The 49,945-nt window shown below is 59.2% G+C and carries 44 protein-coding genes and 3 pseudogenes; 22 read left to right on the forward strand and 25 right to left on the reverse strand.

Annotated elements, in window-relative coordinates; translation table 11 throughout:
• Nucleotides 1–211 precede the first annotated feature (211 nt).
• Nucleotides 212–1,069 (forward strand): annotated as a pseudogene (locus tag QP752_RS10540) (ADP-ribosylglycohydrolase family protein).
• Nucleotides 1,070–1,451: 382 nt separating this feature from the next.
• Here QP752_RS10540 and QP752_RS10545 read toward each other — a convergent pair.
• The 5 genes from QP752_RS10545 to QP752_RS10565 form a co-directional block, all read right to left on the reverse strand.
• Nucleotides 1,452–2,390, reverse strand: coding sequence for an amino acid ABC transporter permease (locus QP752_RS10545; RefSeq protein ID WP_284805463.1), 939 nt, complete (start codon nt 2,388–2,390; stop codon nt 1,452–1,454).
• The gene (gene gluC / locus QP752_RS10550) at nt 2,390–3,076 is read right to left on the reverse strand and encodes a glutamate ABC transporter permease GluC (RefSeq protein ID WP_070478673.1); all 687 of its coding nucleotides are present in this window, start codon (nt 3,074–3,076) and stop codon (nt 2,390–2,392) included. Before gluC ends, QP752_RS10545 begins: the two co-directional genes overlap by 1 nt.
• A gap of 22 nt (nt 3,077–3,098) precedes the next feature.
• Nucleotides 3,099–3,965 carry a glutamate ABC transporter substrate-binding protein gene (locus QP752_RS10555; RefSeq protein WP_070361657.1) on the reverse strand — a complete coding sequence of 289 codons (867 nt, stop codon included), beginning with the start codon at nt 3,963–3,965 and terminating at the stop codon, nt 3,099–3,101.
• A gap of 16 nt (nt 3,966–3,981) precedes the next feature.
• Nucleotides 3,982–4,710, reverse strand: coding sequence for a glutamate ABC transporter ATP-binding protein GluA (gene gluA, locus QP752_RS10560; protein WP_284805464.1), 729 nt, complete (start codon nt 4,708–4,710; stop codon nt 3,982–3,984).
• 392 nt (nt 4,711–5,102) lie between these two features.
• Nucleotides 5,103–5,732, reverse strand: coding sequence for a hypothetical protein (locus QP752_RS10565; protein ID WP_284805465.1), 630 nt, complete (start codon nt 5,730–5,732; stop codon nt 5,103–5,105).
• Between the two features lie 119 nt (nt 5,733–5,851).
• Between QP752_RS10565 and QP752_RS10570 the strand changes: the two genes are divergently transcribed.
• Nucleotides 5,852–7,219, forward strand: coding sequence for an AAA family ATPase (locus tag QP752_RS10570; protein ID WP_284805466.1), 1,368 nt, complete (start codon nt 5,852–5,854; stop codon nt 7,217–7,219).
• Nucleotides 7,216–7,836, forward strand: a complete 621-nt coding sequence (locus QP752_RS10575; protein ID WP_284805467.1) for a hypothetical protein — start codon at nt 7,216–7,218, stop codon at nt 7,834–7,836. Before QP752_RS10570 ends, QP752_RS10575 begins: the two co-directional genes overlap by 4 nt.
• 207 nt (nt 7,837–8,043) lie before the next feature.
• On the opposite strand, the gene QP752_RS10580 is transcribed toward QP752_RS10575, so the two are convergent.
• From QP752_RS10580 to QP752_RS10600, 5 genes are all read right to left on the reverse strand, one after another.
• Complete coding sequence (locus tag QP752_RS10580; RefSeq protein ID WP_284805468.1) at nt 8,044–8,775, reverse strand: nitroreductase family protein; 732 nt, start codon at nt 8,773–8,775, stop codon at nt 8,044–8,046.
• Between the two features lie 23 nt (nt 8,776–8,798).
• Nucleotides 8,799–11,612 (reverse strand): FAD-binding and (Fe-S)-binding domain-containing protein, encoded by a 2,814-nt coding sequence (locus tag QP752_RS10585; protein WP_284805469.1) that lies wholly within the window; start codon nt 11,610–11,612, stop codon nt 8,799–8,801.
• A gap of 12 nt (nt 11,613–11,624) precedes the next feature.
• Nucleotides 11,625–11,936, reverse strand: coding sequence for a hypothetical protein (locus QP752_RS10590; protein ID WP_284805470.1), 312 nt, complete (start codon nt 11,934–11,936; stop codon nt 11,625–11,627).
• Between the two features lie 4 nt (nt 11,937–11,940).
• Complete coding sequence (locus QP752_RS10595; RefSeq protein WP_256005759.1) at nt 11,941–13,293, reverse strand: TRAP transporter large permease subunit; 1,353 nt, start codon at nt 13,291–13,293, stop codon at nt 11,941–11,943.
• A gap of 170 nt (nt 13,294–13,463) precedes the next feature.
• On the reverse strand, nt 13,464–13,979 hold the full coding sequence (locus QP752_RS10600) for a PepSY domain-containing protein (RefSeq protein ID WP_256042065.1): 516 nt from the start codon (nt 13,977–13,979) through the stop codon (nt 13,464–13,466).
• A gap of 98 nt (nt 13,980–14,077) precedes the next feature.
• Here QP752_RS10600 and trpB point away from each other — a divergent pair, with 98 nt between their 5' ends.
• Nucleotides 14,078–15,421 carry a tryptophan synthase subunit beta gene (gene trpB / locus QP752_RS10605; protein ID WP_070975406.1) on the forward strand — a complete coding sequence of 448 codons (1,344 nt, stop codon included), beginning with the start codon at nt 14,078–14,080 and terminating at the stop codon, nt 15,419–15,421.
• Nucleotides 15,422–16,502: 1,081 nt separating this feature from the next.
• On the opposite strand, the gene QP752_RS10610 is transcribed toward trpB, so the two are convergent.
• Together QP752_RS10610 and QP752_RS10615 are read right to left on the reverse strand one after the other, a co-directional pair.
• Nucleotides 16,503–16,751, reverse strand: coding sequence for a hypothetical protein (locus QP752_RS10610; RefSeq protein WP_256042063.1), 249 nt, complete (start codon nt 16,749–16,751; stop codon nt 16,503–16,505).
• A 9-nt stretch (nt 16,752–16,760) separates the two neighbouring features.
• Entirely contained in the window at nt 16,761–18,008 is a 1,248-nt protein-coding gene (locus tag QP752_RS10615) for an inorganic phosphate transporter (protein ID WP_284805471.1), read from the reverse strand.
• Nucleotides 18,009–18,195: 187 nt separating this feature from the next.
• On the opposite strand from QP752_RS10615, the gene QP752_RS10620 reads away from it, so the two are divergent.
• Together QP752_RS10620 and QP752_RS10625 are read left to right on the forward strand one after the other, a co-directional pair.
• Complete coding sequence (locus QP752_RS10620; RefSeq protein WP_284805472.1) at nt 18,196–18,981, forward strand: Fic family protein; 786 nt, start codon at nt 18,196–18,198, stop codon at nt 18,979–18,981.
• A complete protein-coding gene (locus QP752_RS10625; RefSeq protein WP_284805473.1) occupies nt 18,978–19,469 on the forward strand; it encodes a hypothetical protein in 492 nt (163 codons plus the stop codon). The genes QP752_RS10620 and QP752_RS10625 overlap by 4 nt, the downstream gene beginning before the upstream one ends.
• Before the next feature lie 434 nt (nt 19,470–19,903).
• Here QP752_RS10625 and QP752_RS10630 read toward each other — a convergent pair whose 3' ends face one another.
• The 3 genes and pseudogenes from QP752_RS10630 to QP752_RS10640 form a co-directional block, all read right to left on the reverse strand.
• Complete coding sequence (locus QP752_RS10630) at nt 19,904–20,665, reverse strand: hypothetical protein (protein WP_284805474.1); 762 nt, start codon at nt 20,663–20,665, stop codon at nt 19,904–19,906.
• A 301-nt stretch (nt 20,666–20,966) separates the two neighbouring features.
• A complete protein-coding gene (locus QP752_RS10635) occupies nt 20,967–21,872 on the reverse strand; it encodes an Abi family protein (protein WP_284805475.1) in 906 nt (301 codons plus the stop codon).
• A gap of 299 nt (nt 21,873–22,171) precedes the next feature.
• Nucleotides 22,172–22,390, reverse strand: a pseudogene (locus tag QP752_RS10640) (IS256 family transposase); the annotation flags it as partial.
• A 235-nt stretch (nt 22,391–22,625) separates the two neighbouring features.
• On the opposite strand from QP752_RS10640, the gene QP752_RS10645 reads away from it, so the two are divergent.
• Nucleotides 22,626–24,335, forward strand: a complete 1,710-nt coding sequence (locus QP752_RS10645; protein WP_070975400.1) for an RNA-directed DNA polymerase — start codon at nt 22,626–22,628, stop codon at nt 24,333–24,335.
• Nucleotides 24,336–24,488: 153 nt separating this feature from the next.
• Here QP752_RS10645 and QP752_RS10650 read toward each other — a convergent pair.
• A pseudogene (locus tag QP752_RS10650) lies at nt 24,489–25,710 on the reverse strand (ISL3 family transposase).
• A 133-nt stretch (nt 25,711–25,843) separates the two neighbouring features.
• Between QP752_RS10650 and QP752_RS10655 the strand changes: the two are divergent.
• Nucleotides 25,844–26,221, forward strand: coding sequence for a histidine phosphatase family protein (locus QP752_RS10655; protein ID WP_284805476.1), 378 nt, complete (start codon nt 25,844–25,846; stop codon nt 26,219–26,221).
• Here QP752_RS10655 and QP752_RS10660 read toward each other — a convergent pair.
• On the reverse strand, nt 26,218–26,643 hold the full coding sequence (locus tag QP752_RS10660) for a hypothetical protein (protein WP_070975399.1): 426 nt from the start codon (nt 26,641–26,643) through the stop codon (nt 26,218–26,220). The genes QP752_RS10655 and QP752_RS10660 overlap by 4 nt on opposite strands.
• 279 nt (nt 26,644–26,922) lie before the next feature.
• Here QP752_RS10660 and QP752_RS10665 point away from each other — a divergent pair, with 279 nt between their 5' ends.
• The 4 genes from QP752_RS10665 to QP752_RS10680 are packed head-to-tail and all read left to right on the forward strand — an operon-like array spanning nt 26,923 to nt 34,988.
• A complete protein-coding gene (locus QP752_RS10665) occupies nt 26,923–28,917 on the forward strand; it encodes an AlpA family transcriptional regulator (RefSeq protein ID WP_070975398.1) in 1,995 nt (664 codons plus the stop codon).
• A 52-nt stretch (nt 28,918–28,969) separates the two neighbouring features.
• The gene (locus QP752_RS10670) at nt 28,970–30,601 is read left to right on the forward strand and encodes a class I SAM-dependent DNA methyltransferase (RefSeq protein ID WP_284805477.1); all 1,632 of its coding nucleotides are present in this window, start codon (nt 28,970–28,972) and stop codon (nt 30,599–30,601) included.
• Nucleotides 30,601–31,713 (forward strand): restriction endonuclease subunit S, encoded by a 1,113-nt coding sequence (locus QP752_RS10675; protein ID WP_284805478.1) that lies wholly within the window; start codon nt 30,601–30,603, stop codon nt 31,711–31,713. Before QP752_RS10670 ends, QP752_RS10675 begins: the two co-directional genes overlap by 1 nt.
• A gap of 35 nt (nt 31,714–31,748) precedes the next feature.
• A complete protein-coding gene (locus QP752_RS10680; RefSeq protein ID WP_284805479.1) occupies nt 31,749–34,988 on the forward strand; it encodes a type I restriction endonuclease subunit R in 3,240 nt (1,079 codons plus the stop codon).
• Nucleotides 34,989–35,172: 184 nt separating this feature from the next.
• On the opposite strand, the gene QP752_RS10685 is transcribed toward QP752_RS10680, so the two are convergent.
• Nucleotides 35,173–36,546 (reverse strand): AIPR family protein, encoded by a 1,374-nt coding sequence (locus QP752_RS10685; protein ID WP_284805480.1) that lies wholly within the window; start codon nt 36,544–36,546, stop codon nt 35,173–35,175.
• Nucleotides 36,547–36,950: 404 nt separating this feature from the next.
• Nucleotides 36,951–37,166: a hypothetical protein gene (locus QP752_RS10690; RefSeq protein WP_284805481.1), complete on the reverse strand. Its 216-nt coding sequence runs from the start codon at nt 37,164–37,166 to the stop codon at nt 36,951–36,953.
• 562 nt (nt 37,167–37,728) lie between these two features.
• On the opposite strand from QP752_RS10690, the gene QP752_RS10695 reads away from it, so the two are divergent.
• On the forward strand, nt 37,729–38,160 hold the full coding sequence (locus QP752_RS10695) for a cupin domain-containing protein (RefSeq protein WP_143000773.1): 432 nt from the start codon (nt 37,729–37,731) through the stop codon (nt 38,158–38,160).
• 14 nt (nt 38,161–38,174) lie between these two features.
• Here the strand turns inward: QP752_RS10695 and QP752_RS10700 are convergent, their stop codons facing one another.
• Complete coding sequence (locus QP752_RS10700; RefSeq protein ID WP_070975392.1) at nt 38,175–38,606, reverse strand: DUF488 family protein; 432 nt, start codon at nt 38,604–38,606, stop codon at nt 38,175–38,177.
• Nucleotides 38,607–38,618: 12 nt separating this feature from the next.
• Entirely contained in the window at nt 38,619–38,774 is a 156-nt protein-coding gene (locus QP752_RS10705; protein WP_255366092.1) for a hypothetical protein, read from the reverse strand.
• A 335-nt stretch (nt 38,775–39,109) separates the two neighbouring features.
• Here QP752_RS10705 and QP752_RS10710 point away from each other — a divergent pair, with 335 nt between their 5' ends.
• Nucleotides 39,110–39,622 carry a GNAT family N-acetyltransferase gene (locus QP752_RS10710; RefSeq protein WP_070975391.1) on the forward strand — a complete coding sequence of 171 codons (513 nt, stop codon included), beginning with the start codon at nt 39,110–39,112 and terminating at the stop codon, nt 39,620–39,622.
• Between the two features lie 10 nt (nt 39,623–39,632).
• On the opposite strand, the gene QP752_RS10715 is transcribed toward QP752_RS10710, so the two are convergent.
• Together QP752_RS10715 and QP752_RS10720 are read right to left on the reverse strand one after the other, a co-directional pair.
• The gene (locus tag QP752_RS10715; RefSeq protein ID WP_284805482.1) at nt 39,633–40,385 is read right to left on the reverse strand and encodes a hypothetical protein; all 753 of its coding nucleotides are present in this window, start codon (nt 40,383–40,385) and stop codon (nt 39,633–39,635) included.
• Nucleotides 40,378–40,578 carry a hypothetical protein gene (locus tag QP752_RS10720; RefSeq protein WP_070361681.1) on the reverse strand — a complete coding sequence of 67 codons (201 nt, stop codon included), beginning with the start codon at nt 40,576–40,578 and terminating at the stop codon, nt 40,378–40,380. Before QP752_RS10720 ends, QP752_RS10715 begins: the two co-directional genes overlap by 8 nt.
• A 24-nt stretch (nt 40,579–40,602) precedes the next feature.
• Here QP752_RS10720 and QP752_RS10725 point away from each other — a divergent pair, with 24 nt between their 5' ends.
• From QP752_RS10725 to QP752_RS10740, 4 genes are all read left to right on the forward strand, one after another.
• Nucleotides 40,603–41,097, forward strand: a complete 495-nt coding sequence (locus QP752_RS10725) for a helix-turn-helix transcriptional regulator (protein WP_284805483.1) — start codon at nt 40,603–40,605, stop codon at nt 41,095–41,097.
• A gap of 152 nt (nt 41,098–41,249) precedes the next feature.
• A complete protein-coding gene (locus tag QP752_RS10730; RefSeq protein WP_284805484.1) occupies nt 41,250–42,611 on the forward strand; it encodes an amino acid permease in 1,362 nt (453 codons plus the stop codon).
• 70 nt (nt 42,612–42,681) lie between these two features.
• The gene (locus tag QP752_RS10735) at nt 42,682–43,092 is read left to right on the forward strand and encodes a helix-turn-helix domain-containing protein (protein WP_070361684.1); all 411 of its coding nucleotides are present in this window, start codon (nt 42,682–42,684) and stop codon (nt 43,090–43,092) included.
• The gene (locus QP752_RS10740; protein ID WP_284805485.1) at nt 43,089–43,673 is read left to right on the forward strand and encodes a PIN domain-containing protein; all 585 of its coding nucleotides are present in this window, start codon (nt 43,089–43,091) and stop codon (nt 43,671–43,673) included. The genes QP752_RS10735 and QP752_RS10740 overlap by 4 nt, the downstream gene beginning before the upstream one ends.
• A gap of 221 nt (nt 43,674–43,894) precedes the next feature.
• Here the strand turns inward: QP752_RS10740 and QP752_RS10745 are convergent, their stop codons facing one another.
• Nucleotides 43,895–45,628: an ATP-binding protein gene (locus QP752_RS10745; RefSeq protein ID WP_284805486.1), complete on the reverse strand. Its 1,734-nt coding sequence runs from the start codon at nt 45,626–45,628 to the stop codon at nt 43,895–43,897.
• Nucleotides 45,629–46,179: 551 nt separating this feature from the next.
• Between QP752_RS10745 and QP752_RS10750 the strand changes: the two genes are divergently transcribed.
• On the forward strand, nt 46,180–47,136 hold the full coding sequence (locus tag QP752_RS10750; protein WP_070478719.1) for a diaminopimelate dehydrogenase: 957 nt from the start codon (nt 46,180–46,182) through the stop codon (nt 47,134–47,136).
• Nucleotides 47,137–47,265: 129 nt separating this feature from the next.
• Nucleotides 47,266–48,063: a hypothetical protein gene (locus QP752_RS10755; protein WP_284805487.1), complete on the forward strand. Its 798-nt coding sequence runs from the start codon at nt 47,266–47,268 to the stop codon at nt 48,061–48,063.
• A gap of 217 nt (nt 48,064–48,280) precedes the next feature.
• Here the strand turns inward: QP752_RS10755 and QP752_RS10760 are convergent, their stop codons facing one another.
• On the reverse strand, nt 48,281–48,424 hold the full coding sequence (locus QP752_RS10760) for a hypothetical protein (protein ID WP_176754794.1): 144 nt from the start codon (nt 48,422–48,424) through the stop codon (nt 48,281–48,283).
• A gap of 270 nt (nt 48,425–48,694) precedes the next feature.
• Here QP752_RS10760 and QP752_RS10765 point away from each other — a divergent pair, with 270 nt between their 5' ends.
• Complete coding sequence (locus tag QP752_RS10765) at nt 48,695–49,387, forward strand: RNA-binding domain-containing protein (RefSeq protein ID WP_336621667.1); 693 nt, start codon at nt 48,695–48,697, stop codon at nt 49,385–49,387.
• Nucleotides 49,371–49,945 (forward strand): ATP-binding protein (locus tag QP752_RS10770; protein ID WP_284805489.1); only part of this gene is annotated, 575 nt, incomplete at its 3' end. The genes QP752_RS10765 and QP752_RS10770, both read left to right, overlap by 17 nt.

Raw genomic sequence — 49,945 nt, forward strand, 5'->3', positions numbered from 1 at the left:
TGCCAAAGGACGCAACCCCCTTTTCACGACCTGGACTTTTACCCCCTCTCCCAACAGGAATTGCGTCCTTTGGCACTGGTACCCCAACCTCGAACATAGTTTCGCCTCATACGCCTGCCGTGTCGGGTCTCGTTCGTATCCTGATGGTTGCAACCACCAAAGAAAGGAACCCATCATGGATCAGTCATTACGCGCGCGGGCCCGCGGCGCCATGTACGGCCAGATCATCGGCGATAACCTCGGCGCGATCGTCGAGTTCTCCTCCCCCGCGCAGATTCGGCGCAATTTCCCGGATGGTGTCCGCGAGCTGACTGGTGGCGGCCCGTTCAATGTCGCGCCGGGCCAGGCCACCGACGACTCTGAGCTGGCGCTGGCGCTCGCCCGCAGCATGGTGCGCTGCGGCGGGTATGAAGAAAAGGACGTGTTCGAGTCGTATGTGCGGTGGGCAGCGTCGTTTCCGCCGGATATCGGTAATACGTGTGCGGCTGCGCTTCGGCCACCGTTTGCGCCGAACTCAGCTAGCAAGTCGAATGGTGCGTTGATGCGGGTCAGCCCGATTGCCATCGCGTACGCGCACGACCCGCAGCTCGCCGGCGACCACGCCCGCGCCGACGCTCGCCTCACTCACCCCAACGAGTACCCGGTGGCCATCAACGGTATGTATTGTGAGGCGCTCGCCCGCACGATCAGTGGCCAGGATCCTTGCGAGTCGCTGCTCGCGGCGGCTGGGGATGAGGCGTCGACAATTAGGGAGTTCATGCAGTACCTTCCCGTGGACGTCTATAGCTAGCAGATGGGGTACGTGAAGTTCGCCTTCAATATTGTCTGCTATTTCGTCGCGAACGGTGTCTCCTTCGAGGAGGACCTCGTCGCGATTGTCGGGATGGGCGGCGACACGGACACAAACGCCGCGATTGCCGGCGCGTTCCTGGGTGCGGTGTACGGGGAGGAGGGGATTCCTCGCAGGTGGCGCCACATTATCGACGCCTACTCCACCCACAACGCGAACCGCCCCGAGGAGTTTTCCGTCGAGGACGCCCTCGAACTGGTGGACGCCCTCCTCTCCTAGGCGCGCACCACATTCCCTCGCCAGCCCCCAGCGACCTGGGCTTTTTCAAACCCGGCTGCCAGAATCCAGGAATTTGGTGCATTGCCGATCCTCGCGTACACCACATTCCTTGATTCCAGAAAAGCCTTCGGCGTTTCCCCAGGTCGCCAACGCCACGAGGGAGAATTTGGTGCACTCCCCCTCGCCTCAGTGCCAAAGCACGCAACCCCATTTTCACGACCTGGGCTTTTATCCCCTCCCCCAGCAGGAATTGCGTCCTTTGTCACTCGCACTCGCTGACGCGACACCACATTCCCTCACCGACTCCCAGCGACCTGGGCTTTTCCAAACCCGGCTGCCGAAAACCAGGAATTTGGTGTGTGCACCCCCAAAAACCAAGCCCCTATTCGTCCGGGTTCCGGATCTCCACGTAGTCGGGGTCATGCCAGTCGACGTTGACGTTGTCCTTGGTGTCCAACCCCTGGTCAGCGAGTTCGGGCACCTTGGCGAAGATGTTGCGGCGGGCGCGGCCGGCGCGCAGTTGGCGTTCGACGCGTTGGGCGAGGACGGTGAGTCCCCAGTTAATGAGGATCATGATAATGGCCACGACGGCCAGCGAGGCGAGGAAGTTCTGGTTGGCGGATGCGCTTTGGATGCCGGAGCGGACCACTTCGACGTAGCCGATTTGGTAGCCGAGTGCGGAGTCTTTGAGCGCGATGATCATTTGGGCGATCAGGGCTGGCAGCATGGCGGCGATGGCTTGGGGCAGCAGGATGGTCCGCATGGTTTGTGGGTAGGTGAGGCCGAGTGCTTCGGCGGCTTCGGTTTGGCCTTTGGGGAGGCTCTTGATGCCGGAGCGGAGGATTTCGGCGATGACGGACCCGTTGTACATGGTGAGCCCGAAGACGACGGCGGCGAACGCCAGGTGCTTTGGCGGGGCGAGGTGGTAGATGGCGAAGAGTTGGTAGGCGAAGATCATGAGGAGGAGCACTGGGATGGCGCGGAAGATCTCGACGATGACGCCACACACCCAGCGCAACGCCTTATTGCGGGAGAGCCTGCCGAGGCCGAGGAGGATGCCGACGGCCAGCGCGAGCAGGATGGATGCCACCGCGGCTTTGAGGGTGCCCATGAGGCCGGGGAGGATGTAGGTGGTCCAGGTTTGGGAGTTGAGGAACGGGGTCCATTTCGCGGCGGCGAGTTGCCCGTTGGCCTGCAGTTTCCAGAAGACCCATGCGGCAATTGCGAGGCAGACGACCAGGCTGATGCCGGTGAGGATGCGGTTGGTGCGGCGGCCGTTGGGGCCGGGGACGTCGTAAAGTACTGTTGCGCGGACGCTCATTATTTTTTCACCGCCATGCGTTCGGAGAGGGCGCCAAGGGCGAGGCCGGTTGGCAGGGTGAGGATGATGAAGCCGAGTGCGAAGATCCCGAAGATGGGGAAGAGCATGTTGGCGTGGTTTTCGATGGTGGATTTCATCAGGAGGGATGCTTCGGCGACACCGATTGCGGATGCGATGGTGGTGTTTTTCGTCAGCGCGATGAGCGTGTTGCCGAGCGGTACGATGGCTGCGCGGACGGCTTGGGGGAAGATGATGTTGCTGAATGTTTGGCCGAAGCTGAGTCCGAGGGATCGGGCGGCTTCGGCTTGCCCGAAGTGGACGGTGTTGATGCCGGAGCGCAGCGATTCCGCGACGAACGCCGAGGTGTAAATGATGAACCCGAGTACGGCGAGGCGGAAGTTGTTGTCTACCAGGAAGGTCGCGGACTCTCTATCGGCGAGGGTGATGCCGAGGTTTTGGTAGAGCCCGAAGGAGCAGAAGATGATGATGAGGGTCAGCGGTGTGTTGCGCACGACGTTGATGTAGAACGTGGACATCGCGCGCAGCACGGGGATGGGTGCGACTCGCATCGCGGTGAGGATCGTGCCCACAATCATGGAGCCGATTGCGGAGTAGATGGTGAGCTTGATGGTCAGCCAGAAGGCTGCCCAGAGCTGCGGGCCCAGGTCGGACCAGAGTGTGGACATGATGTTCCTGCCTTAGGGGGTCTTACTGTTCGATGAAGGAGAGGTCGCCAGGGGTGCCGGCGTCGACTGCGTCGTCGCCGCCAAGGTTCTTATCGACGAGGGCGTCGAACTCCCCGGACGTTTGCAGTTCCTTGAGCGCGTTGTTGATGGCGTCGGTGCCTGCGGTGTCGCCCTTTGCCAGGCCGATGCCGTAGTACTCGTCGGTGAATGGCTTGCCGTCCTTGGTCATTTCGACGACCTTGAAGTCGCCTGGGGTTTGGGCGGAGTAGCCGAGCAGGATGGTGGCGTCGGTGGTCATGGCGTCGATGTTGCCTTGGCGGAGTGCTTCAACGCAGGAGGAGTAGGTGTCGTACTCCTGGAGTTGCACGCCTGGCAGGGCGTCCTTGACCTTCTGGGCTGGGGTGGAGCCGGTGACGGAGCAGAGGATCTTGCCGTCGAGGTCTTCGAGGCCCTTGATGTCGGTGTTGTCGTTGCTGACCAGGAGCGCCTGGTGCGTGACCAGGTACGGCCCGCCGAAGTTGACGGACTCGGAGCGGCCCTTGTTGATGGAGTAGGTCGCCGCGATGGCGCCTACCTCGCCGTTCTGGATGAGGGTTTCGCGCTGTGCGGATGGGCTTTCGCGCCAGGTGATGGTCGGTTCTGCCCAGCCGTTCGCCTTCGCGATGTGGTTGACCACGTACGTCGCCACGTCGACGTCGAGGCCGGACATGGTGCCGTCCGGGTTGCGCAGGCCGAGGCCCGGCTGGTCATACTTGGTGCCCAGGGTGACCTGGCCGGATTCGATCTGGCCGAGGAGGTCGGTGCCTTCGCCGGCACCGCCGCCACAGGCGACGAGGGTTGCGGCAGCAGCGGAGAGCGCGGCGGTGAGTGCGGCGTAACGGATGTTCATGGTGTTGTCCTTTCGGTTAGTGGGCCAGGATTTTGGCCAGGAAGTCTTTCGCCCTGTCGGTTTTCGGGTTGGTGAAGAACTCTTCGGGTGTGGCGTCTTCGATGATCGCGCCGTCTGCCATGAAGATGATGCGGTCGGCGACGCGCCGGGCGAAGCCCATTTCGTGTGTGACCACGAGCATCGTCATCCCCTCGTTGGCGAGGTTGGCCATGACATCAAGCACTTCATTGACCATTTCGGGGTCGAGGGCGGAGGTGGGCTCGTCGAAAAGCATGACTTTGGGTGACATGGCGAGCGCCCGCGCAATCGCGACGCGCTGCTGCTGCCCACCCGACAGTTGCGCCGGGTACTTGTCCGCCTGATTCGCGATGCCCACGCGGTCCAGCAGCTCAATCGCCCGCTTCTCGACGTCCCCCTTCCCCTGCTTCCGCACCTTCAACGGACCAAGCGTCACGTTGTCCTTGATGGTCAGGTGCGGGAACAAGTTGAAGGATTGGAACACCATCCCGACGTCCGCCCGCAACTTCGCGAGGGCCTTGCCCTCTTCCGGCAGCGGAACCCCGTCGATGGTGATGGTGCCTTCGTCAATCGTTTCGAGCCTGTTGATCGTGCGGCACAGCGTCGACTTCCCCGACCCCGACGGCCCGAGCACCACCACAACCTGGCCTTTCGGCACAGTAAGGTTGATGTTTCGGAGCGCGTGGTAGTCGCCGAAGTGCTTCTGTACTCCCGTAAGTTCAATCATGGCTTCACTGGAGCTATTGCCCGACCCACTCTGGGCAGTGAATGTGCGTTGTGTCATATCGGGCACGTTAGTGGCCTGGCGCACACTTTGTATAGTGTTTGCGTGCTTTTCGCTCGAAAGTTCACCCCCACTCCCCGAACTGCGCGCCTAATTCCTTTCCGGTTCGCAGCCGACCTGGGCTTTTGCTCTCACCCCCACCGCCCCGGCGCACCACATTCCCGTTTTCCGCCAGACCCCCTCGGCGTTTTCCCAGGTCGCAAATTCCGAGCGAGGGAATTTGGTGCCCCCTCACCTCAGTGCCAAAGGACGCAACCCCCTTTTCACGAACTGGGCTTTTACCCTCTCCCCCAACAGGAATTGCGTCCTGTGGCACTGGCTCCCTTAAAGAGCTCCTAGAACGGCAGCTTCGGCGCCAATGCGGGGAAGACCACCGTCACGAGCGCGGCCGCGCCGAGCGCTACTGCGAGGAAGATCCCGGCGAGTGGGCCAGCGACGCTGAGCCAATCGTGCATCTCTGCTGGGCTCACATCTTTAATGCTACTTCCTTCGCTGTTGCCGATTGACCCGGTCTGCTTTGGTCCAGTCTGCTTTGGACGTGGGCTTCGGACTACTCTCCCCTTGTAGTCCTCGCGCTGAGAGCAGGCTTTCAGGGCAGGCTCGAAAGCGCGAAGGAACTTGAGCTGGGAGTTGAGCTGTTTAAGTTGTTGTTCGTCGGCTGTGCCGTTGGTGGTGGCGTCGAGTAGTTCTGAGCGCTGCTTGGTGAGTGCGGCGACCTCCTGATCGAGGAGTGTCAGCTTGTCCGATGCTTCTTGCGGCGTTACCAGCGCGAATGCCTCGCGCAACCCGGCCTCCGAAAGTGCTTTCTTGGGTGCGATGGTGCTTGCTTTGAGACTGGGAAGCTCGTCGTCGAACAGGGTGAACGCGCAGGTACCGTTCTGGTACTTAGCGTTGGCGGCGTTTGCCGGTGTGGCGGTGGTAGCCAGCATGGCTACTGCGGTTACGGAAGCAATGATTCGCTTCATGTGGTGTCCTTTCCTGTCGGGGAACCTGATGGTTCAGGTTCTTCAAGAGTTTGACGCTGCGTCGCGCGCTTTGGTTCCATCGCGTCTTTGACTAGCTAGGCGTGGGTTAGTATTTCGGTATGCTTACCCGCTTTGAAGTTGATGGGTTTAAGAACCTGCGCAACCTAGCTATCGACCTCGGCCCATACACCTGTGTCGCCGGGGCGAATGCTATTGGTAAATCTAATCTTTTCGACGCTCTCCAGTTCCTAGCGCTCACTGGGTCGCGGACGTTGAATGAGGCTGCCATCAAGATCCGGGGTAATGGCGGGGACGTGCGCGATATTTTCGCGCCGGGTGGCAAGATGTCGTTTGCTGCAGAGATGATTACGGAGAAGGAGTTTGAGGATTCCTTCGGCAAGTCGATTACTGCTGATCAGACGTATCTCCGGTATGAGGTTGATCTTGAGCTGCGGGACGTGACTGTTGGTAACAATAGGAATGTTTCCAGCATTGTTGTCACCCGTGAGGAGCTAAAACCGCTCACGAAGGCGGATGCTCGAGAGAAGCTGGGTTGGGCAAAGAAAAGCTTTGTTGAGTCTGCGATCATGGGCGGACGTCGAAAAGCGTTTATTGAGACGAGTGAGCAGGAACGACAAATCCATGTGCGGCATGGAAGTCAGGGAAGGCCGTCGTTGGTGTCGCTGAGCGGGGATGCGCCGGCCCGTACTGCGCTGTCGGTGTATGGGCAGCAGGACCAGTATCCGGTGATTATGGCGGCGCGCCGGGAGCTGGATGCGTGGATGTACCTTTCCCTTGAGCCGAGTGCCATGCGCGCGCCGAGCGAGGCGTTGGCTCCCGACTTTATTAGTGCGAAGGGCGGGAACCTGCCGAAGACGTTGGATCGTCTTGTGGGGCAGTCGCCGGATCATGATGTGCTTGCGGAGCTTGCTGACATCGTCGGAGATCTTGTCGATGTGCGCAGCGTTACGGTGGACTTTGACGAGGCACGCCAGGTGTTTACGCTGCAGGCGCAGGTCGGTAATGGCGGTGTGGTGTCTGCCCGTTCTCTTTCTGACGGGACGTTGCGCTTCCTGGTCCTAGGCACGATCTTGCTTGACTCCGGTGGGAGCCGCCTGATCTGCTTCGAAGAGCCCGAGAACGGCATTCACCCGTTAAAGATCCAGGCGATGTATTGGCTGTTGCACAATTTGAGTGTGGATCCTGAGGAAGCAATTGGGGCGGAGAATCCGCTTCGTCAGGTCATCGTGAATACCCATTCACCAGCATTTTTAGCGCTGCACAAGGACAATTTTGACGAGCTGTTGCTGGGGTCGAAGGATCCGATGAATGGCTCGCTGGTCCTCACCCCGGTGGTGGCGGAGGGGAGCTGGAGGAAGTCGAAGGTGAAGGCTTCGGCTGCGAACGTTGAGGAGCTTCTTCGCGAGTCGTTTCCGGAGCTCAACTTCCGGGAGTTCTTCGCGGTAGAAGATGAGGGGGATCAATGAGTAGACCACTGTACTGTTTGCTCGTTCGCGAGGGTACCAGCGACGATGGCTTGATGAGCCCGCTCAAGGCGCTCCTCATCGATCTCGGATTCGGGGCTGACTCCCAAATTGTTGCTCAGCCTTTCGCGGGGTCGAAGCGCACGGCTGATGTCCTTCAGCTCATCATGGATCAGGGTCAAACGCCTGACATTGTTTTTGTTCATCGGGATGCAGACAATGACGGCTATGAGCGCCGTGAGCTTGAAGTCCACCAGGCGTCCGAAGAGGTCAGCCCGGAGTTCGCGGTTGTTCCCGTTGTGCCGGTGAAAATGACTGAGGCGTGGGTGCTCCACGCACTGCACAGTCCGCAGTATCAGGCACAGCTGGGGATCAACATTCCTGCGAAGGATCTGCCAGCCAGGAAAACTATCCCGAATGTTGCGGCGAAGGATCGGCTAAAACAGCTTCACGACGCCCACTTCGCCACCCGCGGGCGCCGAAAGCGAAAGCACGATTCCCGCTTCACGACGGACCGGTCCCGTTGGGTCGAGGCACTCACCAATGTGAGCTTCTTGGAGGGGTGCGAGTACTTCGAGCGCTTGCGCGACGAGATCCTCAGCGCACAAACAGGCCTCTAGCCTCACTCACTCCCTCCCGATGGGACACCACATTCCCTCCCGTACCCCCGCCGACCTGGGCTTTTCCAAACCCGGCTGCGAATCCAGGAATTTGGTGCGCTCCCCCTCACCCCAGTGCCAAAGGACGCAACCCCTTCTTCGTGACCTGGGCTTTTACCCCCTCATCCAACAGGAATTGCGTCCTTTGGCACTGGCACCCCCAAAAAACTAGATCTCGAACCCCTGCCTCCTCGCTACGTCGAGGGACCCATCCTGTGGCACGGCGTGCGTCGGCAACCCTGCGCGGACTTGGCGGAAGAACTTGTCGGATCTGCGATTTTTGTCGCGGAGGTCGTAGTAGGTGGTCATCTCCTGGTCGTATTCCCCCAGCGCCTCGGACCAGCTCGCGGGGGCCTGGTAGGTGTTTTCCATGACGCGCAGACGCGCCGGGATGCGTGGTTTGAGCTGCGGTTCTTGGGCGGGCCAGCCCAGGGTCAGCCCAACGACTGGGAAGGTAAAGCGTGGCAGTTCCAGCAGGTCAACGACGGCTTGGAGGTCGTTGTGGATGTTGCCGAGGTAGTTGGCTCCCATCCCGAGTGACTCCGCCGCGTTGACTACGTTTTGGGCCATGAGGCAGGCGTCGGTAAATCCTTCGACGAAGGGGCGGGTGTGCCCGGCGGCTGAGGGGTCGTCGAGCAGCGCGGCGTTGCGCGCGGTGTCCACGATGAACAGCAGGTAGACGGGCGCGCGCCCGACGTATTCCTGCTGCCCGATCTCCGCCAGCCTTCGCTGCAGGTCGGCGTCGGTGACGTGGATGATGCTGGCTTGCTGCAGGCCGCGCGAGCTCGCTGTGCGCATCGCGACCTCGAAGAGCTGGTCCAGCACCTCCTTATCGACGCCCCTCCGCTCAAACTCGCGGATCGTCCTGTGCTGTAGCTGGTGTTCGATGGTGTGGTTCATGCCCACACGCTACTCGAAATCGGCTACCCGAGCTCCTCCCGCAGCACATCGCGCACGATTTCGGCGACGTGCTGCGCCTGGGTGCCCGTGCCCTGCTCGACTTGGGTGCGGCAGGAGAATCCGTCGGCGACGACGGGGCCGTCGTGTTCCCTCACGCGCGGGAACAGTTCGCGTTCTCCCAGCTCCAGCGACATTTCGGCGTGGCCGTCTTCGAAGCCCCAGTTGCCGGCGAGGCCGCAGCACCCGGTTTGGATCTGTTCTTCGTCGTAGCCGAGCGCCGCCAGGATCAGGGAGGACTGCTGCGGGTCGCCGAGTGACTTCTCGTGGCAGTGCACTTGGGTGAGGATGCTTCCGCTGTGCTTGCGCACCTTGCCGTCGGCGACGAGCTCCTGGATTTTCGGGGCGACGATTTCGGCGAAGGTGTGGGTGGCTTCGGCGAGTTCGCGGACGGCGGGGTCGGCGGTTTGGGTGGTGGCGTCGTGTTGCAGCATGACGGTGCACGACGGCTCCAGCGCGACAACCTGCAGCTCTTGGTCGAGGTACGGCTTGAGCACGTGCGCGGAGTGCTCAAGCACGCGCCGCGTCATCGCGAGTTGGCCGGTGGAGTGCCAGGTCAGGCCGCAGCACACGAAGCCGTCGGGGATGATGACCTCGTAACCGAGCATCTCCAGCGTTTCGACGGCCGCTCGCGCCGGGCCGGTGTTGAGTTTGTTGTTGAAGCTGTCTGGCCACAGCACGATCCGCTCACGCGAACCAGCAGCACCGCCAGCAGCACCCGAACGCTTCTGCGCCCACTTCTGCAGCGACTCGGGTGCGAAGCTGATGAGCGGCCGCCCGGTGTCCACGCCGCCGAGTTTCGCGACGGCCGTCGAGACGCCGGGGGCGTGGAGGGCCCAGTTCGTGATGCGTGGCACGAGCGGGAGTTTGTGGGCGATGTGGCTGAGGATTGGCAGCCAGCCCATGAGGTAGTGCACGCGGGGGCGGACGCGGCCGGCGTAGTGGTCGTTGAGGAACTCTGCTTTGTAGGTGGCCATGTCAACGTTGACGGGGCATTCGGAGGCGCACGCTTTGCAGGAGAGGCACAGGTCGAGGGCGGTGGTGGCGTCGTCACCTGTGATGGTTTCGCCGCGGAAGAGTTCGGAGAGGATGCGGGCGCGGCCGCGGGTGGAGTGGATTTCGTCGTGGGTGATTTGGAAGGAGGGGCACATGGAGCCGTCCATGGAGCGGCAGGCGGAGACGCCGACGCAGCGGTTGACGGCGTCGGTGAAGCTGCCGTTGTCGCGTGGGAAGAGTTGGACGGGTGTGATTTCGTGGGTGCGTTGGGCGGGTTCCATGCGCAGGCCGTCGGTGACGGCGTCGGCCCAGACGAGGACGCCGGGGTTCATGATGCGTTGCGGGTCGAAGAGCAGTTTGAATTCTTCGAAGATGGCGCGCATTTCGGGGCTGTACATGGTGTGCAGCAGGGATGAGCGTGCGCGGCCGTCGCCGTGTTCGCCGGACAGGGACCCGCCGTGCTTGGTGACGAGTGTGGCGGCGTCGTTCATGAAGTTGTTGAAGTTGGTGATGCCCTCTGTTGAGTGGAAGTCAAAACTGATGCGGACGTGGACGCAGCCTTCGCCGAAGTGGCCAAATGGGATGCCGCGGTAGCCGTAGGTGTCCATGAGGGCGTAGAGTCCGCGCAGGTAGCTGGCCAGGTTTTCGGGCGGTACGGCGGAGTCTTCCCAGTTGGGCCAGGCTTCGCCGCCGTCGGGGAGGCGGGTGACGGTGCCTGCGGAGGCTTCGCGGATGCGCCACAGCGCGCGGGCTTCGGCGTGGTCGCTGACGACGACGGCCCCGGTGTGTTCGACGGTGGTGGTGAGTGCTTCGGCGGCGGCGATGGCTTCTTCGAGGGTGTCGCCTTCGGTTTCGCAGTAGAGCCAGCCGCCGGCGTGGGGTTGGCCGGGGAGGTTCTCGCCGGCGTGTTCTTGCCCGTTTTTGCTGCGTAGCGCGTCGAGGAGGTCGCCGCCCATGCCTTCGATGGTGGCGACGCCGGGTTGGCGCAGTTTGGGGGCGGCGTCGGCGGCGGCGAAGACGTCCGCGAAGGACAGCACGGCCAGCGCGGTGTACTTCGGCTTATCGACGAGCCTCACGGTCATCCGCGTAACCACCCCGAGGGTGCCTTCGGACCCGGCGATGGCTTTGGCCATGTCGGTGCCCACGTAGTGCAGTCCGTACCCGGAGACTTGGCGCGGGAAGCGCCCGAGTTCCCGCTGGATCAGTTCCTGGTTTCGGGTGTAGAGGTCGGAGAGGGCGTCGTGAAGCGTGGGGTCGTCGCAGCCGTCGGCGCTGAAGGTGACTTCCCTGCCGTCGGCGAGTGCGAGCGTGATGTCGACGAGGTTGTCGGCGGAGGTACCGTAGGCCACTGAGTGGGAGCCGCAGGCGTTGTTGGCCACCATGCCGCCGATGGTGCAGCGGGAGTGGGTGGAGGGGTCGGGACCGTAGGTCAGGCCGTGGGGTGCGGCGGCGTCGCGGAGTTGGTCGCAGATGACGCCGGGTTCCACGGTGGCCGTTTTGGCATCCGGGTCGATGTCGAGGATGCGGTTGAAGTAGCGGGAGGTGTCGATGACCAGGCCGTCGCCGATGGCGTTACCAGCCACGGAGGATCCACCACCACGCCCTACGATGGACCAGCCGCGTTCGCGTGCGTAGGCGATGCCGTCGAGCACGTCTTGTGCGCTGCTGGGTTCGAGTACTGCGGCCGGGACGCGTCGGAAGAGTGATGCGTCAGAGGAGTAAGCGGCCCGGGTTGGCATGTCTTTGCGGAGCTTGGCCCGGATTGCGTGTGGCGTGGTGTTCATGCGTGTCCTCTATTATTCTGCGCTGTTTTCGTCCCGAGCATCGTCGCGGTGCTCGCGGAATTGCACTTCTTTGTCGCGTTGGCGTTGTTCGCGTTGTGCTCGGAGCGCTTCGGGGCGGTAGCCGAGTACGAATGCGGATACTGCACAAAGTGTAGCTGCGCCGAAGACCCATGGCGCGAGCGCCGCTTTGGCGCCGGTGATGGTGTCACCGCTGCCGGTGACGAGTCCGACCGCCTGAATGCCGACGAGTGCGAGCCCGCCGAGGAGGAATGCGGCGAGGAAGACGTAGAACAGGATGGAGAAGAGCTTGAAGATTGAGTTCATGGTGTTACGCTCCTGGTACGTAGACGGGGACCATGCCCATGCCGACGAGCCACGCCAGCAGGATCATCGGCAGGACGAAGTAGATGATGAGCGGGATGAACATCTTGGTCGGGTTGGCTTCCGCCATCGCGGCCGAGAGGTAGATCGGCGCGCCCACGGGTGGCGACGCCCCCTCCGTCGAGGTGCACAGCAGGGTGACGACGATCGCCACCGTCGGGTCGATGCCCACCGCGGTGAGCGCCGCGACTGCCGGGGCACCGATGGCGGCTGCCGTCGCGGTGGAGGACAGTGGGGTTGCCACGACGACGGCGAGCACGCCGACGACGAGGATCATGACCCACTTCGGCAGGTCCATTGCCCCAAGCGTGTTGGAGAGCTGGTCGCCCACACCGAGTTCCTCCATGATGGACGCGGCCGCGAGCGCTGCGAACAGCGAGATGCCGACGGTGGCGAAGCTCGGTAGGTCACGGACGATTTGCGCCCTGAACTGGGCGTTGTTGCGGCGGATGCGGCCGGCGCCCTCGATGAGGGCGATGAGCGTGATCAACACCGGAACCCACACGATGATGGAGATGGCCTTGATGCCGTCCTCGCCGACGCCGGTGGAGTTTTTGAACCAGTTGGCCAGCGGGCCGATGGTGAGCAGCACCGGGATGATGATGCCGAGGAAGATCGACGGCGAGCGCCACCCCTGCGCCCACGCCTGCCCGAACGGCACGATCTGGTCTTTTGGTGTTTTGGGAATGCGGTCCTTCTTGGTCCAGAAGAACACGACCGCCAGGCGGTACAGCACTGCGTACGCGCCGGCGCAGGCCAGCGCCACGTACACCTGGCTTGCCGACGACGCCGCAGCCGCCGGCATCGCCAGAATGATGAACATGGTGGAGTTCGGCGGCAGCGCCACGCCCAGGCCGGAATTACCGGCGACCAGCGTCGCTGCCCTGTTGGAGGAGAAGCCGGTCTGCTTCATCCACGGGATGGTCACGGAGCCGACCGTGGCGGAGTTGCCAGCGGTCGATCCCGCGATGAGTCCCATCATCGCCGAGGCCAGGGTGGACACGTAGCCCGCCCCGCCGCGCAGCCGACCAAAGATCGAGTTCAGGATGGTAATTAGCCTGTCAATCAAGCCCGTCGACTGCACAATGATCCCCATGAACACGAACGCCATACCGGCGAACGTGACCTCCGAGGAGACGGCCTTTTTAATTCCCAGCCACAGCAGCTCTGGCGCCCTCGTTCCGCCGACGAGCGCCACGCCGACCAGGCCGATCAGCAGCGCTTCTGCAATATTGCGCTTTAGCAAAACATTGAACACAACCGTGATCGCGATGAACACTATCAACGCAACGATGCCCATGTTCACTCCCTTCAACTCCAATTAGTGACGCGGCACACATTACGCGCTGCATGTTGCTGTAGCTACAAAATCCAACTAATTATCGACGCCCCTCCTCCCCCATCAACGCAAAAACCCGGGCGGGTGCGTTGTTGCACCCACCCGGGTTTGACCCCCGGTAGCGGTAATCCTTACTTCGCCGGCACGTTCACTTCGGCCAGGTCGGAGCCGTCCGGGTTATCGATGCTGACTTCCCACTGCAGTACGCCGTTGTCTTCGTCGAGTTCGGCGGAGTCGAGGATGCCGTCGTGCTGGCTCAGGGCGTCCTTGATGGCGTCTTCAATGGCGACGGTTGCCTGGCCCGCCTTCGCGACGTCCTCGGCGTCCTGCTCGGACTCCTTTTCCATCACGTGGTTGCCGTCGACATGCAGCTCAACGATCTTGTCCTCTGCCGCGACCTTGACCTCGAAGGTGTTGGTGTTGTTCTCGCGGTCGATGGCAATGACGGTGCCGAATGGTCGCGCCGCCTCAATCGCGTCGTACGCGGCGTCGTTGGTGGCCTCGCCCGCGCTTTCCGACGCTACGCTGGTCGCCACCGTGGTCTCCGGAGCCTCCGTCACGGTCTTCGTCGCTGGTGCCTCGTCCGTGCCGTTCGAGCAGCCTGCGAGCAGTGCCGCCGCGGCCAAGACTGTCAGTGTGCGTTTCATGATTGCTCCTTCGTTCGGGTTCAGAAAGCCCCCACACTACCTGTTTTGGAGGTAGAGTGTCGCACAACAAAGGTTCACAAACGCGGAGGAAATTCACCATGACCGATGTGGAAAAGATCGAGCGCGACACGCTTCTACCTGCATATTTCGGAGAGTTCGGCGGACAGTACGTGCCCGAGCCGCTCTACCCGGTGCTCGATCAGCTGGAGCGCGCCTTCGTCGAGGCCCGCGAGGACAAAGAGTTTCTCGACGAGCTCTCGCGCCTCCAAGCGAAGTTCCTCGGCCGACCGACTCCGGTCTATGAATGTGCCAACCTGCCGAGGGTTGGGTCGTCGAAAATTTTCCTGAAGCGTGAAGACCTCGCGCACGGCGGCGCCCACAAGGGCAACCAGGTGCTGGCGCAGGCGCTGATCGCGAAGCGGCTGGGCAAGAACCGTCTCATCGCGGAGACCGGCGCCGGCCAGCACGGCACCGCCACTGCCATGGTCGCAGCGCTGATGGGTATGGAGTGCACGATTTACATGGGCGCGCAGGATGTCGCCCGCCAGCAACCGAACGTGCGCCGCATGCGCCTGATGGGTGCGACCGTCGTCCCCGTCACCAACGACGCCGGCGGCTCCATGTCCAACGCCATCGACATCGCCCTGCAGGACTGGGTCGAGCACATCGACTCCACCCACTACGTCCTCGGCTCCGCCTGCGGCCCCCACCCATTCCCGACCCTGGTCAAGGAGTTCCAGGCCGTCATCTCCCGCGAGTCCCGCCAGCAGATGCTCGAGGACACCGGCCGACTCCCCGACGCCGTCATCGCCGCCGTCGGCGGCGGCTCCAACGCCATCGGCGCCTTCGCCGAATACCTGAAGGACGAGCCCGGCAACGCCGACGTCAAACTCATCGGCGTCGAACCCGCCGGCGAAGGCCTGGACACCGACCGCCACGGCGCGCCGCTCAACCACGGCAAGCTGGGCATCCTGCACGGCTCCCGCTCCTACATCGTCACTGGTCAGGACGGCGAAGTCCTCCCCGAGTCCTTCTCCGTCTCCGCCGGCCTGGACTACCCAGGCGTCGGCCCCGAGCACGCCTACCTCCGCGAGATCGGCCGCGCCCAATACGTCGCCGTCACCGACGAGGACGCCCTCCAGGCCTTCCGCCTGCTCTCCCGCTACGAGGGCATCATCCCCGCCCTCGAGTCCTCCCACGCCCTGGCCTACGCCCTGAAGCTCGCCGAAGTCGCCGACGCCGACGGCCACGAGCTCAACCTGCTGGTCAACCTTTCCGGCCGCGGCGACAAGGACCTCGACTACGTCTACAACATCCTCGGCGACCAACTCTTCGACGACCCCGAGCAAGCCCCCATCGGCGACCTCCACATCAGCGAAGTCCTCGCCTCCATGACCAGCTCCTCCAACGAACGCGAGGCCGGCCACACCGTCGCCCACTAGTTTTGGGTTCTTGAGGGTCCCTCGTGGGGCCCTTTTTTCTTCCCGCGCCTGCCTGCGCGTTCCCTGTGCATGGCCTGTGCACCACATTCCCTTTGGACGTTGCGGCGACCTGGGCTTTTCCGCCCGCCCCCTCCCAAAATCCCGGAATCTGGTGCGCGCCTCCTCGCAGCAGTGCCAAAGGACGCAATTCCATCTGCCGGATCCGGCAAAAGCCCAGGTCGTGAAAAAGGGGTTGCGTCCTTTGGCACTCACTCGGTTGGGAGGGACACCACATTCCCTCCCGCCCAACCTGCGACCTGGTCTTTTGTCTCGGCACTTTCCCGAAATCCTGAAATCTGGTGCGTCCAACCCCCTCACCAACGCAAAAACCCGCACCCCCAGCCACGAAAGCTAGGGGTGCGGGCTCAAACCCATTTGCAATTATGCCCGTGGAAGGACTGCGAGCGGTAGCACGTCGATGCCGGTGGCAACGCCGTTGTTCTCGTCGCGGAACCACGTGCGGATTTGGTTGATCAACTGCATCATGTGGGTCCCTCCTTTCAAAGTGTGAAGGTTGTTAACCTTCTGTTCACGTTGAGGTAACTCTAGGGCCACAAAATTAGTTTGTCAACACCCACTATTGGCGTGTCGCAGGTATTTCTGGAACGAGCCCCGGTGGCCAGCACACTCATTTCCCCAGGCTTGAGCCGAAGAGCAACAACTCGTTTATGGTGGGGTATGACATGAAGCAACCCAATGCCTCCATGTCAGCGTAAAGGCGAAGCCCCTCACCCGCCGCCAAGCAAAGTGAAGGGCTTCGTGAGACTAGTTAGTCGGCCAACCGGTCAGCTCGCGGACAACATCCGCGAGCAGTTTGGCCACTAACGCCATAAAGGTCCGGATCGTAATCGCACCGATTGCTATCCGGGCCTTTCCCTGATTCTCGGGCAATCAGGCTCTACGGCTGAACCGCAGAAATACCCCGATCCATTCAAAGCGTGGGATTAGAAGCGTGCGATGCAGGTCGCGCATTCGCACCGGCCCGGGTCGATTTTCGGCGACCAGCGTCGCACTCCTTTAACACCTCGACCGGAACGAAAACCTACAGGAACGGGTACGGGTCCCACCCGGTGAAGTATTCGATCCGTTCGCGCGCGATCAGCAAAATGGCGGCGACCACGGCGACCAGCACGATCGCCAAAAAGACCCAGCCAACGACCCGCCGCACTCCGCTCGCCGCCGTGCCGTCTTCGGCTGGGGACAGGAAGTGGATGCTCATCGAAAACAGGGTGGGCAGCCCGGCGCCGAGGAGCAGGCCTACGCCGAGGACCATGAGTAGTGATTTCAGCATTGGTGTCTCCTATTTGCCCAGGTGGTGGTTGAGTCCGTGGGTGGTGTCGACGATGTGCGCGGGCCCGGTCGGTCCGGTTTGGGGGCCTTCGGGGCCGTCGATTGGGTCCCAGTCGTCGTTGACGTTGTCGCGGTGTACGGGCTGCAGTTGCGCGCGGTAGAACATGTATCCGCCGCCGATTGCCAGGATGACGGTGAGGAGGATGCCTCCCCAGACGAGGTCGCCTCCAATTGTCGACGCCCACTTCGCCACCCACAACGTGACGAAGGAGATGGCTGCCGCGATCGGCAGTGTGGTGATCCAGGCGAGCGCCATCCTTCCGGCGACTCCCCAGCGCACCTCACCCTTTGGGCCCGTGAGCCCGGAGCCCATGATGGAGCCGGTGGCGACGTGGGTCGTCGATAAGGCCATGCCGAGGTGGGAGGAGGTGAGGATGATTGCTGCCGACGATGTTTCGGCGGCGAGGCCCTGCGGCGGGTGGATTTCGACGAGCCCTTTGCCCAGTGTGCGGATGACGCGGAATCCGCCCGAGTAGGTGCCGATGGCGATGGCCAGTGCGCACGCTGCTTGGATCCAGAAGGGCATGGTGTGGTCCGCGTCGAATTGCCCGGCGGCGACCATGGCGAGGAAGATGACGCCCATGGTTTTCTGGGCGTCGGACGTGCCGTGCGCGAGCGCGACGAGTGACGCGGTGCCGACCTGCCCCCAGCGGAAGTAGGTGTCGCGGTGCTCGTGTTCGGCGTTGGCGGTGAGTCGGTAGACCAGCCACGTCGCGACGGCCGCGATGATCCCCGCGACGAACGGCGCAAACACGGCCGGCAGGATGATTTTGTCCAGGACGCCTTCCCAGACGACGCCTCCCCAGCCAATCGCCGCGATCGCAGCACCGATCAGCCCACCGAACAGCGCATGCGAGGACGATGATGGAATCCCGTACAGCCACGTGAACAGGTTCCACATGATGGCACCGGTCAGCCCGGCGAACACCACGAGCAGCAGCTTCTCGGATTCGATGGTGTTGGACAGATCGAACCCGTCCAACTTCACGATGCCACTCGCCACCGTCTTCGCCACCGCCACCGACAGGAACGCACCTATTAAATTAAGGACGCCCGCGAGCGCCACCGCCGTTTTCGGCTTGAGCGCCCCCGTCGCGATGGATGTGGCCATCGCGTTCGCCGTGTCGTGAAAACCGTTCGTGAAGTCGAAGAACAGTGCCACGGCGATAATCAGAATCAGAAGGATAGTGATACTCACAACCTGGCATTATTCTCCTCCCCCGCCGGGAATGAAACTCTTTTCCACTTTTTACCTATTGTTCACCTCCCACCAGGCCTTTTCCCAGCCCGTCCGCCGGTTGTTCACCTTCTGGGGGCTGGCGTGGGGGTGTGTTCGTGTTAGAGTCTGTGCCAATGAGGACACGCCGAGGTTGGGGAGGTGTACCGTGAACGATTCCGCTGCGTACGTTCCTTTTCCGGCGTTTGCTGAGTGGTCCAACCAGGCGAATGGGCATGGGGCGTTTGAGCGACTTGCTGCCGAGTTTCGGCGTTTTGGGGCGGAGCAGCGTGCTCGCTATTCGCGTGAGTCGACGCGCTTTGCTGCCGTCGATACGAATGCGATTGAGGGGGTGTTTCGTTCGGATCGTGGTTTTACGTATTCGGTGGCGAAGCAGGCGCATGGTTGGGAATCTGCGATGGAGGAGCGCGGTGTCCATGTGCGGCCGTCGTTTGAAGCGGCGATGGACGGCTACAACTTGGCGCTTGATGTGGCTACGTGCCGCTGGCCGTTGACGGAGGCGTTGATCCGTCGCCTGCACGAAACGATCATGGCGAGCCAGAAGCAGCCGCTGCAGCGTGGCGTGTATAAGTCCCAGCAGAATTCCCCGGTGCGCCCGGATGGTTCGCAGCACGTGTATGCGTCCCCGGAGGAGACGCCGAGTGAGATGCGGCGGCTGGTGGAGCAGTGCCGTTTGGATGAGTTTGTGGCGGCGCATCCGGTGGTGCAGGCGTCGTATGTGCATTATGCGTTTGTGTGCGTGCACCCGTTTGCTGATGGCAATGGGCGTGTGGCGCGCGCGTTGGCGTCGGTGTTTTTGTATCGGGATCCGGGCATCCCCCTTGTAATTTCGACGACCAGAAGCACCACTACTACGACGCCCTCGAGAGCGCCGATGCGGGTGTGTTTCGCCCGTTCATTGATTTCATTGAGCAGCGGGCGATTGACACGATGAACGTCGCGATGGTCGAACTCGGCGGCACGGATGACGTCGATTCCGCCCTCGCTGACCTCGGCGATGCCTCCGCGCTCCGCCTCGCGGACATGGTGTTCACGGAGCTCGAGCGCCAGTTCGGTGCACTCCAGCACCCTCTTTTCGACGCCACCATCGCCCGTACCTGCACCACTCCAACCTGCGCCGATACCGGCTACCTCCCCGTCATTTCCGACGCCGACGGCTTTTCCTTCTCCCTCACGCCGACCTCATCTTCCGGCTCCCAAGTGACCGCGAACTTTAGCGTGTTCGCCGACCCGCAGGCTACCGATCGTCCCGAATACATCGTGACTTGTACGTATGCGCAGCCATCTGGCCGTCCTGGTCCACGGAACCTGGAAGTGTTCCGTCGCGAGCTCACCCCGGACATCAGCCTGAGCCTGACTACCCGCATCCGCGCCTGGTCAACGGCCGTGCTCGCCGACGCGGTGCGGGCGTTCAAGGGGTAGCTCACCCCTGTTCACTCACCACTGTTAGCTCACCACGGCAACCCGACAAACACGAACGGCACGACCGAGACCAAGCGCGACAGCCCCGACCTGGTTCTCCGCGTGGCACGCCTCCTGTGCGCTCAAAGCGTTCGATTGGAAGCGTGCGATGCAGGTCGCGCTTTCTCACCCAGCCTGGCCGATTTTCCGCGACCTGCATCGCACTCCATTAAGCCCACGCTTTTAACCCAGCTCGAGAGGGCGCCAGAGGCGCACAAGCAACTAAGGGAGCTTCCTGGGCGTTAGCTGTGCACCACAACCCAGCACGAGAGGGCAGCAACCTGGGAAAACACAAACGAGGCAAACAGGAAACCCGGATTTTGGTGCGCCCGCCGCCCAACCGAACACGAAAAAACTCCCCTACCAGCGACCTGGAGGGGAGCCCAAGAAACTAACTACTGCACCGCCACGAAGGACTTGCCTGAGAACATGTCTGGCGAGACCGCCAGCACGCCGTTCTCGATTCCTTCCGAAGGTACCGCGATAGCAATGTTGCCGGTGGTGCTTGCGCCTTCGTACAGGGTGGTGATCTGGTCGAACGCGTCCGGGGCGACGGCGAGGCTGTCGTGGGCGGCGAACGTGTTGCCGTCGGCGGAGACGTACGCAACCGAGCCGAGTGGGATGGATCCTTCTGGGTCGTTGCCGGTGTAGGTGGCGGTGACGTTGATCAGGATGTACTGCTGGCCGTCGGAGGGGGCGTCGTTAAATGGGTTTTCGGCTATGACGGCGTCGGTGGCGTTGAGGTCGACGCTGTTGATGGTGTAGGGCCATTCTTTGGACTCGACGGTGGAGCCCATCGGCAGCGGGTTGTCGCGGCTCGTGCCTTGCGCGTCCTTGCCCTTGTTCTCGATGGTCTTACCATCCGGGCCGGTCTGGGCGGGAGGTGCGTTGAGTGCTTCGTCGGCGGCGTCGGTAACGTACGCCAGGAACATGACCGGCGCTACAACCGCACCCACCATTGAGACCACGATCGCTGCGATGCCCATGCCCTTCTTCTTGTTCTTCATGAACAGGGACACGATGCCCAGGATGAACGCGATCGGCAGCAGGATCCACCCCGCGATCAGCGCGCCCTTCACGCACGCGAGAATGAGTCCGAGGATCGCGACGATGAGGGCGATAATGCCCAGCGTGTTCTTGGTTTTCTCAGGCTGCATAGGCTGCGCTTACATAGGCGGCACTGGCTGCTCTGGTGCCGACGTTTGGTACGGGGATGGGTGGCCCTGAGGCGTTGGTTCGGGCTGTTCGGAGTGTGGTCCAGGTTGAGTCATGAATGCTTTCTTTTCCTGCCAATAGGCTTACGGTTAAATGTGAAGTTCCTTCACTAAAGCTCGTTTTTGGGTTAGTCAATGAGCATGGTGAGACCGTGAGCCAAGCTGTACTTTTCGACGCCAGCTTCGCTCCGCGAGCCGCTTCGCCGGACACGAACGCATCGCGTTGGTGGAAGAACGCAGCACTCTAAGAATGGCGGGGGTGCGTGATGCCGTGGTGGAAGGCCGGGGAGTCTTCGACGAGTTTCAAGTATCCATCTAGGAACCCGGATTGTAGCTTTGTCCGCTCCAGGAAGAAGTCGAGCGCGATGATCACTGCCATAACTGAATTGGCGTCGTAGGTACCACCGAGACGTTCGTTTGCTCTCTGCTTCGCGCCGCGAGGTATGGAGGGTTGATCGAGCACATAGCTGTTCCAGAGACGGGATGAGTGTGCACACTTATTCCTGGTAAAGGTGAATGACCGCATTTGCGTGGCAAGGAATGGTCTACGTACTTCCAAAATCTTGCAGGTTTCGCTGTAAACCTCGTTATCGTCATTTCGGAACTGAATAGCTTTGGAGAGCGTTCCAAGAGAAAGGGCCTCTACGGCTGCCCAAACTGGAACATCCTTTTTCCAATCATTATCTGTTCGCGAAGTATCGTCGCGGTATTTCTGTATAAAAGGTTCCCTCGAGCGCTCTAGTTCACTGGCAATAAGAAGCTCGGTTGCTAGGACTCTGTTGTTCTTCGGGGGTCTGTAGGCGTTGGTCTGGAGATACTGTTCATAGGGCGAATGCAGTGAGCACTCGCTGAGGGAAAATGCGCTCCTAATAGCAACTTCCGCAGTTTGGATTCCTCGTAGGAGGTAAGTACGAAGCGTTGAGTCCAAGTAATAGATATCGGCTATTTCATCCCAATGCGTTCCCGGTTTAAACGTGGTGTCGCCACTGGCTAAGTCAGTTTGAAAATAGCGCATGTAGCCCGAGAAGCGGTAGTAGTTATGGCGCGTCAGGAATGTCTGCGTTTCATTTCTCGGAGGAAGAAGTAGGCCCCGTTTTTCTAGTAAGGATGCTTGCTGCTCGACAGGGAAAAATATTTTACGTCGGTTCATCGAGCTAGAATATCAAAAGCCCCCCTCTCATATGACGCTGTTCTAATGAGAAGCTCGGAGGGGGTTTCTGTTGTAAACATTATAAACGTTACTGAGTAGACATTGTCAACTCAGTTGACAATGTCTACTTCTCGACGCCCGCTCCGCCACTCACCTCGTCCCCTGGCACACCTGTTGGTCACCATCACGCTGCCTCTCCCCCAGTTGCTCGGACCAGCTCAGGTTGTGTCCTCTAGTGTGGTGTATCTGTAGCCCGCTGCGCAGTATGCTTGTGTTAGATGTTGCTGGGCTTTGGCGTTGCGGTCGGAATGGCTGTAGCCCAAGTGCGCATCCATCTCCGCCTGTAGACCAGCGTTGATCGATGCCTGTAGCAGGCCTTTGACCAGCTCGCTTGCATCATCAGCGGAGGCCGACAGTTCGCTGATCAAGCTGGCGAGCTCAGGGTTTTCCATCAGCTTCTCGCTGATCTCGTTGACCCTCGCCGGGTCATGGCTTTTCTTCGGTGACACCGTAGTCATTATCGGTGAAACTCCTTCTAGATCAGAGCCTCACACACAACCTTCCTGACACCCTCATCTATTACTTCTTGACGCCAGCTTCGCCCACCGCAATTCTGTTCGGGAGCAAAAGAAAGCGCTGAACACCACCTTCAAGGAAAGCAATTGTTTTTCGACTAAAAGTCCGGATCGCCACCCCTCCTGTGCTTATGATTGTTTTCTCAGAAGGAATCAAAATTGGCGAAGGGATCCGGTCTTGACCACTTCAGCTGTCGACGAAAAGACAATACTCTTCAACGCAATTTTTAGGAGGCAGTGGCTAAACTTCATCAACAAATACCCTGCCTTGCCCCCGATCATTTCAACCGAATCTTTCACAAAAGACCTAATGGATGCGCTAGCATCCATTCCATCCATCGCGGACCCATCGAATGGCGATTCTAAGGCTAGACGGTGCGATTTTGTGGGGCCGTGCGGCTATCAAGTAGTTCGATTCGATGGAAAGGTTCGGTTCTTAGAATTTCCCCACCCGTGGCCTTACGCCAAGCTGGGTAAGGTACTAATCGACAAATGGGATAAGCTAGGACAGCTTTGCGACACAGAGGAATCTCTCCTGAGGCCACGCTTCGATTCAAATTCAAGTCGAATAATTGCGTTTAACTATGGCGATAGAGAAGACGAATGGCTGTCGGCCCTGGACGAAGCCGCGCCATTCGTAAATGGGCGCTCCTCGTTCGATGAACCAAGGGTGCTAGCCCTAGACATAGCCAATTTCTTTCCCTCGATCTATACGCACGCGTTGGACTGGGCGATCTCCAAAGGAAGATTTAATGCGAAAAAATCACTAGGCAGCTCGATAGATTACGCATACACACATGTGCGTAATAACCGCACGGATGGGGTGTCTATCGGTCCGATCACTTCTAATATCGCGGCTGAAATAATTCTTAACGAACTCGACAAATACCTACAAGACGCGAAGCGCAAGGGCGAGCTCGATTTTCGCCGTCACGTAGATGACGTCGAAATTTTGATACCAGCGTCAACCGATCCATCGGAACTGATCAGCGATATTTCGATGATCTTGAAGAAATACTCACTAACACTTAACCACACTAAACAATCTTACTCGACGGTTTTTGACTTCCTCGCGAACGATATCGGCACTATCGCTAATCAGTTTCTAGAAACATGGCGCGAGTTCCCATCTCGAGGAAAACTAAAAGTCTTTATTGTGGAAATACATCAGTTCTCCCAAAAGCACCAAAAAATGTCATTACCTAGGTACTTATGGCCGAGTCTGCTCACAAAGGCCAAAGAAGCAGGTCTCTTTTACGAGTTCTTGGTCGAATCTATGTATCTTCTCCCGATGCATCCAGAATTAATCCAAGGCTATACCCAGACAATTGCTGACTCGCCCGAGCTGATACCCAGAATCGCGAAATCTCTATCTGTGAAGGAGTTCTTGACAAAACTATTCCGAGATTCGCTTCGCATTGGGTCTGTCGAGTTTACATGTTGGCTGATTTACCTTTCGGAGCTCTTGACCCTCGATCTGAGCCACGTAATCGGCGACTTTGTGCAACAAGTGCTCAGAAAAAATGGCACCGGATCAGCCAGCCAATTCCCGCCCAGCTTGCCATTAAGCGTCTCGGACGCGGAAGCCTTACGGAATCAAATGAACCCCATACTCGCGGTGTGTCTGCTCCACTACTCATATGAGCTCGAAAATCATAACCACGGGGTCTCTAAATTTACTACTAACCTGCGAGAGCTGTTGTGCACCACATATACGACTCCTGGCAACTGGAATGATGCGCGGATGGCCGAGTGGTCACCTGAATGGCCGATCCGGTACGAACTATGTCGCAACAGTGAGATTAGTATTTCCAGCCTCTCCGCAATCGAGAAGAAGTGTTTTGAGATCATGATTGACCACGAATTCAGTTTGCTAGCTCACCCCTGAGCTGCGGGGAAAGAACCATCTAGCGTCGCGGGAGGCTGGCCCGCCAGTGCCAATTTACAGCCCTATCACCGTAGGTCGGTTTCGCCTCTAAAACCGGCTCTTTCGGTTTTAGAGTGCATTGATTTTGTGTCGGATGTTGGCGGCGTGGATCAGCTACCGCAAGATGTAGTGGTCGAGGTTGCGGAATCCCAGGGCGATGCCGCGTAGGAATTCCAGGCGGCCGTTAATCGCTTCGACAGGCCCGTTGGATGCTGCGTGGTCGAAGTAGGCGAGGATGTCTTTGCGGCGCTTGTTCATGGTCCTGCCTAGCTGCGCGATCTCGGCGATCCCGGCGTCTTTGATGTCAACAAGCGTGTCAATGAGCGTGCTCATGGCTTTCTTGGCTGCTTGCTTGTTGGGATTGTTGTAGCAGCTTATGACTTGTTGGTAGTAGGTCCAGGTCTCTTGTAATGGCGCGTAGTCGTCGTCGAAGTCAAACAGTTCCTCAAGCCTTTCGCGCTGCTTGTCGGTGAGTAGGCGCTCGGTGGTCAACAGTGTTTTCCGGTTGCGATAGAGCGGGTCGTTGCTGCGGCCACGTCGGCCTGTTGTTTCTCACTGGAGCCTGGTGCGGCACTTGGTGAGCTTGTCACCAGCCAGGCGTACAACGTGGAACGGGTCCATGACTTGGGTCGCGTTGGGAATGACTTCGCCGGCGGCGGTGGCATAGCCTTGGAAGCCGTCCATGCTGATGATGTTGACCTGATCACGAAACTGCTCGCTTTGATTATTCAGCCATGTTCGCAACGCGTCAGCGCTTCTTCCCGGGCACAACATCAACAAGCCGGGCAGGGCGGACGACGTTTCCATCCTTATCATGGTGGTCGGTCATATCAACGATGACGGTGACGTATCCATCACGCCATTTGCGTCGGTTGTGCGATACGCGATGCTCATCAACACCGATGACCTTGACCCCGTCGAGGTAGTGCTCGTCGTTGTAGATCAAGTCGCGAACAGCAGCTAAGGCTAAGGCATTGGTGGTGTCCCATCCCAGGCCTCATGACTTGGCTGCAGCGGCAACGCTCATCCGATCGAGGCAGAGTCGTTGCAGTATCCAGCGGGTCACCCGGTCCGTGGTCTTTGCATTGTCGGGCAGTCGGGCGCGCAAGCAAGGCCCGCGCGGAAGATCTTCTGCGCGGGCCTTGTTGGTGCACCGGTAGCGTGGAAGGCGCACGTGAATGCGTGTTGGGTGGCCGACGATGGGTAGATCGATCAAGCTGCGGATGACGTGGTCGCGCAATACTCCAGGCTGCCCGAACGTGGGGCATTCGTTGATGGGGTCGATGGGCTCGGCTTCGATGACGGTGACATCGCCGTGTTCTGCAGCCCCGGTGATAGTTACTCCTAGTTATGCGGTGCGGCAGATGGTATCGACGATGACATTTCCGTTAGGCTGCACAGTAGGTCCTTGGTTTGTACGGATGGATTAGACACCCTTATTCCTACAAAGCCAAGGACCCCAATATCTTGTGCCACGCCCGAACCCCCGGCGAACTAATCAATGCACCCTAAAACCGGAAGAGCCGGTTTACTGGTCTCCCCGCCTGCGTGCACAGGTAACCGCCCAACTCGCCGGATTCTCGGACTATCAGGTCACCGAGGACCTCGCCGAGTGGAATTACGGGCAGTACGAGGGAAAGACCCGCCAGGACATCATCGCCACCATCCCCGACTGGCAGATCTGGACCCACGGCCACGCCCTGCGCGTGCTCGCGATGACGTTGCTGGGCATGCCCCTGAGCTTCGGCTCACAGCTCCCCCTCGACACCGCGACCGTCTCACTCCTCGGCCACTACTGCGGCCGCCGCGCACTCAAGAAGTGGAACAGCCGCGTGGGCAGGCTTTAGGCCGACACCTGCGGCAACAGCGTGCCGTCTTCTCGTTCTTCGACGAACGTCACCACAAAATTAAACGTATCAACCGGCAGCTGGAAATCTCCGGGAACGCCCTGACGGTTGACGTACTGAGGCGGCAGCGGGAGCACAGATTCGACCAACTGCTCGACAACCTTGTCGTCGACGCTCGCCACGGTCACAGCCCCCTCGAGCACCTGTCCATTGGGGCCGTGCAGTTGGAAGCGTTTCGGGTACGTCCGCTGCGGAACCGTATAGAAATCAGTGGGCGCGAGAGCTTTCATCATGGCCCGCATTGATTCGGCGTCGCCATTGAACGCATAGGGCTTGACCGCATAGGTCGCTGAAAGACCGCCCTCGGAGTAGAAAACCCACACGTTAAATCCGACTTCGGGATTCGGGCTGGCAACAGACATTCCGCGTCCTTTCTCTCGATGACTGATGAATATCGTGACTCAGGGTAGCGGAAGCACCCGACACCAGCTACCTATACCGTCGCCACACCTTGCAGCAAGCAGCAGCGCCCACCCATTCGTTTCAGGGTTAAGATAATCGGCCTTAAGAACCCTTAAGGACGTTTAACAATGTAGGTTTGAGCGGTTGCACCAAAGTTCCCTTATGGTGAATAGCAGAGCAATCAGCAATGACTGTTCGCCCCTATTTCCCATCGCTCCCCCTACGAAAGGAGGCACACCATGACCGCCACCATGACGCTCGCCGACATCGCTCGCATGACCGGCGTCGCACGCCCTGCGGTCAACGAGTGGATCCGGCGCTTTAATGCAGAATCCGCCTCCCCCTTCCCCGCCCCCTACGAAGAACATGACGGCCGTTCCTACTACGCCGTCGCCGATGTTCAAGGCTGGCTGCGCACAACGCAGCTCGGCCATCGTGCTACCGCGGTGGATGATGCACTCTTCCATTCTTCTCTCTACCAGATGCTGCTCAGCCACCCTGCCCACGCCGCACTCAGCCTCTTACAGTGCAGCACGGGTTTTGAGGAACCTTCCCTAGATTCCTCTACCGAGGTCATAGACGCCCTCACTGCCTCATACGAACGCGCCGCAGACAGCACCCCTACTGCCGTCTCGCACGCCGATATCAACGAAGCAGCCGAGCTCGTCACCGAGGCGGCTTTCACGCCTGCTGCAGTATTGGCCCGACTTGCCCACGATCTCGGCGCTCAACGTCAGGTTCTGCTGTCTTCTCGCTTCTCTGCGCGCGTAACCTCTGCTTTGAAAGAAGCCCTCACTGTTTCAGGTCCTGCACCGCTCATCATCCCTACTGATGAATACAGCCTGGGACTCGTCGCAGACCTGGTCCGTAGTCTCACGGAACCGATGTCACTCACCATCGGTTATCGGAAGGAGTGCGCTCCCGCCTCTCTCTTCTGGGCTGAACTGGCGTGCCGCAACGTGGAGTTCCTCGACGTCAGCGAGGAGATCCCCTCGGATTCCTTCATCATCCACGCAACGTCCGCGCAACCCGAAAAAGTCCAAGAGTACTTCGACGGCCTCCAGGATTGGCTCGACCACTTGGATGACCGTGGCGCGCTCCTCTGCGTATCCTCCGCAGGCTTACTCATCGAAGATTCCGCAGCGCAGAGTATCCGCCGGCGTTTCCTCGCGCCGACAGAAACCGGCGCACTGGCCCCGCTCCGCTACAGCGCGCGCCTGCCCCGCGGCATTTTCCCTGACCGTGGCCAACAGCAAGGCGCCTTGTGGATCTTCAAGCGCCCCAACCGCGCTGCAGTCGCCAACTCCGCCGACGCACCGGTAGTGCTTGCAGACGTACCCGACGTAACCGCGCCCGGACTCATCTCGGACTGGGTCACCATGCTTACCACTCCGGACGATGCTCTCAAGCACACCTTTGTGCGCGGCCGCACACTGCGTGCCGCCGCTGCATGGCGCAGCCGCACTCATTCTCTTGATGATTCCGTCTTTACTAGCAAGCCAGCAGTATCGGCTGCTGACCTCATCCACACCGCACATCAGGCCGGATGGGACATCAGCTCTATAGGACTCGAGGACACGCAGCCACAGGTCGGCATGCGCGCCGACACTGAGTCCACGCGCATTGAATACCGTCCTTGGAAAGCCGCAACTAATACGCGAACCGGAGTTCTTCAGAAACTCAGCGGCTCCCGCATTGCCGAACGTGATCTCGCCCCTGAAGCAGTAGCAAAACTGGAACTCATCGGTGAACCCGAAATTCTGGGGAGCATTCCACAGGGCGCACGTTGTATCGATCGTCTCCGGCTGGAAGACATTGCACCGCGCGGCACCCTCACAGAACCAGGGGATGTGGTCTTCATCAAGAGCCCGAGACCACGCGCGCTCATCGATGAGGAAGGCGGCAAGCTAGTCACTGCACCGGCGCAAGCACTACGATGCCGCACCTTCCGTGGACGCAGCCATACTCCCTTGGAACAGGTCTGCATTCCCTACCTCGTAGAGAAGGCTATAAACGAAGCTGTCTCCTCCGAGTTGGGATCGGTGTACTTCCCCGTATTGCCTCGCAAGAATGTGGAACACCTCAGCACAGTCGAGCAACAGCTCGGCGCACGGCGTCGCCAGTTGGTTGAGCAGCTAAGGAGTATCGATGTTCTACGGCACAACCTCACTATTTCAATAGGTACCGGTGCTGTCACCACCGCTGAATCTCGTGCACAATCCCCGCCAGGCTAATAACAGAGTTCAACATTCAAAAACACAAACACCGTTATATATAAGGAGAAAAATGACTAACTCAGTCAAGGATGAGCAGAACGTAGAGTCTGCCTCCGCCACCACCCTCAAAGAGCTCAAGGACACTTTATGGAAGGCAGCAGACAAGCTGCGCGGTTCCATGGACGCCTCTCAGTACAAGGACATCGTCCTAGGACTGGTGTTCCTCAAATACGTCACTGATGCTTTCGACGCCCGGCGCGCAGAACTGCGTGCCGAAGGCGAGGAGCGCGGCGATAGCGAAGAGTACATCCAGGAAGACCTGGAGGATATCGACGCTTACCGTGAGAAAAACGTCTTCTGGGTCGACCCCACCGCTCGCTGGACCTTCTTGCGCGACAACTCGAAGGGCAAGACGGCCGACGCTGGCCAGGAGTACCAGTCCATTGGCAAGCTCATCGATAACGCGATGAAGCAGCTCATGCTGGACAATGAGTCACTGTTAGGTACCCTGCCCACCAACTTCGCCTCGGATAGCGTTGACCAGCGTCGTTTGGGCGAACTCATCGACTTGTTCAGCACCACCCGCTTCACCGCGGAGGGTCCAGAACGCGCACGCGATTTGCTGGGTGAGGTCTATGAATACTTCCTGGAGAAGTTCGCCCGTGCTGAGGGAAAGCGTGGCGGTGAGTTCTACACCCCGCGCCCCGTCGTCCGCACTCTCGTTGAAATCCTGGAGCCGACCCAGGGTCGCGTCTACGACCCGTGCTGTGGCTCAGGCGGCATGTTCGTGCAGGCTGAGAAGTTCCTCGAAACCACGGAGAAGGACCGCACTGCTCTGGCCATCTACGGTCAGGAGCTCAATGAACGCACCTGGCGCATGGCTAAGATGAACCTGGCCATCCACGCCATTAGCTCTGCTGGCTTGGGCGAGCGTTGGGCCGACACCTTCGCCCGCGACATCCATCCAGGCAAGCAGATGGACTACGTCATGGCCAACCCACCGTTCAACATCAAGGATTGGTCGCGCAACGAGGAAGACACTCGCTGGAAATACGGCGTTCCGCCCAAGCGCAATGCAAACTTCGCGTGGATGCAGCACATCATCTCCAAGCTCACTTCTCAGGGCGAGGCCGGCGTCGTCATGGCCAATGGCACGATGACGTCGAACTCCTCCGGTGAAGGCGATATCCGCAAGGCCATGGTGGAAGACGACATCGTTTCCTGCGTCATCGCTCTTCCTGCGCAGCTCTTCCGCGGTACGCAGATCCCGGTCTGCATCTGGTTCTTCGCCAAGGACAAGAAGGCCGGTTCTAAGGGCACCATCGACCGCACCAACCAGGTGCTCTTCATCGATGCCCGCGAGCTCGGCCACATGATTGACCGCACTGAGCGCACCTTCAGCGACGAAGACATCCAGAAGATCGCCGACACCTACCGCCTGTGGCGCGGCCGCACCTCCGCACCGAAGGGCGAGGCTTACGAAGACATCGCCGGCTTCTGCAAGTCCGCCTCCCTCGACGACATCCGCGACGCCGACTTCGCCATGACCCCCGGCCGCTACGTCGGCTTCGCCGAAGCCGAAGAAGACGACGAACCCATCGACGAGAAAATCACCCGCCTCACCGGCGAGCTCACCGCCGCGCTTGACGACGCCGCCCGCCTGGACAAGGTTGTCCGCGAACAGCTGGGGAGGTTGAAGTAATGCATTCAAATTGGCGCACCACCACACTTGGAGAGACACTTCCTTTTTCCTACGGAAAGAATCTCCCAGCTAAGACTCGCAGCCATACAGGTGAATTCGATGTAGTTACTTCTGCAGGTGTTGTCGATAGCCACAACGAGGCATATGTACACGTCCCGTCCATAGTCATCGGAAGAAAGGGAACAATTGGTTCCCTCACCTATTGCCCCAATCCCGTTTGGCCGACCGATACAACATTCTTTGCAACAGAAACAGATGCCTGTAGCCTTCGTTTCGGCTATTACTTACTACACACGCTCCGTTTACGAGAACTAAATAACGACAGCGCTGTTCCTGGACTTAATCGAAGCGACGCACACGCCTTAGAAATTCACCTTCCGCCTCTCTCGGAGCAAGTCGGCATTGCGAAGGTTCTAGGAGCGCTCGACGATAAAATCGCCGCAAACAATCGAGCTAAGGGCATCGCACTCGATTTAATTAAAACCCTTGGTGGAAAACCAACGAACACCGTTAAACTGTCTGTTCTGTGCGAACGAAGCACACGCTCAATTAAGCCAGAAGCCATTGAAGCCAAAACAGTCTTGCACTACAGCCTCCCGGCGTTCGATCTCGGTGCTCCTGCACAGGAAGATCCAGCAACTATTAAGAGCAACAAATTCTCACTTGAACGTCCCTGTGTTCTGCTGTCGAAGTTGAATCCACATACGCCCCGAATCTGGAGTGTCCCCGTCATCAACGAAGACGTTCCAATGATCGCGTCTTCGGAATTTGTTGTGCTTCGACCAACAACCTGTAGACAAGCACAGCTTTTTGCAGCCACAGCACAACCTGAGCTTTTCCATCACCTGGAGTCACTGACGGGAGGAACTTCAAAAAGTCACCAACGCGTACGTCCTGCCGACATCTTGACTAGCGAAGTTCCTGACACACGAACGCTTTCTGCTGAAGAATCACAAATGCTTGAGTTGCTAACACTCCGATTCGAAAGTTTGGTGATAGAAAACCAAGTCCTCGCCCGCACCCGCGATGAACTCCTCCCCCTCCTCATGAGCGGCCGCATCACGGTCGGTGAGGCGGAGGACGTTGCGGGCACGGCGGCATCGGAAAGCTAAGCACCCCTACCCCTACAACCCCAAAGGAGAAGCTCATGTTGAGCGAAGAATCCCTCGAACTCATTGTTCAGGACCACCTGGCTGAACTGGAATGGCAGGCCGGCCACGGTCCGGACTTTGCGCCGGGCTCCGGCGAGCGCGACACGTGGAATGACATCGTGCTGCGCGGGCGTCTGCGCAATGCCGTGCGAAACCTCAACCCGAGCGTGCCGGAGGAGTACCTCGACCAGGCGATTGGTGAGGTCATCACGCCGAAGTCACAGTCCGCGATTGCGGAGAACCGGCGCATTCACCAGATTCTGGTGGAAGGCTACCGCGGCATCGAGTACATCGACCACGAGGGCAATTTCCAGAACCCGACCATCTATTTCCTGTCCTCGCAGCCGCACAAGAACGACTATTTGTCGCTCAACCAGGTCACCATTGCGAACCTTGACGGCGAGCGTCGATTCGATGTGGTCTGCTACGTCAACGGCATGCCGCTGGCGTTTATCGAGCTGAAGAAGACGGGCGCGAATACCTCAATCGAAGGCGCCCACAACCAGCTGCAGACCTACGTTCAGGAATTCGGCATGGCCTTCCGCTTTGCCAATATTGTGATTCCTTCGAATGACATCAGCGCGAAGTACGGTACGCCGTTTACTCCGTGGAACCATTTTGCACCGTGGAACGTGGATGAGGACGGCAGCCCGGTAGACCCCCAAAACATGGTTGTGGTCGGCGAGCCGGTCACGCAGCTGGACCTGTTGCTTGATGGTCTGTTTAATGTGGAGCGTTTTGGACAGCTCTACAGCGACTTCACGGCGTTCGATGACACGGCTGAGGGGCTAGTCATGCGCATCGCGAAGCCGCACCAATACTTCGCGGTGACCAAGGCTGTGGGTTCCACAATCACGGCGGCGCGCGGCGACAAGCGCGCGGGCGTCATCTGGCACACGACGGGTGCAGGCAAGTCCATGGAGATGGAGCTCTACACCGCCAAGATTATGCGTCGGCCTGAGATGCTCAGCCCGACCGTCATTGTGCTCAATGACCGTACCGAGCTAGATGAGCAGCTCTTCGAGACCTTCAACCGGTCCACCATCCTGCCGGAGGCACCGCGCAATATCGAGTCGCGTACTGAGTTGCGTGAGCTGCTGTCGCAGAAGACCTCCGGCGGCATCTACTTTTCCACGCTCCAGAAGTTTGGCTTGAATGGAAAGGGCGAGCTCCGCGAAAAGGAGCACCCGTTGCTCTCTGACCGAAGCAACATTGTGGTCATCGTTGATGAGGCACACCGCTCCCACTATGGCTTTGGCGACACCGCGGCTGACGGCTACGCACAGCACCTACGCAATGCGCTGCCGAATGCCACCATGTTGGCGTTTACCGGTACCCCGCTCAAGGAATGGGACCGCAACACGCGCAAGGTCTTCGGCGATGACGTCGACATCTACGACATGAACCGCGCCGTCGAAGATGGTGCCGTGGTGCCCGTCTACTTCGAGCCGCGCCTCATCCCACTCAAGCGCATTGCTGGGATTACCGATGACGAGATTGATGACACCGCCGAGGAAGTGCTCACGGGTCTCGACGAGGTGGAGCGCGACCGGATTCAGCGCTCCGTCGCAGCGTTGGAAATCATTTACGGTTCCGACGACCGCTTGGATGCGCTCGCTGAGGACTTTGTTCGCCACTGGGAAGACCGTCGCGAGAACATGCGGGAATTCATCGGTGCACCGGGCAAAGCCATGATCGTGACCGCCACGCGTTCCATTGCAGCACGCCTCTACTCCAAGATCGTGGCACTGCGCCCTGAGTGGCATTCGGATGCCGATGACAAGGGCAAGATCAAGGTCATCTACTCTGCCGCGCCGTCCGACCCGGATGAGCTCAAGGTCCATATGCGCCGCCCGAGTGCGCTCAAGGCAGTGAAGAACCGCATCAAGGATGTCGACGACGAGCTGGAAATCGCCATCGTTCAGTCTATGATGCTCACCGGCTTCGATGCGCCGCCGCTGCACACGCTCTACATTGACCGCTCGCTCAAGAGCGCGCTGCTCATGCAGACCCTCGCCCGCGTCAACCGCACGTTCCGAGGCAAGCAGGATGGTCTCCTTGTCGCCTATGCTCCGCTGGTCGAGAACCTAGAGAAGGCGCTGGCTGAGTTCACGCTCAACCCCTCCGACGACGGTACGAAGGTCACGGGACAGGACGTCGAAGAAGCGCTCAATCTGGCGAAGGGATTCCTGGCTCGTCTCGACGCCATTGTGGGAATCGAATGGAAGAACACCGCTTTCATCGATGACGCCAACCTTCGCCGTGCCTTGCTCGACGTCACTGGTTTCCTTCGTAATCCAAGAACCGAAGGAAACTACGACCCTGAGAAGCCAAACGCACGCCCCGTCGCTGATGAGTTCAAGCGTCAGGCTGGAAGGCTCGCGCGTGCATGGGCGCTTGCGTCCAACAGCCCTGCCGCCGATGAATTCCGTCCGAGCGTGCAGTTCTATTCCGAGGTCAAGAACTGGCTCATCAAGCTCGAAGCGGGCGACCGCGTGGCCAATGGCGAGCCGATTAGCGACTCCATCCGTAACGCCCTAGGCAAGCTGGTCGTTGATTCGGCTGAGGCCACCGGCGTCATCGACATCTACCGCCAAGCCGGGATCGAGATTCCGAACTTGCAGGATCTCACCGTCGACCTGTTCAAGGACAAACAATCCCCCTCTGAGGTCTCGTTGCTCATCGACGGCTTGCGCCGCCAGCTCCAGCAGGAAGCCCGCACCGCCACAGGAAACAACGAGCTGCGCTCCAAGCAGTTCTCCGAGCGGATCACCGAGCTGATGAATCGGTACACCAATCAGCAGCTCACGGCCGCTGAAATCATCGCTGAACTCATCCGCCTGTCCAAGGAGATTGTCAAGGAAAGCAAACGCGGTGAACAATTCACCCCGCCACTGGGCAATGACGAGCTCACCTTCTTCGACGCGGTGTCGACAAACGAATCCGCAACCGAGCTCATGGACGACGAAGTTCTTGCTGAAATCGCACGCCAGCTCGTTTCCATGCTGCGTCGCGATGCCAAGACCGACTGGACAGTACGTGATGACGTACGTGCGAAACTACGCCGCTCGGTCCGCAGGTTGCTACGCGACTACAAGTATCCCCCGGACAAGGCGCCGGAGGCCATCAAGCTCGTGCTTGAACAGATGGAGAAATTCGCGCCAAGGTATTCAGCGGCGGTGTGCGAACAAAGTGACGCTACCTTCCCGGCGGTGCTTTCGCCTCGCTGCTACTAGGTTGGCAGGCACGAGCCAGGAAAGACATGATGAGCAACGACAAGTTCGGATACACGGTGGGCTGTACACGTTCGGCAGATACAGCTCGGGGTTGTTTATTGCGCTGGCGCGGTCGGGGCTAATCTTCGCTGCAAAAAGTTTGGTGCATCCCGCTAATCGGAGATGCACCGTTTTATTTGGCGGATTAGCCGAGCAGCGTCTCGAGGACCATATTGCGTGCCTTGTCGTACGTTGCGTTGTAGGACGCGGCGTTCTTGCCCACAATTTGTGGGTTCCAGTTGGTCATTTCGATGATCGGTTTGAGGGCACGGATGATTTCTTGGAGGTTGTTCATGTCGCTGAAGAACTCCACTGGATTGATCATCCAGATCAGTTGCTCGTTCTCACTGTCGACCTTGATAAGGGCCTGTAGCGCAAATACGACGGGGAGCAGGAAGCCTGCGGGTGGCACTTCGTGATTGACCGGCTCATTAGAGAACGGTGTGTAGTTGACTCGCTTAGAAGTTTTCTTTACGGCGAGGATGCGGCCGAAGGAGCCACCGGTGGCGTTGTAGGCCTCTTTGTACCCCTTGTACATGAGGTCGTAGCACTGCAGAATTTCCGGCATCATGTCAAAGGCCGATGCGATGTAAGGGTCGAGAACTACGTAGCTCTTTCCGTCGGATGTTTGCTCCGCAGCGCCCTTTGCTTGCATGAGTTTTGTGAAGCGCGAGAGTGATTCTGCCTTTGAGGAGTACGCCGTTGTTGCTGGCAGTGCGGCCACGTCGTAGTCGTCAAGGGTCGGTACCTTTGACATGGCTACCCAGGTGAGGGACACAAGCATGCGGGGGTCGATGCGTTTGTTGTCGTTGGTGCTCCAGGTGACGTCGTCGACGAGTTCTTCTGGCAGTGACGCCTTGAGGAAGTCGAACACGCCGCTTTGGTTAGCGATCGCGTCTGCGGCCAGTTGTGCATTCTGATTTCGGTTTGCACAAATCTGCAGGATGAGGTTGTTGAACTCGGTGATGACGTCTCCATCAGCGTCTTCGGTTCGAGGGGCAACAATCTCGACTGGTACGAGGACCTCAAGGAGCGGGTCGTGCTTTTCGCGCTTGAGTGTTTCGATTTCCTTCGCGTGCTCGGTCCAGCATTCCTTGAGCTGATCCCAGAACTTGATCTTGCGCAGCTGAGATTCTGGAACTCCAATCGCCATTAGGACAGTGAGTGCGATTGCCATGAGGTTGTGGCCACCGTCGAGGACGCCTTCGCGCTCTGGGTCTGCGAAGTGCAGCTGGTAGCGGTTTCGTTCGCGCTCCAGTACGTTGGAGCAGCCAATGAGCAGGCCCTTTGAGTAGAACGGCATCATTTCTGGCGAAGTAAGCAGCGTTTCTACGATGTCTTGGGTGATTGCCGTTCGCTTTGGACGGCGGGGGTTGGCTGTCAGATCTTCCTGCGTGATGAGGTCGATGCAGTTTGCGATGTTGATGAGGCCGGTGATGCGGTTCAGCGGGCCAATGTCAGCCATGTTGCGGTGGGCCATCTTGATGACGATGGTGCGGTCAGTATTGTCGTTCTGCATTGTTTTTCCTTTCGGAACGTAGGACTCGAAGCGGTACTTCTCCGTGGCTGATGAACGTCGCATTCCGATGTAAGGAAATCCACAAGACCCTCCGGTCCCGTTCGTTCTATCCACCAACCCATCCGGGTCAGTTCTTTTTCGAGGAGTTCAGCGGATTTGCTGCTCTCTGATAACTAAGCGTAGGTAGAGTCAACCACCTTGTCAACATTCTATAATGTGAAATAGGCCACAAAATAGAATAAGTTAATCTGATGGGCAGTAAAACCGCTGGCCAAACATATTTATTTTATCGGCTGCTGGTAGCCGCCATACCTTCTCGACGCCCCACCCCTCCACTCCTATCTGCAATTCTGTTCACAAAATCCTGACTCCACAGGCGAAGCACTTCCTCACCCCACCCCACCTCAGAAGGCCTCCAGCCTCCGCACCCACTGGGCGAGGGTGCCGTCGATGACAGCGGCATGCAATATAGCGGGGCCAACGATCCACTGTCCGGTGAACTCGCCTGAGTCTCCCATCACTTCGGTGGGGAGCACGGTTTGGAGCGGGGTGAACGTAGTCGTCGCCATGCGCCGCAGAATCTGGTCGATCGCAGTGTAGTTGGGGTGGTTGGGTGCCATCATCACCTACGGCACGTCGTCTTGACTCAATGTTGAAATCCATGTACCTTTGAGTCATCAAGCCGCAAGGCAAATAGGCTCTGGCCCCCGAGAAATCGGGGGCTATCTTTTATTTTCTGGGTATCGGAGACGTAGCCAATACGTTTGGTATCCATTTCTGGTTCTTAAACCAACCCCCTAGCTCAGGATTGATTGCGCGGAGCAGCTCGATGCAGTCTCGGTGTGCATTCTGAATCCGATTTTTGTCTTTGACTAGCGGGCGTCGATGAGTAGCTCGGTTGCGTAGTTCTTTGACCGCAAGCGCCTGGCTTTGGAAACGCCTGCGATTACTGGAGCTTCGGCCATAGGACGAGAGGTTCGGTTCAAGCGCCTCATTCCAAAGAATTACGCGAGCATTGCGTTCTCCCGCATGAGGCTTGGGGAGAAGATGCACCCACTGACCAAACGTCAGCCCCGCTAACGAGTCATCCTGCGTACGCCACACGCTGCGGACTGAGCCGATAACATGGTGCGTAAACGCCCAGACGCCACTACCCCCGATATCCCAAAGATTGGATCAACGATGTCTCAGCCAAAAGACGACCTACCTGTCAACCGCCCCGAAGTGTTTGGTGCTGCAGACTCGGCAGACTCGACCGACCACGCCACCTGCATCCAGACGATCAACGCCGTTGCTCCGCGGCCAGACAATGCGCGACCGGGCGTCAAGCGACTGCTGCAGGGCGACGGCGCGAACCTCATCGTCTTCAATTTCTGCCCTGGCCAGACGCTGCCGGATCACAAGGCGGCCCACCCGATCACCGTGCAGTGCCTCAACGGCTCGCTGGAGTTCGAGTGCGGCGGCGAGCGCTTCCCGCTGAAACCAGGCGAAGTCGTCCACTTGCGCGCGTACGTGCCGCACGCGGTTTACTGCCCGGATAACGCCCTGTCGGCGGGCAACATTTTGCTGCTCAGCATGCTTACGGGCGAACGCCACGGCGAGCAAGACAGCTAAGCCCAAACACAACCCTAAAGGTGCACGATCTCCACGTCGTCCCAAACTTCGGCGAGGTACTCGGCGGCAACTAACCGGTGGCAGGTAGAGGGGTCGGCTTCGGAGCAAAGCAGCACGGCGTCGTCAAAAAGCGAGCGGTCCAGAGACGAAACCTTCCCAGCGTCGTACTCCTCGCGCAGCTGCTTCGAAAACTCATCGAAGCCAACCTCGTCATGCCGATACGCGTGCATCAGATCCGCCGACGGCGCGAGAGCGAGCTCGTGCGTGTACGGCATGTCCAGGATGACCCGCAGGAAGTAGCGCAGGTCGTCCTTCTTGGTAAACCCGGCGAGCTGGTTCGTGTTCGAGCGGCGAATATCCACCACGCGCCGCACGCCGGACTCGCGCAGAATGTCGAAGAACTCCTCCGCGCTCTTGTGTGAAAACCCGAGTGTGTAAATTCGCATAATCCTCCTAGATCACGAAGCCTTGCTAGCGAGTCGCTCGGCAGCGTTGACCATGTTCTGGGTCATGAGGCAGGCGTCGGTAAAGCCTTCGACGAACACCTGCGTCTTGCCCGCGGCCACCGCGTCGATCGAAAGGGCTTCAGGCTTGGGCGCAAGTGCATCAGTCACGCAGCCCACGGTACCGCAGGGACTCTTGCTTATCGACGCCCCACTGCCCCACCAAACGTCTCCCGCTGTGCCCTCGCGTTGCTCCACCCGGCGCAGCGGCGCTACCCGCAGCCTCCATACCCCACACCCGATGCCATTCAGCGTTGATTTCTCAAAACTGGCGGATGGAACTGTTTTGAAAACCATATCGGATTGTTGGTCGAGGTCACCCCGGGAAACCGGATGGATTTATACACACATAATGTCCCTTAAGCCCGGATTACTCCCATCTGCAATTCTGTTCACAAAATCCCGACTCCGCTCGTGACGCTTATCCCTTCCCTTATCCTGTCCCCATGCCTACGATTCGCCGCGCCACGCCTGCCGACGCCGACGCCCTCGTCGAACTATCCACCACCACGTTCACGGAGACTTTCGGCCACCTCTACGACCCGGCCGACCTGGAAACCTTCCTCACCGAAGCCTACGACCTGCAGAAACACAAAACCCTCCTCGCCGACCCAGACCACGCCATCTGGCTCGTCGAGGACAACGGCGCCCTCGTGGGCTACGCGCTGGTCGGCCCCTGCAGTCTCCCCCACCCGGACGTCCTTCCCGATGACCGCGAACTTAAACGCCTCTACCTCCTTGCCGATCACCAAAAGTCCGGCCTCGGCTCCACGCTCATCGAGCTTGTCCTCGACTGGATTGGTCCGCGTACCGCGTGGCTCGGGGTCTGGTCGCAAAACTTTGGGGCGCAGCGCTTCTATCACCGCTACGGCTTCTCCAAGGCCGGCGAGTACTTCTTCAAGGTCGGCAATCACCGCGACCACGAGTTCATTTACCGACGCCCCGCGTCCTGTTGCTAATCCGCTGGGTTTAATCTCGAACGATTTTGGCGTCGTTATCCGACGGACATTCCCAGCTTTCGGGTACGGGCATCTGGAACTCATTCACGAGTATCTCGTATGCCGTTTGAGGACAGTCGCGTATAGCGGCTGCTGTTTGGATCTTTCGCCATTTCAAGCGTGACTTTTTTAGGTGCGTCTTCCATCTGCCTAGATCGGTATCGAGGTTGAACTCCTGGCGGAGGCTCTCTAAGACATCTTCCAATGACGGGCGGAAACGGTGCCCACCAGTAGGGAAATGGATTTTTGAGAGTCGAGGGAATTCCGAAGTAAATTTCTTTATCTTCTGATCGTTCGTTGAATCCAACTTCTTTGTTAGGCCTAGAAGGTGGGCTACTTCGTCCCGATGCGCGTGAACGTGGAAGTGCGAACTCGGTCTGTTGCTTTTGTTGCGGTCGTACTCAACTCTGAAAAGCGGTTCGTCGTTTGATTTTGCTTGAGTGTGAACAGCGAAGCTGGAGTTCTCCACGGCCAAGAAACTGTGAGTTGAATCCCAGGTGCATTTAAACGTCGGACGCAATCCGAGTATTACGTGCCCGTTCCAAGATAGAGGAATGATGCCTACACGGTCCTCTATCTGCTTTAGGCGGATCGAAATGCTGCCGTTCTCAACTATTTTGCTACTAAACTCAAAATGCTGTCCGGTGAAGGCTTCCACCGTAGCGGCGAGGTCTGCGCTGAACTCGGCGACCAGGGCCTGTAATTGCTCAGCGTTTTTAGTCATCGCCAAGGAGCCAGCGCAGTTCCGAAACACGCTCCCACACGGCGAATTCACGGGGTGTGAGATTGTAGTTGTCCGCACGCTCTTCAAACTCTTCGAACGAGTCCCCAGAAAGGGATTCGATCGACTTTTTGAGTTCAGCAAGCTCATGACGTGCAGCTTCTTTCGACAGATTTTCAACGAGCGGGGCGGTCATGATCGCTCCTTTCGGGTAGGGCAAGTGAAAATTGAAAATGAACTATATGCCTTTATCTTAACTTTGCAAAAGACAAACGGATCCTGCCACCCCCAAACGATATGGAACAAACGTGCGATATGTTTCTGGATTTTCCTCGTGAATGCGATGCTGACCAAACTCCGTGAAACCGGCACGATCGTGCCGAAACTGCCTCTTGCGCACCACTATTCCGCACAATATACTTCAAAACGGCACGATCGTGCCGAAACTCCAAAAGGCCGAACCCCCCAGAACCGCGACACGAAAGGCCCCATGTCCCCCACGCCCCGCAGTCTCGGCGAGCAGGCTCGCGAGCAACGCCGTGCCATGCGCCTGACGCAGGCGGACGTGGCCGACCTGTCGATGGTGTCGGAACGGTTCATTCGAGAGTTTGAGCAGGGAAAACGTTCTGTCCGGCTGGATAAGGTTGAGGCCGTGCTGGCTGTGCTTGGTTTGGATGTGGTGGCGGTGCAGCACGTTCCGGAGGCGCTCCGATAGCGAGGCGCAAATCTGTTCACAAAATCGCTAAGGACAGTTTTCGACACCTTCCGCCCAACCCTCCGCGCAGCTGGCCGTCGATAAGTTAGCTCAATTTCATTCATCGGCTAAGGTGTGTGGGGTCACATTATTGTCGAGCGAGAGAGGATTTCATGAGCGAGCGCGCCACGGACCCCGTACCTTTCAGCAGCGAGCACCAGGAGGTTGCCGCTGACGAGTTCGAGCTGGAGAACCTCACGCCGGCGGACAAGCGCGAGATCCGCCGCACGCGGCGAGCCCCGTCTCCGGACGGTAGTACCTGGTCGTGGGCGATTACGCTGTTCGGTACCGCGGTCGGCGCCGGAATCCTCTTCCTTCCTATCGACGCCGGTTCCTTCGGCTTCTGGCCCCTCCTGCTTGCGACGATCCTGGTTGGGCCAATGGTGTTTTTCTCGCACCGGATGTATTCGAGGATTGTGTCGGCGTCGCCGGTGAAGGGTCTGGACGTGCTGCAGGTCATCACTTCCCTGGCTGGGCGGAAGCGTGGCCTGGCCACGGCGCTGATGTATTGGCTCGCGATCTATCCCATCGTGCTGATTTATGGCGTTTCGGTGACGAACACGATGGACAGTTTCATCGTGAACCAGATGGGCGGCCCGCACATTGACCGTTGGCTGCTGGCCACGATTTGTGTCGGCGTGATGACGGGCGCCTACGCCCTCGGCAAGAAGGCGACGCTGTGGTTCGCGAATCTGCTGGTGTATCCGCTGATCGTGGCGCTCGCTGCCGTCTCCCTGTACTTGATTCCGTACTGGGACTTGGAGAGTTTCATGGCGTACAAGTCGGATGTGCCGCTGTGGAAGGCGATGCTGTTTGTGCTGCCTGTGCTGGTGTTTTCCTTTTCGCATATGGCGGCGGTGTCGCAGTCGGCGTTGGATGTGCAGAAGTCGCACGACGGTGATGTGGCCGGTACGGAGAAGGAGGTCTCCAAGATTGAGTTGATCACTTGTACGCTCCTGGTCAGCTTCACGATGTTCTTCGTCTGGTCCTGCACGCTCGCCCTCGGCGCGGATGGCATGGCCGCCGTGCGCGAGGAGAACATTCCGGTCCTCTCCTACTTCGCCAACACGACGAATGCCCCGTTCATGGCGGTGGTGACTCCGGTGGTCGCGCTGTGTGCGATTGCGTCGTCGTACTTTGGGCACATGCTTGGCACGGAGGAGGGCACGCAGTACCTGTTGCGTGCGGTGGCGCCGAATGCGACGGAGAAGTGGAATCCGCGTGCGGTCCGCGCGGGCATCTATCTCTTCGTCTTCGTATCGACGGTCGCTGTCGCCATCTTCAACCCGTCAATCCTGGATTTGATCTCGGTCGTCGGCGGTATCTTCATTACCTTGCTGGTTTACATCGTGCCGATGCTCCTCTTCCGCCACGCGACCGCCTTCCGCCATTACGCCAACCAGCCGGAGGCGATCTTCGTGTTCGGCCTGGGCATCGTGATCATTTGTGTCACGGTCTGGCAGATGGTGGCGTAGTACGGCGGGTTGCACGTTTATGGTGTGGATGTTACAGTTATAAGTGTAAACCCTCTGGAGGTGAAGCGCTGTGACAACGAAAACTAATCCGGCAATTGAGGTCACCCAAGCTGTCGAGCAGCAGGCCAGCCAGGTCGTGGCTAACCCCGAAACGTTTCATGATGCCGTGCGCGGTACGTTTCCACCTGCATTAGCCTCATTTATCGAGTCCATCTTGGCCAGGGTCGCGCGCGGAGAGAGCGTCGCGCTTTCCCGCCCCTCCGAGATACTCACCACCACTGAGGCCGCTGAGTATCTCGGGATCTCTCGGCCGACTCTGATGAAACGGATTCGAGAAGGCGAAATCGATTACTTCAAAGCCGGGTCACACACGCGGCTTCGCAGGGAAGACGTCGTCGCATACTTGCAGCGGTGCCGTGCGCGCGCACGTCACGAGTTCGATGCGATTCGAGAGCTCGATAATGAGATCGAAGGCCTGTGAGTATTCCAGTCCTTTTTGACGCTAACGTCTGGTACTCGCGCACTCTCACCGACTGGTGCTTCCTTCTCTTCCTGGGCTCTGATAAAGATGTCGAGCCACCATTCTTTCCAGTGTGGACCGAGGATATTATCGCCGAAGCTCAGTATCATTTGCGCAGAAATAACCCACACGCTCCCGAGGGTGCTATTTCAAAACGCTTCAAGCGAATTCGCGGTGCGGTGGCGGAATGGGAAATCTCCGGTTTTGCTGTTGGCAAGTATGGGTACGCGGACATTCATGATCATCACGTTCTCAGCGCTGCCGTGGCTGGCAACGTCCAGTACGTCGTCACCAGCGACAGGGGACTCGTTGACTATGTTGGCTCACAGCAGTTTCTGTTTGACGTGGTGACTCCGGATGATTTCTTTTGCCACATTTTTGAGGCGTTCCCAGGGCTTTGTAAGAGGGTGGCGCAGGAAAACGAGGCTTATTGGGAGAAGGTGAAGGGCATCAAAGCGGCGGACCGGCCGATAACTGCTGTAATGCTAGAGCGCTCGGGCTGTCCGAATTTCGCAACGGTTATTGATTACGTTTTAAGATAGTGGGCACGGTCGGTGCCGTGCAGCAAATTCCATTGTGGACTGTTTGCGACCTGGACGTTTCAGAATCGCTCCTCCACCCCGGTAGGTAAAACCCCAGGTAATTCTTTTTAGGACCATTTTAAGGCTCTGAAAGATATCGGAAAGATATCACGCGCCGAGAAGTGGCAATTCTGGCCGTTTGTGCAGGTCAGAGAATTGTTTCGATATCTTTCTATCTCTTTCTACGCCCGAATCCAACGGGTGCCGCGGCCTCGCGGAGGACCATCCGGGTCGATCTTCGCGCGCCCGAGGCTGCGCAAGTGTCGAAGGATCCGGCCTGCTTCGGCGACGCTGACACCGGTCTGGTCGGCGATGTCGGCGGATTGGAGTGCGGCACCGTCGTGGAGTTTGGCCTCGATCCATTCCTGGACGCTCACGGTGGCCAGGTCGCCGGGTTGTCCCAGGTTAAGGAGTTTCCGGGCTTCACCGCTGAGGGTCCACTCGTCGGCGTCGGTGACGGGGTCGAGAAGGCCGCGGGCGACGAGGTCGTCCATAAGCTCATGTACCTCAAGGGTAGTGAGCTGGGTTTTCTGTGCAGCCGTTGTTGCTGTAATGAGCGGCGCGGAGTTGAGGTGCCAGAGCACAATCAGTGCCGCAACACTATCGACGACCTCCTCGCCGAAACGCTCCGAAAGCTTCCGCAAGCCCTTGATGAAGTTGGTATCTGGCTGCTGCGCTGCTAGCACCACCTGCACATTTGCCTCGGTCGCGGTTACCTCCGGGGCGCTGCGGCCGGTGCGGATCATGGTGGTCCACATGCGGTCGAAACCGCGCGAGCTTTCCTCTGCGAGGCCGAGCGTGCGCATCGCTGCCATGAGTCGATTGTTCCGTGGCACTGAGGGCGTCGATAGCAATGTATCAACCGTTACGCCTGGTGGGAGAGGTCCCGGAGAAGTGATCTTGAGCGTGCGGTTCGTTTGCTCGACCACTACTGGGCCGGGCAGGCGCCAGTCGCGGTGAATGAATGCGTTCGAGACGGCCTCGTCGACTGCCTGCGACGGGAACCTACTGATGGCGACTTCCTCACCATCTGCAAACTGCACGCGCTCAATCTCGCGGTCACCATTTTCCGCAATCAGACGTCGCAGGCGTGGCAACGCCAGCAGCAGAGGGTCTGAAATGAGCGTGGCCTGCGGTTCTTGCCCTGGGATGCTGCGCCACAGGTGGCGGACCACTACGTCTGTCGGGTTTGGTTGGGCGAGGAGGATTTCGGCGGCGCGCTTGAGTTGGCCGTCGTCACGCATGAGCCTGAGCTCTCGAAGCAGGCCAGTGGTGGTCTGAGGGATTGCCGCGTCCGAGCCCCGCGAGCGGCGATGCTCCCGCAGCATCCGCCGAGCCTCCTCGATGACGGGAAGTTGCAGGTCATCGACAGTGATATCGGCTGGGTCGTTCGAATAGTCAGGGTCTCGCCGCGCGGCATCGATCGCCCGGCGTAGCTCCTCTGTCATCGGCTGGCACGAGAACTGCGAGTCCGCCGTCCGCCTTTTCGCCGCGCCATCACCCCGCGTGTACAGTGCACGAGCCTCCGGTACGTGAATCACTACAAGCCGAGTGCCCCACGCATGCACCGCTGTGACCTGCACATTCATGTTCGGCTTCGTGCCATTGAAGATCCGCCGAGCAATGTCCTCCTCGCCCAGCTCAGTGCCAGTGAATGCGCCCGCGCCGGGAGTCCGGTCCGCAACGCCGACAACAATGTGTCCCGTCGCCGCCTCGCTGTTGGCCATACAAATAGCCTCATTCAACAGCTTCTCGACGAGCTTCGCCCTCCCGCCCTTCCCCTCACGAGCAGTGGGATCCTCCTTGAACTCCAAAATCAGCGACTCTTGCGAGTCCGCCGTCGCTCCATCATGAATCGCCTCCAGCGCTAAACGAACATACGAGGGGAGCGCGTCCCAAGCTGATTCCGTGACCATGTGGCAGATTGTACATTCCCCAGGTAATTCTTTTCGGAGCCAATTTTGGGAGTTGAAAGATATCGGAAAGGTATCGGGTGCTGGGAAAGTGTAGTTCTGAACGTTCGTGCAGGTCAACGAATTGTTTCTATATCTTTCTATCTCTTTCTATATCTTTCGGTGTGAGGGCGCCGGGTGCACCAAATTCCATCTCGCACAATCAGCGACCTGGCCTTTTATCCTCCAGCCCCGCCAAAAACCCGGGTTCTGGTGCACAGCAAACTGCCAGAAACACTATCGCCAGCGGAGCCAGTGCCAAAGGACGCACCCGAAAATTTACGACCTGGGAAAACACACGTTTCTAAAACCGAAATTGCGTCCTTTGGCACTCGCTCCCTGTGACCAAGCCACCAGCAAGCCACCAGCAAGCCACCAACCTGCCACCAACCTGCCACCAACCCGTCTTGCGCATTCCCTCACAACCGATGTACGAGTAAAGTAGGCCCGTAATTTATGGGCAAACAGCCCAGAAGCCACGAGCCCAAAGGGCCACGAGGAAAGGGAGGCGCATTATGCGTGTTGGCATTGTCGGCTATGGAAACTTGGGCAAGAGCGTGGAGCAGCTGGTGAAGCTGCAGCCGGATATGGAGTTGTCGGCGATCTTCTCGCGCCGCAGCAAGCTGGACACGGACACCCGCGTGTTGCCGGTGGCGGAGTTTGGCCAGTACAAGGACGAGATTGACGTCGCGATTCTGTGCCTGGGCTCTGCGACGGATATTCCGGAGCAGGCGCCGGAGTTCGCGAAGTACGTGCCTACCGTGGACACCTACGATAATCACCGTGACATCCCTCGTCACCGCAAGGCGATGGACGAGGTCGCGCGCGAGCACAACACGGTGTCCATCGTTTCCACTGGTTGGGACCCGGGCATGTTCTCGTTGAACCGCGCGATGGCGGAGGCAATTCTGCCGAACGCGCAGCAGCACACGTTCTGGGGCCCGGGCCTGTCGCAGGGTCACTCGGATGCGGTGCGCAGGATTGAGGGCGTCGCGAAGGGTGTGCAGTACACGATTCCTGCGCCGGATGCGTTGGATCGCGCGCGCCGCGGCGAGACCGAGGGTCTCGACGGCAAGTCCGCCCACAAGCGCGTCGTTTACATCGTGCCGGAGGATGGCGCCGACACCGCCGCCATCGAGCACACCATCCGCACGATGCCGGACTACTTCGTCGGCTACGAGGTCGAGGTCAACTTTATTGACGACGCCACCTTCGTCCGCGAGCATTCCGGCATGCCGCACGGCGGTCACGTGATCACCACTGGTGGCGTCGGCGAGAACCACCAGCTTGTCGAGTACACCCTGGAACTCTCCAGCAACCCCGACTTCACCGGCGCCGTCGCCGTCGCGTACGCGCGTGCGGCTGCCCGCCTCGCGGAGGACGGGAAGTCCGGCGCCTACACGGTGTTGGAGGTTCCGCCGTACTTGCTGTCCCCGGTCGCCCTCGACGACCTGATCGCCCGCGACGTCTAACTCACGGGTAGAGGGTGCCGCAAAAGGCCCTTAGAGATTTTGTGAACAGATTTGCATATGCAGATCTGTTCACATTTTTCTGACTCTTCTGGCTACACTTCCTGGAAATAGCATTTTCAGGAGGCCCCTGTGAAGAAGTTCATTGCCCTGTTTGTGGCGTTCGTGCTCGCAATCTTGGCAGCGCCGAGTGCTTCGGCGATCTCCGTGCGTGGCGACGCCGCTTCGCCCCGGTCCGCGGTGGCTGTGGTGCATGCGGGTGGGGGAGTGGAGGCGTCGAGAAATGGGTGGGAGGCGCGGCCGGCGCTGAGCCTGAGCAAGCTCTACCTGGGCTATTGGGTGCTGTACCACGGGGCGCCGCGGCATAAGGCGCTGGTGGAGGAGATGGTGCGCACCTCGAACGATGGCATTGCGGGCACGCTGGATGCTGCGTACCCACAGGCGATTGACGCGATCGCGCGCGACTTCAAATTGAGCGCTACTCAACGGCGTGGGAACTGGGGAGTGGCGAGTACGTCGGCGGTGGACGTCGCGAGGTTTGTGCAGGCCATCCGGCATGATCCGGTGGCCGCGCCGCTGCTGCGCGGCATGGCGCACGCGGCACCCGTCGCTGCCGATGGCTTCCCGCAGAACTACGGCACCTCGAGACTGCCCGGTGTCCAGGGCACGAAGTTCGGCTGGGCCGACGACCGTCGCAGCTCCACCGCGACGGTTAGTTACGGTGCCGGGTTCGCGGTCGCGGTGCTCACGTACGGTGATGTGCATGCGAACACGGTCGATGCGCAGCGTGCCGTCGATACCTCGGTGATGCCGGGGCCGAGCGGTGGCCGACGAGTTGTTGATATGTTGCCGCCGCAGACGCCGAACGAGATCAGGAACCTGGTTCCGAAGCATTGGGAGGTCCCGGCGGGCTCGTCGGTGCCGTGGTAAGGCGAGGTCCTGACCAGCCATTACGAGAATAGAGGGGGCTAATCGTCCAAGGTTTCGACGTTTCAGGAAAACCTTGGGAGATTAGGGGCAGGCGCAATTCTGTTCACAAAATCCCGAGCAAGCTTTTCATCGGCCAATCTCGACACAGAACGCCGAATGGAGCAGCTAGATCAGGCCCCCGGGCATCCGATGCGCATCGGCAAAGTGTCGTGGTGAATTACGGCAGCATTGCAGCGATGTTGGCTGGCAGCATCGGCTCGAGCGCTGGCAGTGCGACTGTGCCGAGGACGCCCGCGATCAGCAGCGCGATAGACGTCCAGAATGCTACTGCGCGTTCATGCTGCGCCACCCTGGTAATCAACCACGGCTCATCGTGGCTGTGTGTGGGGCAGTGGAGAATGCGCAGTGGGTCTGAGTGTGATTTTGAGTGTTGTTCTTCAAAATCGCACTCAGAATCGCTCTTACACAGTAAGATATGCCTTTAACCTGCGGGTTTTGAGTGCGATTCTGATTTATATTTTGAGTTATACTTCTATACATGAGCGAAACCGCTATCAAAACCACCATCAACACACTGCGAGACATAGGCAACGACACCTAAAAAATCGAAGCAAAAGATGCCTCGCATGGCTTGCCAAAGAGCATTGATGAAACTCTCTCTGCGTTTGGAAATATGCCAGAGGGTGGAGTCATCCTGCTCGGTGTGGCAGAAGAAGACGGCAGTTTCCCCGTGACAGGTATTTCCAGCCCAAAGACCGTAGAGAGTCAGTTAGCAAATAAAGCACGACAGAAGATCGTGCCTCCCCTCCACCTCGGTGCTATCGAAACTGCAACAGTCGATGGCAAGACTGTGCTGCAGTGCATCGTTCCTCCGCAGCCCTCGGACCGTAAGCCATTCCGGGTTGGGAAGGGCGGCCCCGCCTACATCCGGTCCGGTGACGGTGACTACGAGCTTGACCCAAACGAGGAACAGCTTCTTGTTTCGCAACGCGGAGTCCCAAAGCACGATCGGGCACCTGTGGAGGGCGCCAGCGTAGAACGAGACCTCGACCCGGATCTGCTTGAACAGTATCTGGAGCAAGAGCGCTCACAATCCAGGCGTCTTGCCCAACTACCGCGAGAAGAGCAGTTGATTCGCACCAACGTCGTCGCACCCGATACAGGCGAGCCCACGGTGGCAGCAATCTATGCCCTTGGTATACACCCTCAGCAGTTTTTGCCTCTCAACGTCAAAGCACACGTTACCCGCGGGCCACATGACCCCAGGGCAATGCGAATGCGGGACAGGGAAGAATTTCACCGGACCAGTGCCCGATTTGCTTGAAGCGGTAGTCGAGTGGGTCACCGACCACCTGCAAACAACCACCGTCTTTACTGATGGCCACGGCAAGGATGTGCCAGAGCTTCCCACGTTGGCCATTCGCGAGATTGTAGCCAACGCACTTGTCCACCGTGACCTGTCTCCGGCTAGCATGCTTGCCTACACACAAGTAGTAAAGCACTCAGACAAGCTCATCGTGGTCAACCCTGGCGGACTTTGGGGATTGACCGAAAGCGAACTTGGCAACACCGGACCGCGGGCACGCAATCCCGTCTTGTACCGCATGTGTACTGCAGTAAAGACGCCGAAAGGACACCGCGTCATTGAGGCGAGTGCGACGGGCATTCCCGCAGTACGTGAGGCTCTTCATGACGCCTTCCTCCCCGCCCCCTATTTCAAAGACAGAGTCATCGACTTCCAAGCGATCCTGACCTCTTCGACCATGCTTTCCGAAGCGGATCTCGCTTGGGCTACGAATCTTCCGGGGGGGTGTTCCTATATAGGTTGTCAACTCCGTGGGTGGGCTTGTTGGGGGCATGAAGGGCTTCTGCTTCGCCGTGT

The sequence above is a fragment of the Corynebacterium sp. UMB10321 genome (assembly GCF_030228725.1).
Taxonomy (GTDB): domain Bacteria; phylum Actinomycetota; class Actinomycetes; order Mycobacteriales; family Mycobacteriaceae; genus Corynebacterium; species Corynebacterium pseudogenitalium.

Coding starts and splice junctions, on each gene's coding strand:
- QP752_RS10745 (WP_284805486.1), bottom strand. CDS start 45,628: ATGGTCACGGAATCAGCTTGGGACGCGCTCCCCTCGTATGTTCGTTTA.
- gluA (WP_284805464.1), bottom strand. CDS start 4,710: ATGATTGAACTTACGGGAGTACAGAAGCACTTCGGCGACTACCACGCG.
- QP752_RS10545 (WP_284805463.1), bottom strand. CDS start 2,390: ATGAGCGTCCGCGCAACAGTACTTTACGACGTCCCCGGCCCCAACGGC.
- QP752_RS10570 (WP_284805466.1), top strand. CDS start 5,852: ATGCTTACCCGCTTTGAAGTTGATGGGTTTAAGAACCTGCGCAACCTA.
- QP752_RS10690 (WP_284805481.1), bottom strand. CDS start 37,166: ATGGCACCCAACCACCCCAACTACACTGCGATCGACCAGATTCTGCGG.
- QP752_RS10600 (WP_256042065.1), bottom strand. CDS start 13,979: ATGAAACGCACACTGACAGTCTTGGCCGCGGCGGCACTGCTCGCAGGC.
- QP752_RS10750 (WP_070478719.1), top strand. CDS start 46,180: ATGCGTGTTGGCATTGTCGGCTATGGAAACTTGGGCAAGAGCGTGGAG.
- QP752_RS10730 (WP_284805484.1), top strand. CDS start 41,250: ATGAGCGAGCGCGCCACGGACCCCGTACCTTTCAGCAGCGAGCACCAG.
- QP752_RS10610 (WP_256042063.1), bottom strand. CDS start 16,751: ATGCTGAAATCACTACTCATGGTCCTCGGCGTAGGCCTGCTCCTCGGC.
- QP752_RS10670 (WP_284805477.1), top strand. CDS start 28,970: ATGACTAACTCAGTCAAGGATGAGCAGAACGTAGAGTCTGCCTCCGCC.
- QP752_RS10575 (WP_284805467.1), top strand. CDS start 7,216: ATGAGTAGACCACTGTACTGTTTGCTCGTTCGCGAGGGTACCAGCGAC.
- QP752_RS10660 (WP_070975399.1), bottom strand. CDS start 26,643: ATGTCTGTTGCCAGCCCGAATCCCGAAGTCGGATTTAACGTGTGGGTT.
- QP752_RS10720 (WP_070361681.1), bottom strand. CDS start 40,578: ATGACCGCCCCGCTCGTTGAAAATCTGTCGAAAGAAGCTGCACGTCAT.
- QP752_RS10680 (WP_284805479.1), top strand. CDS start 31,749: ATGTTGAGCGAAGAATCCCTCGAACTCATTGTTCAGGACCACCTGGCT.
- QP752_RS10555 (WP_070361657.1), bottom strand. CDS start 3,965: ATGAACATCCGTTACGCCGCACTCACCGCCGCGCTCTCCGCTGCTGCC.
- QP752_RS10635 (WP_284805475.1), bottom strand. CDS start 21,872: ATGAACCGACGTAAAATATTTTTCCCTGTCGAGCAGCAAGCATCCTTA.
- QP752_RS10580 (WP_284805468.1), bottom strand. CDS start 8,775: ATGAACCACACCATCGAACACCAGCTACAGCACAGGACGATCCGCGAG.
- trpB (WP_070975406.1), top strand. CDS start 14,078: ATGACCGATGTGGAAAAGATCGAGCGCGACACGCTTCTACCTGCATAT.
- QP752_RS10590 (WP_284805470.1), bottom strand. CDS start 11,936: ATGAACTCAATCTTCAAGCTCTTCTCCATCCTGTTCTACGTCTTCCTC.
- gluC (WP_070478673.1), bottom strand. CDS start 3,076: ATGTCCACACTCTGGTCCGACCTGGGCCCGCAGCTCTGGGCAGCCTTC.
- QP752_RS10700 (WP_070975392.1), bottom strand. CDS start 38,606: ATGCGAATTTACACACTCGGGTTTTCACACAAGAGCGCGGAGGAGTTC.
- QP752_RS10565 (WP_284805465.1), bottom strand. CDS start 5,732: ATGAAGCGAATCATTGCTTCCGTAACCGCAGTAGCCATGCTGGCTACC.
- QP752_RS10665 (WP_070975398.1), top strand. CDS start 26,923: ATGACCGCCACCATGACGCTCGCCGACATCGCTCGCATGACCGGCGTC.
- QP752_RS10595 (WP_256005759.1), bottom strand. CDS start 13,293: ATGGGCATCGTTGCGTTGATAGTGTTCATCGCGATCACGGTTGTGTTC.
- QP752_RS10585 (WP_284805469.1), bottom strand. CDS start 11,612: ATGAACACCACGCCACACGCAATCCGGGCCAAGCTCCGCAAAGACATG.
- QP752_RS10710 (WP_070975391.1), top strand. CDS start 39,110: ATGCCTACGATTCGCCGCGCCACGCCTGCCGACGCCGACGCCCTCGTC.
- QP752_RS10695 (WP_143000773.1), top strand. CDS start 37,729: ATGTCTCAGCCAAAAGACGACCTACCTGTCAACCGCCCCGAAGTGTTT.
- QP752_RS10715 (WP_284805482.1), bottom strand. CDS start 40,385: ATGACTAAAAACGCTGAGCAATTACAGGCCCTGGTCGCCGAGTTCAGC.
- QP752_RS10685 (WP_284805480.1), bottom strand. CDS start 36,546: ATGCAGAACGACAATACTGACCGCACCATCGTCATCAAGATGGCCCAC.
- QP752_RS10625 (WP_284805473.1), top strand. CDS start 18,978: ATGAACGTCGCGATGGTCGAACTCGGCGGCACGGATGACGTCGATTCC.
- QP752_RS10675 (WP_284805478.1), top strand. CDS start 30,601: ATGCATTCAAATTGGCGCACCACCACACTTGGAGAGACACTTCCTTTT.
- QP752_RS10630 (WP_284805474.1), bottom strand. CDS start 20,665: ATGCAGCCTGAGAAAACCAAGAACACGCTGGGCATTATCGCCCTCATC.